56 protein-coding genes and 3 riboswitches are annotated in these 57,671 nt (G+C 29.1%); of the genes, 47 read left to right on the top strand and 9 right to left on the bottom strand.

Translation table 11 applies throughout. The features are described 5' to 3' along the window. Positions 1-34: 34 nt before the first annotated feature. The 6 genes from Tmeso_RS11465 to Tmeso_RS11440 all read right to left on the bottom strand — a co-directional run bounded on the left by Tmeso_RS11465 (position 35) and on the right by Tmeso_RS11440 (position 3,290). On the bottom strand, positions 35-244 hold the full coding sequence (locus tag Tmeso_RS11465; RefSeq protein ID WP_099191309.1) for a DUF1657 domain-containing protein: 210 nt from the start codon (positions 242-244) through the stop codon (positions 35-37). 99 nt (positions 245-343) lie between these two features. Continuing rightward, positions 344-697 (bottom strand): stage V sporulation protein AE, encoded by a 354-nt coding sequence (spoVAE, locus tag Tmeso_RS11460; RefSeq protein WP_099191307.1) that lies wholly within the window; start codon positions 695-697, stop codon positions 344-346. Between the two features lie 15 nt (positions 698-712). Further along, positions 713-1,717: a stage V sporulation protein AD gene (gene spoVAD / locus Tmeso_RS11455; protein WP_099191305.1), complete on the bottom strand. Its 1,005-nt coding sequence runs from the start codon at positions 1,715-1,717 to the stop codon at positions 713-715. After that, positions 1,718-2,197, bottom strand: coding sequence for a stage V sporulation protein AC (spoVAC, locus tag Tmeso_RS11450; RefSeq protein WP_099191303.1), 480 nt, complete (start codon positions 2,195-2,197; stop codon positions 1,718-1,720). It lies immediately after the preceding gene. A 14-nt stretch (positions 2,198-2,211) separates the two neighbouring features. After that, on the bottom strand, positions 2,212-3,000 hold the full coding sequence (locus Tmeso_RS11445; protein ID WP_330400348.1) for a DUF421 domain-containing protein: 789 nt from the start codon (positions 2,998-3,000) through the stop codon (positions 2,212-2,214). An 83-nt stretch (positions 3,001-3,083) separates the two neighbouring features. Beyond that, positions 3,084-3,290, bottom strand: coding sequence for a DUF1657 domain-containing protein (locus Tmeso_RS11440; RefSeq protein WP_099191299.1), 207 nt, complete (start codon positions 3,288-3,290; stop codon positions 3,084-3,086). A gap of 182 nt (positions 3,291-3,472) precedes the next feature. Here Tmeso_RS11440 and Tmeso_RS11435 point away from each other — a divergent pair, with 182 nt between their 5' ends. The 14 genes from Tmeso_RS11435 (at position 3,473) to Tmeso_RS11375 (ending at position 21,266) form a co-directional block, all read left to right on the top strand. Further along, a complete protein-coding gene (locus Tmeso_RS11435) occupies positions 3,473-4,165 on the top strand; it encodes a DUF421 domain-containing protein (RefSeq protein ID WP_207653854.1) in 693 nt (230 codons plus the stop codon). 98 nt (positions 4,166-4,263) lie between these two features. After that, on the top strand, positions 4,264-4,692 hold the full coding sequence (locus Tmeso_RS11430) for a CBS domain-containing protein (RefSeq protein ID WP_099191297.1): 429 nt from the start codon (positions 4,264-4,266) through the stop codon (positions 4,690-4,692). A gap of 130 nt (positions 4,693-4,822) precedes the next feature. Continuing rightward, the gene (locus Tmeso_RS11425) at positions 4,823-6,577 is read left to right on the top strand and encodes a flavin monoamine oxidase family protein (RefSeq protein WP_187296330.1); all 1,755 of its coding nucleotides are present in this window, start codon (positions 4,823-4,825) and stop codon (positions 6,575-6,577) included. Positions 6,578-6,936: 359 nt separating this feature from the next. After that, complete coding sequence (locus Tmeso_RS11420) at positions 6,937-9,123, top strand: leucine-rich repeat domain-containing protein (protein WP_099191293.1); 2,187 nt, start codon at positions 6,937-6,939, stop codon at positions 9,121-9,123. Positions 9,124-9,260: 137 nt separating this feature from the next. After that, positions 9,261-9,725 (top strand): hypothetical protein, encoded by a 465-nt coding sequence (locus tag Tmeso_RS11415; RefSeq protein ID WP_099191291.1) that lies wholly within the window; start codon positions 9,261-9,263, stop codon positions 9,723-9,725. Positions 9,726-9,822: 97 nt separating this feature from the next. Continuing rightward, positions 9,823-11,541, top strand: a complete 1,719-nt coding sequence (locus tag Tmeso_RS11410; RefSeq protein ID WP_099191289.1) for a flavocytochrome c — start codon at positions 9,823-9,825, stop codon at positions 11,539-11,541. A 445-nt stretch (positions 11,542-11,986) separates the two neighbouring features. Beyond that, positions 11,987-12,121 (top strand): hypothetical protein, encoded by a 135-nt coding sequence (locus Tmeso_RS16975; RefSeq protein ID WP_278281455.1) that lies wholly within the window; start codon positions 11,987-11,989, stop codon positions 12,119-12,121. Between the two features lie 154 nt (positions 12,122-12,275). Beyond that, positions 12,276-12,830 (top strand): CD3073 family putative ECF transporter S component, encoded by a 555-nt coding sequence (locus Tmeso_RS11405; protein ID WP_099191287.1) that lies wholly within the window; start codon positions 12,276-12,278, stop codon positions 12,828-12,830. A 12-nt stretch (positions 12,831-12,842) separates the two neighbouring features. Next, entirely contained in the window at positions 12,843-13,361 is a 519-nt protein-coding gene (locus Tmeso_RS11400; protein ID WP_099191285.1) for a CD3072 family TudS-related putative desulfidase, read from the top strand. A gap of 108 nt (positions 13,362-13,469) precedes the next feature. After that, positions 13,470-14,681, top strand: a complete 1,212-nt coding sequence (locus tag Tmeso_RS11395; RefSeq protein WP_099191282.1) for an NAD(P)/FAD-dependent oxidoreductase — start codon at positions 13,470-13,472, stop codon at positions 14,679-14,681. A gap of 391 nt (positions 14,682-15,072) precedes the next feature. Beyond that, a riboswitch (glycine riboswitch) is annotated at positions 15,073-15,140 on the top strand. Between the two features lie 2 nt (positions 15,141-15,142). After that, positions 15,143-15,225: riboswitch (glycine riboswitch) on the top strand. A gap of 56 nt (positions 15,226-15,281) precedes the next feature. Continuing rightward, positions 15,282-16,661: an alanine/glycine:cation symporter family protein gene (locus Tmeso_RS11390; protein WP_099191280.1), complete on the top strand. Its 1,380-nt coding sequence runs from the start codon at positions 15,282-15,284 to the stop codon at positions 16,659-16,661. 203 nt (positions 16,662-16,864) lie between these two features. After that, on the top strand, positions 16,865-17,512 hold the full coding sequence (locus Tmeso_RS11385; protein ID WP_099191278.1) for a response regulator transcription factor: 648 nt from the start codon (positions 16,865-16,867) through the stop codon (positions 17,510-17,512). Further along, positions 17,505-18,887: a sensor histidine kinase gene (locus Tmeso_RS11380; RefSeq protein WP_099191276.1), complete on the top strand. Its 1,383-nt coding sequence runs from the start codon at positions 17,505-17,507 to the stop codon at positions 18,885-18,887. The genes Tmeso_RS11385 and Tmeso_RS11380 overlap by 8 nt, the downstream gene beginning before the upstream one ends. 69 nt (positions 18,888-18,956) lie before the next feature. Beyond that, on the top strand, positions 18,957-21,266 hold the full coding sequence (locus Tmeso_RS11375; protein WP_099191274.1) for a glycoside hydrolase: 2,310 nt from the start codon (positions 18,957-18,959) through the stop codon (positions 21,264-21,266). A 274-nt stretch (positions 21,267-21,540) separates the two neighbouring features. Here Tmeso_RS11375 and thrB read toward each other — a convergent pair whose 3' ends face one another. Next, positions 21,541-22,419, bottom strand: coding sequence for a homoserine kinase (thrB, locus tag Tmeso_RS11370; protein ID WP_099191272.1), 879 nt, complete (start codon positions 22,417-22,419; stop codon positions 21,541-21,543). Between the two features lie 9 nt (positions 22,420-22,428). Further along, positions 22,429-23,916, bottom strand: coding sequence for a threonine synthase (gene thrC, locus Tmeso_RS11365; protein WP_099191270.1), 1,488 nt, complete (start codon positions 23,914-23,916; stop codon positions 22,429-22,431). A 272-nt stretch (positions 23,917-24,188) separates the two neighbouring features. On the opposite strand from thrC, the gene Tmeso_RS11360 reads away from it, so the two are divergent. The 33 genes from Tmeso_RS11360 (at position 24,189) to Tmeso_RS11205 (ending at position 56,062) form a co-directional block, all read left to right on the top strand. After that, a complete protein-coding gene (locus Tmeso_RS11360) occupies positions 24,189-25,322 on the top strand; it encodes an aldo/keto reductase (RefSeq protein ID WP_099191268.1) in 1,134 nt (377 codons plus the stop codon). A gap of 250 nt (positions 25,323-25,572) precedes the next feature. Next, the gene (gene treP / locus Tmeso_RS11355; RefSeq protein WP_099191266.1) at positions 25,573-27,003 is read left to right on the top strand and encodes a PTS system trehalose-specific EIIBC component; all 1,431 of its coding nucleotides are present in this window, start codon (positions 25,573-25,575) and stop codon (positions 27,001-27,003) included. Positions 27,004-27,068: 65 nt separating this feature from the next. Beyond that, positions 27,069-28,733 (top strand): alpha,alpha-phosphotrehalase, encoded by a 1,665-nt coding sequence (treC, locus tag Tmeso_RS11350; RefSeq protein ID WP_099191264.1) that lies wholly within the window; start codon positions 27,069-27,071, stop codon positions 28,731-28,733. Between the two features lie 36 nt (positions 28,734-28,769). Then, entirely contained in the window at positions 28,770-29,480 is a 711-nt protein-coding gene (gene treR, locus Tmeso_RS11345) for a trehalose operon repressor (protein WP_099191262.1), read from the top strand. Between the two features lie 359 nt (positions 29,481-29,839). After that, positions 29,840-31,102, top strand: a complete 1,263-nt coding sequence (locus Tmeso_RS11340; protein ID WP_099191260.1) for a bifunctional lysylphosphatidylglycerol flippase/synthetase MprF — start codon at positions 29,840-29,842, stop codon at positions 31,100-31,102. Positions 31,103-31,292: 190 nt separating this feature from the next. Then, positions 31,293-31,922: an NAD(P)H-dependent oxidoreductase gene (locus tag Tmeso_RS11335; protein ID WP_099191258.1), complete on the top strand. Its 630-nt coding sequence runs from the start codon at positions 31,293-31,295 to the stop codon at positions 31,920-31,922. 281 nt (positions 31,923-32,203) lie between these two features. Continuing rightward, positions 32,204-32,497: a SunI/YnzG family protein gene (locus Tmeso_RS11330; protein WP_099191256.1), complete on the top strand. Its 294-nt coding sequence runs from the start codon at positions 32,204-32,206 to the stop codon at positions 32,495-32,497. A 299-nt stretch (positions 32,498-32,796) separates the two neighbouring features. Next, positions 32,797-33,570: a selenium cofactor biosynthesis protein YqeC gene (yqeC, locus tag Tmeso_RS11325; RefSeq protein WP_099191254.1), complete on the top strand. Its 774-nt coding sequence runs from the start codon at positions 32,797-32,799 to the stop codon at positions 33,568-33,570. Between the two features lie 249 nt (positions 33,571-33,819). Beyond that, positions 33,820-33,921: riboswitch (purine riboswitch) on the top strand. A 146-nt stretch (positions 33,922-34,067) separates the two neighbouring features. Further along, positions 34,068-34,640, top strand: a complete 573-nt coding sequence (locus Tmeso_RS11320; protein ID WP_099191252.1) for a xanthine phosphoribosyltransferase — start codon at positions 34,068-34,070, stop codon at positions 34,638-34,640. A 233-nt stretch (positions 34,641-34,873) separates the two neighbouring features. Beyond that, positions 34,874-36,214: a uracil-xanthine permease family protein gene (locus Tmeso_RS11315; protein ID WP_099191250.1), complete on the top strand. Its 1,341-nt coding sequence runs from the start codon at positions 34,874-34,876 to the stop codon at positions 36,212-36,214. Positions 36,215-36,358: 144 nt separating this feature from the next. Then, positions 36,359-37,147, top strand: a complete 789-nt coding sequence (locus Tmeso_RS11310) for an FAD binding domain-containing protein (RefSeq protein WP_099191248.1) — start codon at positions 36,359-36,361, stop codon at positions 37,145-37,147. Further along, the gene (locus Tmeso_RS11305) at positions 37,148-37,597 is read left to right on the top strand and encodes a (2Fe-2S)-binding protein (RefSeq protein WP_099191246.1); all 450 of its coding nucleotides are present in this window, start codon (positions 37,148-37,150) and stop codon (positions 37,595-37,597) included. Between the two features lie 2 nt (positions 37,598-37,599). Next, entirely contained in the window at positions 37,600-39,900 is a 2,301-nt protein-coding gene (locus tag Tmeso_RS11300; protein ID WP_099191244.1) for a xanthine dehydrogenase family protein molybdopterin-binding subunit, read from the top strand. A gap of 71 nt (positions 39,901-39,971) precedes the next feature. Beyond that, the gene (locus Tmeso_RS11295) at positions 39,972-40,673 is read left to right on the top strand and encodes a hypothetical protein (protein WP_099191242.1); all 702 of its coding nucleotides are present in this window, start codon (positions 39,972-39,974) and stop codon (positions 40,671-40,673) included. Positions 40,674-41,006: 333 nt separating this feature from the next. Continuing rightward, positions 41,007-41,681 (top strand): Crp/Fnr family transcriptional regulator, encoded by a 675-nt coding sequence (locus Tmeso_RS11290; protein WP_099191240.1) that lies wholly within the window; start codon positions 41,007-41,009, stop codon positions 41,679-41,681. Between the two features lie 33 nt (positions 41,682-41,714). Continuing rightward, positions 41,715-42,719 carry a BMP family lipoprotein gene (locus Tmeso_RS11285; protein ID WP_099191238.1) on the top strand — a complete coding sequence of 335 codons (1,005 nt, stop codon included), beginning with the start codon at positions 41,715-41,717 and terminating at the stop codon, positions 42,717-42,719. Between the two features lie 217 nt (positions 42,720-42,936). Next, positions 42,937-44,457 carry an ABC transporter ATP-binding protein gene (locus tag Tmeso_RS11280; protein ID WP_099191236.1) on the top strand — a complete coding sequence of 507 codons (1,521 nt, stop codon included), beginning with the start codon at positions 42,937-42,939 and terminating at the stop codon, positions 44,455-44,457. A gap of 13 nt (positions 44,458-44,470) precedes the next feature. After that, positions 44,471-45,532, top strand: a complete 1,062-nt coding sequence (locus Tmeso_RS11275) for an ABC transporter permease (RefSeq protein ID WP_099191234.1) — start codon at positions 44,471-44,473, stop codon at positions 45,530-45,532. Continuing rightward, complete coding sequence (locus Tmeso_RS11270; protein ID WP_099191232.1) at positions 45,532-46,437, top strand: ABC transporter permease; 906 nt, start codon at positions 45,532-45,534, stop codon at positions 46,435-46,437. Before Tmeso_RS11275 ends, Tmeso_RS11270 begins: the two co-directional genes overlap by 1 nt. A gap of 2 nt (positions 46,438-46,439) precedes the next feature. After that, positions 46,440-47,765: a dihydrolipoyl dehydrogenase family protein gene (locus Tmeso_RS11265; RefSeq protein WP_099191230.1), complete on the top strand. Its 1,326-nt coding sequence runs from the start codon at positions 46,440-46,442 to the stop codon at positions 47,763-47,765. Beyond that, on the top strand, positions 47,762-48,499 hold the full coding sequence (locus Tmeso_RS11260; protein WP_099191228.1) for a nucleoside phosphorylase: 738 nt from the start codon (positions 47,762-47,764) through the stop codon (positions 48,497-48,499). Before Tmeso_RS11265 ends, Tmeso_RS11260 begins: the two co-directional genes overlap by 4 nt. Positions 48,500-48,608: 109 nt before the next feature. After that, the gene (locus Tmeso_RS11255; RefSeq protein ID WP_099191226.1) at positions 48,609-48,920 is read left to right on the top strand and encodes an ArsR/SmtB family transcription factor; all 312 of its coding nucleotides are present in this window, start codon (positions 48,609-48,611) and stop codon (positions 48,918-48,920) included. A gap of 1 nt (position 48,921) precedes the next feature. Beyond that, entirely contained in the window at positions 48,922-49,914 is a 993-nt protein-coding gene (locus Tmeso_RS11250; RefSeq protein ID WP_207653853.1) for a permease, read from the top strand. Between the two features lie 32 nt (positions 49,915-49,946). Beyond that, the gene (locus tag Tmeso_RS11245) at positions 49,947-50,177 is read left to right on the top strand and encodes a thioredoxin family protein (protein ID WP_099191224.1); all 231 of its coding nucleotides are present in this window, start codon (positions 49,947-49,949) and stop codon (positions 50,175-50,177) included. 164 nt (positions 50,178-50,341) lie between these two features. Then, on the top strand, positions 50,342-51,040 hold the full coding sequence (locus Tmeso_RS11240; RefSeq protein ID WP_330400347.1) for a TVP38/TMEM64 family protein: 699 nt from the start codon (positions 50,342-50,344) through the stop codon (positions 51,038-51,040). Further along, complete coding sequence (locus tag Tmeso_RS11235; protein WP_099191222.1) at positions 51,041-51,856, top strand: sulfurtransferase; 816 nt, start codon at positions 51,041-51,043, stop codon at positions 51,854-51,856. 3 nt (positions 51,857-51,859) lie between these two features. Beyond that, the gene (locus Tmeso_RS16970; protein ID WP_278281454.1) at positions 51,860-51,982 is read left to right on the top strand and encodes a hypothetical protein; all 123 of its coding nucleotides are present in this window, start codon (positions 51,860-51,862) and stop codon (positions 51,980-51,982) included. 88 nt (positions 51,983-52,070) lie between these two features. Continuing rightward, a complete protein-coding gene (locus Tmeso_RS11230; protein ID WP_242967916.1) occupies positions 52,071-52,742 on the top strand; it encodes a TVP38/TMEM64 family protein in 672 nt (223 codons plus the stop codon). A gap of 72 nt (positions 52,743-52,814) precedes the next feature. Continuing rightward, on the top strand, positions 52,815-53,057 hold the full coding sequence (locus tag Tmeso_RS11225) for a DUF1292 domain-containing protein (RefSeq protein WP_187296329.1): 243 nt from the start codon (positions 52,815-52,817) through the stop codon (positions 53,055-53,057). A 15-nt stretch (positions 53,058-53,072) separates the two neighbouring features. Beyond that, positions 53,073-53,483 carry a DUF6762 family protein gene (locus tag Tmeso_RS11220; RefSeq protein WP_099191216.1) on the top strand — a complete coding sequence of 137 codons (411 nt, stop codon included), beginning with the start codon at positions 53,073-53,075 and terminating at the stop codon, positions 53,481-53,483. 101 nt (positions 53,484-53,584) lie between these two features. Beyond that, on the top strand, positions 53,585-54,955 hold the full coding sequence (locus tag Tmeso_RS11215) for a hypothetical protein (protein ID WP_099191214.1): 1,371 nt from the start codon (positions 53,585-53,587) through the stop codon (positions 54,953-54,955). Positions 54,956-55,073: 118 nt separating this feature from the next. Continuing rightward, positions 55,074-55,397: a YbjQ family protein gene (locus Tmeso_RS11210; protein WP_456300381.1), complete on the top strand. Its 324-nt coding sequence runs from the start codon at positions 55,074-55,076 to the stop codon at positions 55,395-55,397. A gap of 71 nt (positions 55,398-55,468) precedes the next feature. Continuing rightward, positions 55,469-56,062 carry a GNAT family N-acetyltransferase gene (locus Tmeso_RS11205; protein ID WP_099191212.1) on the top strand — a complete coding sequence of 198 codons (594 nt, stop codon included), beginning with the start codon at positions 55,469-55,471 and terminating at the stop codon, positions 56,060-56,062. On the opposite strand, the gene Tmeso_RS11200 is transcribed toward Tmeso_RS11205, so the two are convergent. Continuing rightward, positions 56,037-57,437 (bottom strand): glycosyl hydrolase family 18 protein, encoded by a 1,401-nt coding sequence (locus Tmeso_RS11200; protein ID WP_099191210.1) that lies wholly within the window; start codon positions 57,435-57,437, stop codon positions 56,037-56,039. The two genes, Tmeso_RS11205 and Tmeso_RS11200, sit on opposite strands and share 26 nt — an antisense overlap. Positions 57,438-57,671: the final 234 nt, after the last annotated feature.

Genomic DNA, 57,671 nt, shown 5'->3' with positions numbered 1-57,671 from the left:
CACATTTCTTAAATTAGAAATGTGACTTTTTGTTTTATTGTTGTTGTCTGTATTGAGGTTCTTCATTTTTTACATATTCAACTCTACCTTGAAGCTGTTGTGCCATATCTTCAGCATTTTGTGATAGTTGATTAAACATTTGTTTTGCATTTTGATCATCCGTATCTAATGAAAAAGTCTTGAATTGGGATGCTAAACCTTTAGCACCTGCTAATGCTTGCTCTAATTTATTTATTGTACTCATTAAAAAACCCTCCTTTGTTATTAACTCATTAAAAATAGTATTAACTTTTAAAACAAATATATATCATTAATAAAAAGTTAATTATAGAATGTTTATCCATTAACCTTTAGGCTTAAATACTAACGATGCCATAAATCCAAAAATTATGGCACAGGAAATCCCTGCACTGGTAACTTCAAAAATTCCTGTGAGAACACCAATTATACCAGTTCTTTTTGCTTCTGCTAAAGCTCCTTTAACTAAGGCATTTCCAAAACTAGTTATTGGAACAGAAGCTCCTGCGCCTGCAAATTTTATTAGAGGCTCATACCATCCAAAGCCTCCAAGAATTGCTCCTATTACAACTAATGTACTTGTTGTATGAGCAGGAGTAAGTTTAAATACATCAATCATAATTTGTCCAATAACACATATTGCCCCACCTATTAAAAATGCCCAAATAAATTTTTCCAATATTTAGACCTCCTTTTAAGCCATTTCTATCGATACTGCATGAGCTATACAGGGTATACTTTCCTTTTGCTGATATGAAATAGGAGATAATAAAGCTCCAGTTGCTATGATTAATATTCTTTTTAATTCTCCCTTTTTCATACGGTTAAGGAAATGTCCATAAGTTACAGTAGCAGAACACCCACATCCACTACCTCCTGCCATAACGGGTTGATCTTTTTTATATATCATTATTCCACAATCTGTAAATATATTAGACGGGATTTTTAATCCATGTTTAATCAATAAATCTCCTGCAATTGTATGCCCTATTTTTCCAAGATCTCCAGTAGCAATAATATCATAATATGATGGGTCAATATTTAAATCCCTGAAATGAGCCTGAATTGTATCAACTGCTGCAGGAGCCATGGCAGCCCCCATATTAAATGGATCAGAAAGACCCATATCTATTACTTTCCCAATCGTAGCTGATGTAACACGTGGTCCTTCACCTTTATTTGATAACAAACCTGTTCCAGCACCAGTTACAGTCCATTGAGCAGTTGGAGGTTTTTGAGAACCATACTCTGTTGGGTATCTAAATTGTTTTTCAGCTGATGCATTGTGACTAGATGCACCCGCTAAAACATAGTTTGCAGCCTTACTATCAATCAGCAAGCTACCCAAAGCTAATCCTTGCATAGCACTAGAACAAGCTCCGAATATACCTAAAAAGGGTGCTCCAAGAGTACGTGCAGCGAAAGAACTTGAAATAATCTGATTCATCAAATCTCCACTTAGGAAAAATTGAATATCTTCTTTCTTAAGTCCAGCTTTTTGAATTGTTTTTTCACAAGATTGTTCTAATAGTTTTTTTTCTGCTTTTTCATAGCTATCTTGTCCTAGCCATATATTATCATGGAGAATATCAAAATCATCAGCTAAATTCCCCTGTGCTTCAAAAGGACCTCCAACAGCAGAAGAAGAAATTATAACAGGTTTTGAATCAAATACCCACGATTGATGTCCTTTTAACATTTACATCCCACCTAACCATTGAATTGTAATTTTAATAAGAGCAACCACAAATGCTGAAAAAACACCATAAACAATTACTGAACCTGATATTTTAAACATATTTCCGCCTACTCCAAGAACATATCCTTCACTACGATGCTCAATAGCAGCTGAAGCCATAGTATTAGCAAACCCTGTAATAGGAATTATAGTGCCACCTCCAGCCCATTGAGCAATATGATCATACACACCGAATCCAGTAAGCAAAATTGCAATAATAATTAAAACTGCTGTGGCTGGATCTCCTGCTGTTTTTTCTGTGAAATTGAAGTGGTTAATAAACACCCATTGAAGCCCTTGCCCTATAGTACAAATAAATCCACCAGAAATAAATGCTCTAAAACAATTGCGAAGAACTTTTCTCTTTGGCTCCCTAGACTTTGCAAAATCTTGATATTCTTGTTGAATAGGAGTTAGTTTTTTCTTTTTTTTATTAGACATTTAATCATCACCTTCTAATGTAATAAATAAGGTTCTAGTTTTTTTACAATATTTTGAAGTTTTTGTGCATCATTTGAATACATATCTTTTGCTTTTTGATTTTCTGTTTCTAATGCAAAACTAAGAAGATCAGCTTGAGCTTTTTCAAGATTAGCATAAATTAGCTCTTTAACTTGAGGTTTAGGAATCTGTATAGAATCTTCAAAAAGATCTACATATAAATCTCCAGAAGAATCTACCTGACCAATAAAAATATTATCTAAAGATACGCCTAGACTTTCTAGCTGTGTATTTAACCATCCTCGATTCAATTCTCTATTAGTTAGAGCCTCATCAATTATGTTTCCATCTAATATTACTGTTTGAGATTCGGATTGTGGTGATACTTGCTTTCCTAAGTCATGTGATGTAATAGGTGTTTTGTCCGATTTTAATAGAAGATTAATTTCACCTGTTGATTCCATTAGAGCAAATTCAACGTCCATCAAATTAAACACATTTTTAGATCGTAATTCTCTTAATAATTCCTCTCCTGTAAATCTTACTTGACTTAAGTTTTCTTCCATAACTTTCCCATTTTTTATTAAAATAGTTTCTTTTCCGTATACCCAATCATGAATTAATTTACTTGCTAAACATAAATAGTCTAGACCTATAGTAAATAAAATCCAGACTCCTAAAGAAATAAACCCAAATGCTAAATTTTTAATTATATTTGTTGAAATTAAAGCAACTAAAATCGAAATGATAGTATAACTAATAAAATTAAACGGTGTCATTTTAGCTAATTGTCTTTTTCCCATGATTCGAATAAATAGTAGAGTTAACAAAAATAAACCTATTGATCTTACTAATATTTCAATCCACGTTTTCATATCTACCTCACTTAATAACCTTTATATTGTGGTTCTTCAAATTCTAAAATTTTTATCCTCTCTTCTAAATCATTAATTATATCATTAGTTATATTTAAAGCTTCTTTATATGTTTCTTTTATTTCTTTATCTTGAGATTGTATTGAATATAGCCTTAAAGTACTTTGAGTACCTTTTAAACTAGCTAAAGTTTGCTTTACTTTAGCACCAACAGACATTATTATCATCCTTTCTAGTGTATAATTTACTTTATATCTATTTTTTGCAATTATTAATTATTCATTCACAATACAAGTTTTTAATATTTTGAAATGATTTCCATATAACATAACACTTTCGAAAAAATGCATACATTAATTTTTATAAGTATATAATACAAAATAGAATTGAGGTGAAATGATTGAATATATCAAATATATCAAATTTAACTATTGAATTAATTATTGGTTTTTTTGTATTGCTTATGATTACTAAAGTTTTAGGAAAAACTCAAATAAGTCAAATTACTCCTTTTGAATTCATATCTGCATTAGTATTAGGAGAACTAGTAGGTAACGCTATTTATGATGAAGATATTAATATATTCTACATTTTATATGCAGTTTTCTTATGGGCTTTATTATTATATATAATTGAATTAATAACACAAAAATTTAAAGGGTCAAGAGAATTTTTTGAAGGTAAACCTTCTATTATAATTAGAAATGGACAAATTGATTTTAAAGAATTAAAAAAGGAAAAACTAGATATAAATGAATTACAAAGTTTATTAAGAGCGAAGGATATATTTTCTATTCGTGAAATTCAATACGCTATATTAGAAACTAATGGTGCTATTAGTGTTTTAAAAAAATCAAAATATAATAATCCTACAAATGAAGATTTAAATTTATCAGAAAAACCTGCATATTTACCAGTTACGCTTATATTAGATGGAGAAATTTTATGGGATAACGTTAAAACTTGTGGATTTGATGAAAAATGGCTTAATAAACAGCTTCATACGAGCAGAGTAAGTAAAATAAAAGAAATTCTTTATGCTGAATGGAAGCAAGATGAAGGACTTCATATAGTAAAAAAGAAAGAAAAGTAAAAAATCTCTGGTAAAAAAATTATTTTTTAAAATTTATAAATAAAACTTCTTAAAAAAAGGAAAACTAATAATGATCAAAAAAAGAGGAGGTTTTAATTTTGAAAGTAAGAGATATAATGACAAAAGACGTATCATATGTAAGATTAAATTCCAATATATCAGAAGCAGCAAATATTATGAAATCTCTAAATGTTGGTATAGTTCCTGTTTGCGATGAAAGTCAGAGTCCTGTTGGAGTGATAACAGACAGAGATATAGTTTTAAGAAGTGTTTCTGAAAATAATGGGGCTAATCAAAATGTAGGAAATATAATGAGTCAAAATATTATAAGTGCAACTCCTGATACAGATGCTCATGAAGCAGCTTCATTGATGGCTCAAAATCAGATAAGAAGATTACCAATAGTTGAAAATAATAAGATTGTTGGAATTCTTTCATTAGGAGATTTAGCAAATGTAAATATACATGTCAATGAAGCTGGTGATGCTTTAAGTTCGATTTCAAAACCAGATCATGGAATGAAATAAAAAACTGTAGAAACCAAAGAGAGAGCATTTGCTCTCTCTTTTACAATGTATAATAATTTTACTCATTTTATTAGAATTAGATTAATATACTTAATTATATTAATGTAGTTTTTAAGGAGTTGAAATTATTATGAAAATAAATTCTATACCTACACAGCCTGATAATCCTACAAATGTACAAAGATATGAATTGACTAAATATGGATTGAAAAATGTTAATCGTTTAGAGGATTTTAATAATGTTGTAAAATTGTTAAGTCCACCATCTGATATTACGAGTATAGCATCACCAGGAAGCTTTAAAGGAGTTAAAGTAGGTATAATAGGTGGAGGGTTAGCTGGTTTATCATCAGCATTTGAACTTAGAAAGCTTGGATTTGATACTACTATATTTGAAGCTTCAGAAGATCGTGTAGGAGGAAGAGTTTATACTTATTATTTTGATAAAGACAAAAAACTTTATGGAGAACTTGGAGCTATGCGTATTCCAGTAAGCCATGAAACTACATGGCATTACATAAATCTTTTCAACTTAAATACCAGACCATTTGTTCAAACTAATAAAAATGCTTTTTTATATGTAAGAGATATAAGAGTTAGAAATGATCCTGGTGGAAAAAATGCAATGGAAAAAATTTATCCTCAATTTAAGTTAAACCCATGGGAAAGGAGAACTCCGTGGCAAGAACTTATACAATATGGAGTAGGTACTCCTTTAGCTAGCATTAATCCAAGTTTAAGGAAAGAAATTTTAGAAGTTAAGATGAAATATAGTCCGCCCATTAATTACTGGACATATTACAATACTCGCCAAGTTCTTGAATTAATGAAATTAAGCCAGGGGGCTTTAAATCTTATAGGGAGTATTTCTCCTTTTATAGGTTCTTTTTATTACAACAGTTACTCTGAAATATTACAAGAAGAATATCCGGTAAATTTTTCATTTTTATATGAAATTAAAGGTGGCATGGTAAATCTGCCTCTTGCTTTTTATAAATCTTTAATATCTAAAAAACCGAATGAATATGAAAAAATTTCAAATAATGATTTGGGCAAGGTTACGTGGAAAGCTGGAAATTTAGTTACAACAATTAGTAGATTGGAAACTGGAAATAAAGTTGTATTAAACTATAAAAATAAGAATTCAAAAGAATATTTACAAGAAACATTTGATTATGTTATCTGTACTATACCATTTTCAAGTCTTAGAAATGTTAATATTAATCCGTTGTTCAGTCCTATGAAGATGCAATCTATAAAAGAAGTTAACTATACAAATTCTCAAAAAACATTTTTTCTTTGTAATAAGCGTTTTTGGGAAGAACAAGGAATTATAGGAGGAGGTTCATATACTGATTTGCCTATTACTAGTATTTGGTATCCTTCTGATCATGCAAAGTGTATCCCAGATGATAATAGAAAATCTTGTTTTGGTGAATCTACTTTTGATAATTGGAGCATTAGAAGAAATTGCTCACCTGATGATCCGGGAGTTCTTTTAGCGTCATATAATTTTTCTCAGGATGCAGTAAGGTTAGGAAATTTAAGTGAAAGACTGCACTTTAAAGAAGTAAAAGAACAAGTAGAAGCTGTTCATGGACTTGAAAAATGTTATCTTGATTCAGTAGTAAAAGATTATAAAACTATACAATGGTATGAAGAAGAAAATTTTTATGGTGCTTTTGCTTACTTTTTTCCAGAACAGAAAAGAATTTTTTCATATGCTATGGTAAAACCTGAATATAATAATAGAGTATTTTTTGCGGGTGAACATACATCTGCTACACATGCATGGCAACAAGGAGCTTTAAATAGTGGAATGAAGGCGGCGAACTCTTTAGTGGAATATTGTAAAATTCATAAATCTCCAAAAGGTAGCGCCTAGGGACAGGTGCTATTTTTTTGGAAAAAGTTATAAAATTTCAAATCTTAGGATAACATTGTTAAAAATATTATATGATTAACTATTTTGAGTAATTAGAATATTTAACTAAAGATAAAGTTAGAAAAATTGCTATTGAAGCTAATCTTATAACTGCTAAAAAGTGTTTAGGTGGAGGAATAATAGACACGGATATTAGATAAAACAATAAATATTCGTAGGAAGGGTATAAATACTTTTTTGAAATTTGGTAATTAAAGGAATATAAACTAAAATGACGAATTATATAATGTTGGAGAAAATATTTAGTTCATCTAAAATAGTTATCAAAATTTTTATTGAGCAGGGGGAAATATAATAATATGTTTAAAAAAGTGATTTATATATCATTTATTATACTAGCTTTATCATTTAATTTAAGTTTTTCACAAGAAAAAATAGGACAGGTTGTTGGAAAATATGAAAAAACAAATGAAAAAGTAAGTTTAAATGGAGTATTTGTAGACTTATACAAATTAAATGGTAAAGATGCAGTACTAATAGAAGAATTAATTTACTGTGGTTATGATATGAATTGGGATCCTAAAAGTAGAACTACTACTTTTAAAGATAATAACAAACAAATTAATAAGAATATGAATAGTAGTATGAATAAAAATATGAAAGGTAATATATATTCAAGTGATGTAAAAGTGTATATGCAAGATAATAGTAAAGGTTCAGATAAAATACAAATAAATGCTTACAATATAGGCGGTTATTCTTTAGTTTATTTAGAAGATTTAAAAAATGTGTCTGGATACACAGGCTATATAAATAGTATAAAATTAAAAGATATTAGTGGGAATATATGTCTTCCTAATAAAGAAAAAGCACCAAAAGGAGGTATAGACGTAAATATTCAAACTTATCACTGCTTTACACCATATGTAGGAGTTGTTGATGAGGTTAAAGTTCATTTGAAAGAAGGAGAAAACAGTGCTAAATATAATTTGAAAGGAAATAAAGATGGTGAAAATATAATTTATTTTTTTGTAATGGATACAGATAAATATTATAATTCTAGCGACGAACAGCTACATCATAATAGAACATATGAAATAGCACAAGATTTTAATGCTATATCAATAGGAGATAAAGTAAAACAAGATGTTTTAATATCAAGAAATTCTAAAATTAAAGGAGTTATTAATTTTCCAGAAAATGTAGATAATAAAAGTCTTATTACTACTATAGATACTAGAGAAATTAAGGTTAGAGCTTTTTATGAAAATAAGTCAAATGATATGACATTAAAAAAATCATTAGATGATAAAAATATTTCTTTTGAATTAAATGTTCCTAAAGATTTTAATAATGGAAAGTTTAGCTTAGGAGTACAAGCTACTATGTATGAGGGATTTAGCCGAAGACATTATATGGGAGGGCCTATAATGCTTGGTGCATATTATAAAGATGGAAAATTAATAAATGATATAGAAAAAGCACAGGTATTAAGTGCTAAATTAGATAATATAAACCTAAATATAGATATAGATAAATCTATAGGAAAAGATATAGGAAAGGTATATATTTTAAAAGGAAAATTTAAAGATAAACAGATAGATGTATTTAATATAGACGGACATCTTGGAGTTAAAGCGTCACATTTAAATGATTTGGGCTATGAAATTAATTTTGATAATATGAACAAAAGATTAGATATAAAAAGCAATAAGTCAAATAACACTTTAAATGAAATGTTAAAAATAAAAGATTCAGAGCTGACTATGACTTGGGCTAAATATACTGATATTAATACTTACTTAGATAATAAGAAAATAACTGGATTTAATGTAGATTCAAGTATGGTGGTTTTCTTAGATAACTTGAAAATTAAAGTAGATTTAAATGAACATATAGTAAGTTTTGATGATATTAATTTAGAAAAAGCAATAAGAGAAGTAATAGATAAACCTAGTGGGGATATATATTTATCTGATTTAAATAGAGATTATTTAAGATATTTAAATCTTTCGTCTAAAGATATAACAAGTTTAAATGGAATAGAGAAAATATCTAGTATTAGAACTTTAAAATTAAATGATAACAATATACAGGATATATCTTGCTTATCAAAATTGAAAGAATTATATTCAATAGATTTAAATAATAATAAAATAGAAAATATAGATTCATTACAAAAACTAAGCGATTTAAGTAATGTTAAGTTAAGCGGGAACAATATAAGTGATATATCAGCATTACAAAGCTTGAGTGAATTAAGTAGTGTAGATTTAAGTAATAACAATATAGAAGATATATCACCACTAAAAAATCTTAAAAGTCTTAATAGGTTAGACTTGGCATGTAATAATATAAATGATATATCGGATATTAAGAACTTGACAAATTTATATGAACTAACTCTTAATAAAAATAAAATAAATAATATAGATTCTTTATCTAATATACAATATCTATATAAGTTATATTTAAGTGAAAATAACATTAAAGATTACAGCCCTATTAATAGTTATTATAATAAATTAAAGGAAAAAGACTTTTAAATAGAAAAGAAAAATTTCAAGGAGAGTAGAGATACTCTTCTTTTTTAGATTGATTAAAAAGGGATAAAAAGGAAAATGTTGAATTGTATAATGTTGAGATAGTAAAAATCATTTTACAAGAAAGGAAGACAAAAAAAGTGGATAACATGTGTAATAGAAAAATTATTATTTTTATAATTGTATTGATTTCCTTAATAAAGAAAATAAAAGATATACAAGGTAGAAATGTATTACTTAGACTGAAGGACAAATCTATATCAACTATATTTTTTACATTTATCAGTTGTATAGTGTTAATAATTTCAATAGTAGAACTTGTCTGTGGTGAATTTAATGAAGGTGTTAGTAGTTTGAGTACCGCTATTATAGTAATGACTGGTGCATTAGGAGGTAATAGTAGATATTGTATATCTGAAAAGGGGGTAATACTAGATCATAAATTATACAGGTGGAATGCTATTAAGTCATGGAGATTTGAAGATAGCTTGATGAATGAAGTTGTACTTGAACTTGATGATAGCGAAATTAAGTTTGTTGCTCATCAAGAGTATAGAGAATACAATGAATACTTAGAGTCTTTATTAAATAAATATATAGCTTAATTAAATTTAAATATATTGACCAAATTTTTATATGAATGTATAATCAAATATATCGAAAATAGTTGGATATAAAACTAATTACATCTAGGAGGATTATATGAGATATAATGACGGAAAATACATAGGCATAGGAAATGGATACGGAGGTAACATAGAGATTGAAGTTGAAATACTTGAAAATAAAATAAATAATATAAAAGTAATAAATCATAATGAAACAAAAATTATATCAGATTCAGCATTTGAATATGTTATCAAAAACATAATAGAAAAAAATTCTATTTTAGTTCCTAATGTATCAGGCTGCTCTATGAGTTCTAGAGGAATAAGAGAAGCAGTAAAAAATGCTTTAATAGAATCTGGTGGAAATAGAGAGGAATTAGAAAATCTAATATTAGAAGCGGAAAATCTTGAAAAAACTAATACAAAGAAAAGAACTTTAAACTCCATAGAAAAGTTTGATGTAGTAGTTGTGGGAGGTGGAGGAGCAGGTCTTTCAGCGGCAATTGCAGCAGCAGATAAAGGAGCAAAAGTAGTATTATTAGAAAAAATGAACAATCTAGGTGGAAATACACTGGTATCTATGGGCGGAGTCAATATTCCTGAAAATGACGAACAAAAGGAAAATAAAATAGTAGATAGTGAAGAATGTTTTTATAATGATATACTTCAAGGTGGAGATGGAGAAAGTGACTTAAATCAAGTAGATATCCTTGTAAAAAATGCTTTAGATACATATAAATGGCTAAAGAATTTTATAGGGGTAGAGTTTAAGCCAAAGAAACTTATTCATTTTGGAGGACACAAGGTCCCAAGAGCCTCTGTTTTCAAAGGAAAATATGCAATAGAGCTTATATCTAAATTAAAAAATAAAGCTTTGTCTCTTAAAGTGGAAATTATTACTGGAGCAGACTGTAATAATTTAATTTGTGATGATAAAGGAAGAGTAGTTGGGGTTAATGCTGTAACTGATGGAAAAGAGATTACTTTTAGTGCTGAGTACGGAGTTATACTTGCAACTGGAGGATTCAGTGGAAATATTGAAATGAGAAAAAAATATAATTCTAAGCTTGATGATAGATATAAGACTACTAATGTGAGTGGGGTAACAGGCCATGGGCACATAATGAGTCAAGAAGTTGGGGCAAAATTTGTTCATATGAATTATATTCAAACTTTCCCTATTTGTAATCCCAAAACAGGAGAACTTTCTCATGTTGGAGGCTCTAGATTTGATGGAGCTATATTAGTAAATAAATCTGGAAAAAGATTTGTAGAAGAGCTAGAGAGAAGAGATGTTGTTTCTGAAAATATATTAGCACAAGATGGACAAGTTGCTTATTTGGTTTGGGGAAAAGAAATTGAGACAATAGGTAATGGAACAATAAATCATGATGCAGAAGTAGGAAGACTTATGAAAGATAATTTATTTGGAGAGTTTAAAACTATAGAAGATGGATCAGAGTTCTTTAAAATAGATAAGGGTGCTTTAAGAAAAACTCTAAAAGGTTATAATGATTATGTGAAAAATGGCAAAGATGAAGAGTTTAATAGAAGAGGAAATTTAGTATCAATAAATGAAGGTCCATATTATATCCAAGTAGTAGCTCCTGCTGTTCATCATACAATGGGTGGGGTAAAAATAAACAATAAAAATCAAGTAGAAAAAAAAGATACTATTATAATTAAGGGACTATATGCTGCGGGAGAAATAGTAGGAGGAACCCATGGTACTAATAGGCTTGGAGGAAATGCTATAACAGAAGTTTTAGTATTTGGAAAAAGAGCTGGAGAAAGTATTGTAGTTAACAAATAAATATACTTGCAGTCATATTTTACTTAATATGGCTGTTTTTTTATGAGTAGGAAAGTATACATGCTTACAAAAAAATCTCTATTAATAGGAATCTTTTGATTTCTTGGGAAATAGAAATCTTTAGAATAAAAGTATTTATAATATAATACAACTTAATATATGGTGAAATCTACATAATTAAAATTAAGAATATAGTTGGATATTTCGTAAATTGATATTAAGAACATTAAAGACTAAAGATATAGAATATGTAATGGAATTTTTGGAAAATCAAGAAGTTACGACATACTGTGGTAAGTCAAGCAATAGAAAATGATTAAAAGATCAATATTTTGAGTTAACTGAATTATAATTTATTAAGTAAAAAATAAGGGGGGATGTTTATGAAGATTGAAGCATAAGAAATAAAAAACAAAAAAGGATAGAAATTTATAAGTATTGTATTATGGGTAGTGATCCAGGTGTAAGTTTTAGGTCATCATCATACAAAGATAAAAATATTCAAATTAACGTTTTAGGAAATACTCAGTGGGGAGCTTACGCTATTACAAATAAAATAGAGGAAGAACTCAACTTGTGACAGTGTATAGAGAATTGAACGAAAAAATTTATAAAATATATAAAAACAATCTATTATTAAAACCTATAATATAAGATAATTCAATTGGACTAAACCCTTGGTAAATATTAGACTTATAAAGTATAAACATAATATTGGGGGGGGAATTCAAAAGATGAATAAAACAAGAAATTTAACCTTTGTTGCTATGGGGATAGTTATAAATATAGTGTTTGGAACAGTAGTAAGTATGATAAAAATTCCTTTATTATTTTTAGATACTATAGGGACTGTATTTATAGCAGCTATACTTGGACCTTTGTATGGGGCTCTATCTGGCGGGCTTACTAATATTATTCAAGGAATAATAAATAACCCTAAGTCTATGCCTTTTGCTTTAGTAAATATAGCTATTGGATTAATTGTAGGATATATATGTAAAAAAAGAGAATTTAACTTTCAAACTGCACTTATAACAGGAATTATATTAGCTATAATAGCTCCACTAATAGGAACTCCAATTGTAATTTATGTATTTGGAGGTATTACAGGAGATGGAAATGATGTAATATTCACATGGCTTTTAACATCTGGAAAAACTATATTTTCAGCGGCATTTATACCTAGAATAACTGGTAATATATTAGATAAGATAGCAACATGTATATTTGTAGCATTTTTATTAAAAAGATTACCAAAAGAATATAAAAGAAAACAAGGTAATATTTAAGGGGATGACATAGTGTATAGACAAGGAAAAGTAGTATTTTTATCACACTGTATATTAAATCAAAACTCAGTTGTAAAGCCTTTGGCTAGAGCAAAGGGAGGGTATAATAAGATAATTGAAGAAATAATAAAAAGAGATATAGGCATATATCAAATAATGTGCCCTGAAAATAAATATTTAGGACTTCATAGATTGCCTAAAACTAAACAAGAGTACGATAATAAAGACTATAGAAAAGTATGCAAGGATATAGCTTGTGAAGTAGTTGCCGATATTGAGAAATACACAAATAATTCAAATAAAGTATTAGGAATTATAGGTATAAGTGAAAGTCCTACTTGTAGCTATAATAAAAATAAAGGAATACTATTTGAAGAAATATTTTATTTATTAAAAGAAAAGTGTATTTCTATACCAATATTAAATGTTCCCACAGATTATTTAGAAGAAAAACAAAATGAAAAATTTATAGATAAATTAATAGATTTTTTAGATAATAAAACCACAGACATTAATATAGAAATCAAATAAATATAATCAAAAAATATCTATCCATATGGATAGATATTTTTTGATTAAAATTAATTTACAAGGTTAAACTAAGAACATATTAAAATTTAAGAATCAGAGGTGTGATTAATGCAAGGATATGTTAAAGGTAAGCCTATATTTACTAGTATAAATAATGTTGATAATCAATACCCTTATTTAACTGAAGATTTAGAAACGGATGTAGTAATTGTAGGTGGAGGAGTTACTGGAAGTATATGCTCTTATTATATGTCTAAAAATAACATAAAATCAGTATTAATTGAAAAGGGAAGGATAGCTCATGGAAGTACGAGTGTTACAACATCTCTTTTACAATATGAATTAGATGAAAATGCATCTGACCTTACAGAAAGTATAGAAAGTAAAGATATTGTAAGAGCATATGAACTTGGGATACATGCTTTGAAGGAGATAGAAAAATTCGTAGATGAGTATGGGAATAGATGTGATTACATAAAGAGAGATACCTTACTTTATACAGCTAAAAATCTTGAAAAAAATAGTATTAAAGAAGAATATGAATTTAGGAAAAAGAATGGATTTGATGTTGAATATATAGATGAATTAGATAATCCATATATGTTTGATTTAAAGGCAGGACTTTTATCAAAAAAAGGAGGAGCTGAGATAGATCCATATAAATTTACTAAACACCTTCTTGAAGTGAGTAAGAAAAAAGGTGCTCTTGTATATGAAAATACTGACGCTAAAAAAATAGAATATTTAAATGAAGGAGTAATAGTACATACGTGTTATGGATATAAGATTAAAGCAAAAAAAGTAATTGTTGCTACAGGATATAATACTAGTTTGTTCACTAATAAAAATTTTGGAACTAAGTATAGCACATTTAATATAGCTACTAAACCCGTCAAAGAAATTATAGGTTGGAAAGATAGGGTATTAATTAGAGATAATTCAGATCCGTATAACTACCTTAGAACTACAAATGACAATAGGTTAATTATAGGTGGAGAAGATATAGATTTTAAAGAAATAGAGGATGAAGATATAGCTTTAAAAAAATATTCTATATTAGAACAAAGGCTTAAATCTATGTTTAAAGATATAGATGATATAGAAGTTGAGTATAGATATTGTGGATGTTTTGAAACAACTAAAGATAACTTGGGATATATTGGATCTGACATAAAAAATGATAATCTTTGGTACTGTCTAGGATATGGAGCTAATGGAATACTATTTGCTATATTAGGAGCAATGATGTTGAGCAAATTATATTATAATGAAAAAGATGAGGATATGAGATTATTTAAAGTAAATAGATTTGATAATTAAGATATTGAGTAAAATATTATAAAAAACAGTTTTTTTAAAATAAAGAAGCTGTTTTTTTGATTAAATATACAAATCAGAAAATTGGATAATTTCAAAAGAATAATAATTTAATGTAAAATTCAATTATAAAGAACTAGTAAAAAATATAAAATTAACGAATAAAAATTACTTTGTTCTATGAACATTAACAAAAAATATACAAAAAAACATTAAAAAGACTAAAAAATGACGGAAAAATATAAAGAAAATAAAAATAAAATGAAAAATAAATAAAAAAATAAATTAATCGCGATTAAAATAATGTACGTGAAAAATACATTGTTATATTGTTGACAAAGAAAAATGGAAATAATATACTTTGACTAGAAGCATAACAAGATAAATGTTTTGGATGAAGGTAGCGGGAGAGCGTAGCACCGAAGAAGTAAAGCTTTCAGGTAAAAAGACCGCTATTGGACAAATCTCTGGAGAGACTCTATGGAGCACCGAAGGAGCAAACTGCATTTAATTATGCATGTGAAACTCTCAGGTAAAAGGACAGGGAGATTCTCCCAGCTTTTTTAAATCTATTAGAAATAATAAAAGCAGGAGGTAAATGTTATGGAACAAATTAATCAAATTGCACAAAATATCAATTCTTTCGTATGGGGACCACCACTTCTCATATTACTCGTTGGTACGGGTATCTTTTTATCATTCAAACTAGGTTTTTTACAAGTATTTAGGCTTCCATTAGCACTTAAGTATCTTTTTTCAGAAGACTGTGAGGCAAAAGATATTAAGGCAGAAGGTGATGTATCTGCGTTTGCAGCTGTGTGTACGGCATTATCAGCTACTATAGGTACAGGCAATATAGTCGGAGTTGCAACTGCAATAAGGATGGGAGGGCCTGGAGCCTTATTTTGGATGTGGGTAGCAGCGTTTTTTGGAATGGCAACAAAATATGCAGAAGCACTTTTAGCAGTTAAATACAGGGTAGTAGATGATAATGGACAAATGTCAGGAGGCCCTATGTATTATATTGAGAGAGGATTCAAAAATAAGTTTCTTGCAAAATGTTTTGCGGTATTTGGGATAGGAGTTGCTTTCTTTGGCATAGGAACATTTGCACAAGTAAACTCTATAACATCAGCTGTTAATATAGCTTTTAATATTCCTATTTTAATAACAGGGATAGTACTTACTGTATCTGTTGCTATGGTTACTCTTGGAGGAATAAAGAGTATAGCAAAAGTTTCCGAGGTTATAGTTCCTTTTATGGCGGCATCATATATAATTTGTACATTAATAATACTTTTATTAAATGCAGGTCAAATTCCTGATACAATAAGCTTTATAGTAAAAAGCGCTTTTAGTCCAACAGCTGCAGCTGGTGGATTTGCAGGATCAACAGTAGCACTTGCATTAAAGAGTGGGGTATCAAGAGGTGTATTTTCAAATGAATCAGGACTTGGTTCTGCTCCTATAGCAGCAGCTGCTGCTAAGACTAATTCTTGTGTAAGACAAGGTCTAGTTCAGATGACAGGTACATTCTTTGATACTATAATAGTATGTACAATGACAGGTTTAACTTTGGTTCTTACAGGTATGTGGAATAATCCTAATATTGAAGGTGCTGCAGCTACAACTGCTGCATTTAGAGCTGGACTTCCTTCTATGCCTATAATTGGAGAGTTAATAGTTACTATAGGACTTATATTCTTTGCTTTTACTACTATACTTGGATGGAATTATTATGGAGAGAGATGTACTGAGTATTTATTTGGAGTTAAAGGAATAAAGCCTTATAAATATATATTTATATTCCTTGTGGGTATAGGACCTTTCTTAAAGCTTAGCTTAATATGGACAGTGGCTGATATAGTTAATGGACTTATGGCTATTCCAAATCTTATTGCTATAATAGGTCTTAGTGGGGTTATATCAAAAGAGACTAAGATGTATTTTGATGAATTGAAAAAAGAAAAACAAGCATCTTAAAAATAAAGGGGTTGTCTCAAAATAGAAATTATTTTCTGTTTTGAGACAGCCCTATTTTTATAAATTAAACTATCATGTTATTATATTTAATTTTTTAAAATTGTTAATGTGTAGGAATTTTTATGAAGAAAGTTTATACTAAAATTGTAAGATGTATTAATAAATAAAAGATAGTAGTGAAAATATGAAGGTAGGAGATGTACATGAATATTTTAATAGCAGATGATGAAAAAAGTATGCTTAAGATTTTAAAAGCATATTTTGAAAAAGAAGGATTCAATATACTTTTGGCAGAAGATGGGGAGGAGGCTTTGGATTTATTTTATAATCATGAAATAGATCTTGCTATACTAGATTGGATGATGCCAAAAGTGAGTGGAATAGATCTTTGTAAGGAAATAAAAGAAAAAAGTAATATAAAGGTTTTAATGCTTACTGCTAAATGTGAAAATGATAGCGAGCTTAAGGCATTAAATTTAGGTGCAGATGAATATATTAAAAAACCTTTTGATCCAAGGATATTGATTATAAGGGCAAAAAAGCTTTTAAAAGAAGAAAAAGTTGTATACGTAAAAGAATTAAAAGTAAATTTTGAAGCGAAAAAGATATTTAAAAATGGACGAGATTTACATGTTACGAAAAAAGAATTTGATTTGATGTATTGTTTTCTAAAAAATAAAGGAATGATATTATCTAGACAAAAGCTTCTTGATCTAGTTTGGGGAATTGATTATGTAGGTGAAGATAGAACCGTGGATACTCATGTAAGAAGATTAAGAGAAAAGATAGGAGAAGATTATATTAAGACCCATAGAGGGATGGGGTATAGCTTGGAGGGAAAAAATGAATAAGCTGAGCAAAAAGCTTTCTATCAGAATATCTACTGTTATTGCAATGGTATTTTTATTTTCTTTTCTTTTGAATAATTATTTTTTATCTAGATATTATTTAAGTGAGATGAAAGGAAATCTAGATAAAATATCAAATCACATACAAGCGATGGACCTAAGCTACTTTTTAGATAATATAGACGAACTAGAAGAAAAATATAATGTTACCATTGTTTATCATAGTGTAGAAGATACAACAGAAGGTTTTAATGAAAGTATGAAAGCACAATTTGGTAGAAAGAATATTAAACTAAATAAATTTTGGGTACATGAGGTTGCTTTAGATAAAATAAAAGAAGAGAAAATTGTAAAAAAAATTTATAATCAAGGAAAGATAAAATCAAGCTTTTTGGTAGCTTATATAAAAAAAGAAAATATAGCTATTGCTATAGGAGTTTCTATTGTTCATGATAGGGATACGATAAAGATTATAAATCAATTTAATTTATATCTTATGAGCATGTGTTTAATTTTGACCATTACTGTAGTATGGGTGTTTTCAAGAAAAATCATCCAGCCTTTAGAAAAGCTTGAAAATGTATCAAAAGATATAGCAAATTTGAAATTTAAAAAAGTAAATATTAAAACAGGGGATGAAATAGAAGAACTTGCAGAAAGTATTAACAGGATGAGTGAAAAGCTTGAAAAATCTCATGCTGATTTGGAAGAAAAAAATGAGAACTTAAAACATTTTATATCTAATATAACTCATGAAATAAAAACTCCTTTAGCTTTAATCAAGGCATATGCCATGGGGATAAAGGATGATTTGGATGATGGGACTTATATTGATACAATAAATGATCAAACAGAAGCAATTTCTGATTTAATAGATAATCTCCTTCAACTATCAAAGCTAGAAAAAGATGTTTTAAATAAAACCTCTTTTGATTTAGAAAGTTTATTTTTTACCATTCTTGAAAAATATAAGATTGATATTGAAAATAAAAAAATTCTTGTTTCAATAAATAAAGAGAATTTAAGAGAGCCTTTTATATATGCGGATATGCAAAAAATAAAAATGGTTTTTAATAATTTAATAAGTAATGCAATAAAATATACGAGCAATGGAGAAATAAATATAAAATTAGAAAATAGCAAAGATCAAGTCTTCTTTTCTGTAAAAAATGGAATAAATGGTTATGAAGAAAAAGAGATAAATAAAATATGGGAGCCTTTTTATGTAATGGAAACATCTAGATCCAAACAATTATCAGGCACAGGGTTAGGGCTCTCTATTGTAAAAGGAATACTTAATAAGCATGATTTTGAGTATGGAGTAAAAATATATAAAAAGGAAATTGAATTTTATATATTTTTAAAAAAAGAATTCTAAAGACAGAATTCTTTTTCTTGTCATATTGGTGTAACAAAATAAAGATATATTTGATTTGGAGGTGGACACATGAAAAAAAATATATCTTTATTAATGTGTTTTATTTTAATTATGAGTATACTTGGTGGATGCAGTGATGAAGCTATAAATGCTGTTAATACACAAACACAAGTAAAAGCAATGGATTTTAATTTTGATGTGAATCCAGAAACTTTTGAGGTAACTATCGAATCAGATGGAGTAAAGGAAAAAGCTTCAGAGGGATTACAAAAGAGAGAAGTATCAAATTTAAAGAAATCAAAAGACAAGATTTCATGGAAATATCCTAATGAAAATATTGATATTGAATTAAAAAAAGAAAAAGAGTATCTGAGTGTAAAAATAAAGTCAAATGAAGTGGAAAATTCACAGTTTCAATGGCCTACTGTTCATGCTAAAAGCTATACAATTCCAATACATGAAGGTAAGTATATACCAAGCAATAATAAATATTGGAAGGAGTTTTTAAATAATGAAAGCTATACAGTAGCAGAATCTTTTTCCATGCAGTTTTTTGCTTTAAACAAGAAAAGATACTCTATTGTTTATGTAATTGAAAATATGTTTAACAATGAAATTACTTTTGATTCAAAAGAAGACATTAAATTTACATTTAAACATGAATTTCCTACTATAAACAAAAATAAAGAATATGGATTCAAAATATATGTTACGAATAAAAATACTATAGATATCGCAAAAACATATAAAAATTATGTTGTTGAAAAAGGAAAATTTAAAACATTAGAAGAAAAAGCAAAAATGAATAAAAATATAGAAAAGCTTTATGGTGCAATTCATATGTATTTTTGGGATAAATCTGTTGTTTCACAGGAAAATATAAAATGGAATGAATTTAGAAAAAATACATCAGTAGAAACGATGAACTGGATAAAAAAATTAATGAAAGAAAATATAGAAAATGGCAATGAAGTAATAAAGGTTTTTGATGATATAAAAAATCAAGATTATGTGGATGAATATCAAAAGAAAGTAATAATTAGAGCTTTAAATGAAGTACTTTTATTAAAAGAATTTTATAATATTAAAGTATTTACTAATATAGATGAAAAAACGAAAAAATTACTAAACAAAGGTTTAGATAATTTGAATCCATTGGAAATTATAAATTTGAACAAAAGAGTATTACAATATAATATGAAAAATATTTTTGAACCAGTAGAAAATTGGGCAAACACTAGGAATATTGATTTACTAGAAGATATAAATAAATCAGGAATAAAAAATGCATGGATAGGATTTGAGGATTGGAGACAAGGTTATATAAAGCCTGAATTAGTAGAAAAAGCAAATGAAATGGAATATTTAATAGGGACCTATGACTCGTATCATTCCATTCATAAACCAGGAAAAGAAGAATGGATTACGGCTTCATTTAAAGATACATCTTTATTTGAAAATGCTACTATTACAGGAAGAAGTGGAGAAAAGAAAGAGGGCTTTAAGGGTGTAGGAAGAAAGCTGAATCCTACTTTATCAATGACAGCTGTAAGAGAAAGAGTGCAAAATATATTAAATACTGGTGTAAATTTCAATTCTTGGTTTGTTGATTGTGATGCTGCAGGAGAAATCTTTGATGATTATTCACCAAATCATATAACAACACAAGAAGAGGATGTGAAAGCGAGACTAAAGAGAATGGAATACATAGCAAACGATAAAAATATGGTTGTAGGATCTGAAGGGGGAAATGATTATGCAAGCCAAGCAATTGCTTTTGCTCACGGTATCGAACTACCAACTTTTTCTTGGATGGATAAGGATATGAGCAAAAATAAAAATAGTGAATATTATCTTGGACGATATTATTCTATAGATGGAGGTGTGCCTGAAAAGTATTCAAAACAAGTTCCTATAAAAGAACTATATAAACAGGTATTCCTTAATCCCGTATATTCACTTCCTCTTTACAAGCTTGTTTATAATGACTGTGTAATAACGAGTTATCATTGGGATTGGTCAAGCCTTAAGATAAAAGATGAAGTAGAAAATAGGATGATGAATGAGATTTTATATAATGTTTCGCCGTTATATCATATAGATAAAAAAGAGTGGAATAAAAATAAGGATTTAATTCTTTCACATTATAAAGTTTGGGCACCTTTTCATAAAAAAGCTGTAAAGAAAGAAATGACAGACTTTAAGGTTCTTTCGAAAGACAGAATGGTTCAAATGAGTGAGTTTGGATACGATCTAAAGGTAGTTGCAAATTTTTCAAACAAAGATTTTAAATATGAGAATGACGTTATAAAAGGAAAATCGCTGATTATATATAGTGGGGATAAAAAAATAAAATATAAACCGTGCATCTTACAATAACAAAAGAAGTTACTTCAATTATCAAAAACCTTATACTGCATTATTAAAAAATAGGGGATACCTTTTATCTCTAAATTAAATAAAAACATTAAAATTTCATTATTATTCGCAATGAAATTTTAATGTTTTTCAATTTTTCTAGTTTAATAAATGTTGTTCATATTTGTAAGAAAAAAGAGCTATTTCATTTTAAAAATTACTTTCTATTTTTGAGCAACGAAGCCATAAAGGGTTATTGGCGACATGAGTAAGTACGTAGCAACTAGACGAATTCTTATATCTCTATTCCTTTATTTTCTATATTTAGTTTTTTTACACTCCATGTATTATTTAAAGTAGAAGTATACTCTTCAATTTTATTATAAAAACTTATATCATCTTCTTTAATCATAGCCATTATAGTTGGACCAGCACCGCTTAAAAATACTCCTACACTGTCTAAATCCTTACACTTTTTTATTATATTATCATAGTCTTTAATTAAACTTCCTCTATACTTTTGATGAAGGTTATCTTTACATGCAAGTTTAATCAAATCAAATTGACCGTTAATTAAAGCAGATACCATAAGAGAAACTCTTCCTACATTAAAAACTCCATCTTTATAAGGTATTTCACTTGGCAAAACTGATCTTGATTTTTCTGTAGATAACTGAAAGTCTGGTATTAGTGCACAAAACTTCAACCCTCTTGGGATGTTTATCTTACTATAATATATATCAGTTCCTTCCTTAATAGAAGTAACCATTCCTCCAAGTAATGCAGGTGCTACGTTGTCTGGATGACCTTCAATTTCTGATGAAATTTTTAATATATCATCTTTATTTAATTTGTTGCCAGCTATTTTGTTAGCTGCAATTACTCCTCCTAGTACACAAGATGCACTACTTCCAAGTCCTCGAGATATAGGAATGTCATTTTCTATTTTAATTTTTATACCTTTATGTTTGTATCCTATTTTTTCAAAGCATTTTTTCATAGCTTTGTATATTAAATTATCTTCATTACAGTATTCATCGTCACATCCTTCTATTATAAGACCATCTTCTATTTCTTCAACAAAAAAGTTATTATATATATCAAGGGCTATTCCTAGACAATCAAATCCAGGACCTATATTAGCAGTTGTTGCTGGTATTTTTACATTTATCATATTAATCACCTACACATTCAATATATTATTAATAATAGATTTCATTTTATCTTTTTTACAAATACTACAGTGAACTACTCTTTTGCTTTTTAGTTCTTGGACAGCTTTAGGAACTTTTATATTGGAAATATTAGATAATTTATCTATTAATCCAAAATCAGATAATACATCGTAGTTGTTATCTATTGATTTTACAACACTTTCTGGAAATTTAAATGGGCTAGCCGTTGATGCAATTATAGTTTTTGTAGAATCATTAGTTTTTTGTCTGTATTTTTGATAGACACAGTAAGCTACGCTTGTATGTGTGTCTATTACATAGTTAAAATCGTTGTAAACTTCTTTTATAGTTGATAGAGTCTCTTCTTGGGTTGCAAAGTCAGCATAAAAGTGATCTAGCTTATTTTTCATATTTTCATTTATTGCGTATATTCCATTAGTTTTTAATTCTTCCATGAGATTTCTTACTAAGTATGGGTTATCACTGCTTATTTCATATAACAACCTTTCTAGATTGCTGGATATTAGAATATCCATAGAAGGAGATGAAGTAAGCTTGAATTCTCGTCTTATATCATAAACTCCTGTATTTATAAAGTCGCATAAAACATTGTTTTCATTCGAAGCACATATTAGTTTGTTTATAGGAAGCCCCATATTTTTAGCATAAAAAGCAGCTAGTATATTTCCGAAGTTTCCGGTTGGAACCACTACGTTTATTTTTTCGTTTTCTTGTATATCTCCGATTTTCAATAGTTGAACATATGAACTCACATAATATACTATTTGAGGAACTAATCTTCCTATATTTATAGAGTTAGCTGATGAAAGTATATAGTTTTTATTAGATAACAAATTATTAAATTTTTTGTCTGAAAAAATTTCTTTAACACCCCTTTGAGCATCATCAAAGTTGCCATTTATACCTATTACATGAGTATTTTTGCCATCTTGAGTAATCATCTGTTTTTCTTGGATTGTGCTTACTCCTTTTTTAGGATAAAAAACTATTATTTGAGTTTTATCTACGTTATTAAATCCCTCTAGTGCAGCTTTTCCTGTGTCTCCTGAGGTAGCTGTTAATATAACTATTTCTTTTTGTATATTTAAATTTTTGCAAGAAGCTTTTAAAAGATGGGGAAGTATAGATAGAGCCATATCTTTAAAAGCGAGAGTAGGTCCGTGATAAAGTTCTAAAAAGTAATTGTTGTCTATTTTTTTTAATGGTGCTACTAAATTAGAGCTAAATTTATCGTCATAAGCATTATCTATGCAGTTTTTTAAAGTCAACTCATCAAAGTCTGTAAAAAATTTATTTATTATATAAAAAGCAATTTCTTTATAATTCATAGACATCATGTCTTTAAAAGTTATATCTATATAAGGAAATTCTGTAGGTACGTATAACCCACCATCATTTGCTAAGCCCTTTAATATAGCATCTGAAGAGGTGACCCTATTACTATCTCCTCTTGTGCTTTTGTATAAAATATCCATATAATATCACCTCTTAAACAAGTTTTAAATTATTAATATAATACAATGTATACGTATAAAATACAAGTGTTTTTTATTAGTAAACAAAAAAAGACTCACTTAATCTTCGATTTGGATTTTTAGTTACATATTGATAGCTTTAAAATACAGATTATCATGTTATAATTTAATTACCAGAAAGTTCATATATATAAAAGGAAAATCAAAAGATATATTGTATTATGTAAGTAGGTAAGTTGAATATACTATTACAGTGGAAAGGACGTGATAATATGTTATATAGAAAATTTGGAAAAACTAATGAAAAGGTATCTACACTAGGATTTGGGTGTATGAGATTCCAAGTTATAGATGGGAAAAACGATCAGATAAATGAAGAGGAAGCAATTAAACAAATAAGATATGCTATAGATAATGGTGTTAACTATATTGATACAGCATATCCGTATCATGAAGGTATGAGTGAAATTGTTACAGGTAAGGCACTTAAGGATGGTTATAGAGATAAGGTATTTTTGGCTACTAAGCTTCCGTCATGGCTTATAAAGAGTAGAGAGGATATGGATAAGTATTTAAATGAACAGCTTGAAAAATTAGAAACTGATTATATAGACTTTTATTTAGTACATACTTTGACTAAAAATTTATGGAGTAATTTAAAGGAACACGATATATTTGATTTTTTAGATACTATAGTTAAGGATGGAAGGGTTAAGCATGTTGGATTTTCTTTTCATGATGAACTTCCTCTTTTTAAAGAAATAGTAGATGCTTACGATTGGGAATTTTGTCAGATACAATATAATTTTATGGATGAGAATTATCAAGCTGGAAAAGAAGGACTTAAGTACGCAAGTGATAAGGGGTTAGGTGTTGTCATAATGGAGCCTTTAAGAGGTGGGAGCCTTGGAAGAAATGTTCCAGATGATATTCAAGATGTATGGGATAAAGCTGATGTTAAGAGAAGTCCTGCTGAGTGGGCATTAAGATTTTTATGGGATCAACCTGAGGTAAGTGTAGTGCTTAGTGGTATGAATGATATGAATCATATAGATGAGAATATAAAGACTGCAAGTGATACTTATGAAAATTCGCTTACTGAAAAAGAGAGAAGATTAATAGATGAAGTTAAAGATATATATTTAAATAGAATGGTAGTAAACTGTACGGATTGCAAGTATTGTATGCCATGTCCAGCAGGAGTTAATATACCTAGAAACTTTGAAATTTTAAATGGTGCTTCTATGTACAATGATGTTGAACATTTTAAATGGATGTACAGTAATTTTGTTGGTTATAAGGAAAAAGCTTTGCATTGTGTAGAGTGTGGTAAGTGTGAAGAGGCATGCCCTCAGCATATAAATATAATTGATAGTCTTAAAAGTGTTACAAAATTATTTGAGTAAAAACTATATATATTTATATTTTATAAATAACCTGCCAAAAGGCAGGTTATTTTGTTATTAAAATAAATTATATTTCATTTAATGGGGAATTTATTTTTAAGGAATTTTTAGACAAATTAAAAAATATGTTGACGAAACATGTACGTACAAGATATAATCAACTCATAACAACTTGTACGTACATGAAAAAGAAGAAAACGTTATCTGAGATTGGGAAAAGTTTATATAAAATATAAGGGAGGTTATATATATGTCTAAATTTTCAAATGATGTATCGCAATTATTAGAGTATATTGGCGGAAAAGAAAATATAGCAGCGGTTTCTCATTGTATGACTCGTATGAGATTCGTACTTAATGATCCTAAAAAAGCTGATGTTAAGAAGATAGAGAGTATAAAAGCTGTAAAGGGAAGTTTTACTCAAGCAGGACAATTCCAAGTTATAGTCGGAAATGAAGTAGCAACTTTTTATAATGAATTTACAGCAAAAGCTGGGGTTGAAGCCGTAAGTAAAGATGATGCTAAAAAAGCAGGAAGACAAAATCTAACCTTACTTCAAAGGTTAATATCCCATTTAGGGGAAATTTTCTCTCCGCTTATTCCAGCAATAGTTGTTGGAGGCTTGATATTAGGATTTAGAAATGTTATAGGGGATATTAAACTTCTTGAGTCAGGAACTAAGTCGTTAATAGAAGTATCGCAGTTTTGGTCAGGTGCACATCACTTCTTATGGTTAATAGGCGAAGCTATATTCTTCTATTTACCGGTTGGGATTACATGGTCTATATCTAAAAAAATGGGGGCAACTCAAATTCTAGGTATTGTACTTGGAATTACATTAGTTTCTCCTCAATTATTAAATGCTTATGCAGTAGCTGGTGGTGCCCAGGCTCCAGTTTGGGATTTTGGATTTGCTCAGATTAAGATGATTGGCTATCAGGCACAGGTTATACCTGCAATATTAGCTGGATTTGTTTTAGCAAAATTAGAACTTATGTTAAGAGATAGAGTCCCAGGATATATTTCTATGATAGTAGTGCCGTTTCTAGCATTAATACCTACTGTATTATTAGCTCATACTGTTTTAGGGCCTTTAGGATGGAAGATAGGTTCTATGATTTCAGGTCTAGTATATTCAGGACTGACTTCAACGTTTGGATGGTTATTTGCAGCAATATTTGGATTTAGTTATGCGCCACTTGTTATTACAGGACTGCATCATATGACAAATGCTATAGATTTACAATTGATGAGTGAGATGGGTGGAACTAACTTATGGCCTATGATAGCTTTATCTAATATAGCCCAAGGTTCTGCTGTTTTAGCAATGATTTACTTAAATAAAGATGATGAAGAAGAAAAACAAGTATCTATACCAGCGGCGATATCATGTTATCTTGGAGTAACTGAACCTGCTATGTTCGGTATTAATTTAAAGTATGTATACCCATTCTTAGCAGCTATGATAGGCTCGGGGATAGCAGGAATTATATCTGTAGGGTCGGGAGTTATGGCTAACTCAATAGGAGTTGGAGGAATTCCTGGAATATTATCTATACAACCAAAGTATATAGGAATATTTGCAATAGCTATGATAGTAGCTATAATAGTACCATTTACATTAACAGTTATATTTGCAAAGAAGAAAATGACATTTAAAAAATCAGAAAAGAGTATTTGATAAAAAAGGAGGGAGTTAATCTTCTTCCTTTTATTTTATATAGCTAGCAAAAGGAGATAATTATGATGAAGAATTTTAGAAATAGTGTAGTATATCAAATATATCCAAAGTCATTTAATGACTCAAATAATGATGGATTTGGAGATATAAATGGAGTAACTGAAAAGTTAGATTATTTAAAACTGCTAGGAGTAGACTATATATGGTTGACTCCATTTTATGTTTCACCTCAAAAGGATAATGGATACGATGTTGCAGATTATTGTAAGATAGATTCTCGATTTGGAACTATTGAGGATTTTGAAAATATGGTTAAAGAGGCTAAAAAAAGAGGAATAGAAGTAATGCTTGATATGGTTTTTAATCATACATCTACAGATCATGAGTGGTTTAAGAAAGCTATTAATGGAGATGAAAAGTATAAAAACTATTATATTTTTAAAAAATCCAAGAATGAAAAAGAACCAACTAACTGGCAGTCAAAGTTTGGAGGTTGTGCTTGGGAGTATGTCAAGGAATTTGATGAATATTATCTACATTTATTTGATGTAACACAAGCTGATCTTAACTGGGAAAACAGCGGAGTGAAAAAAGAAATATTTGATATAGTTAATTTTTGGATAGATAAAGGAGTTAAAGGATTTAGGCTAGATGTTATAAACCTAATTTCGAAGCCTGATGTATATGAAGACGATCATATTGGGGATGGAAGAAGGTTCTATACTGATGGAATTAGAGTACATGAATATTTGAAAGAGTTAAACAAAGAGACCTTTGGAAAACATGAAGATATTATAACTGTTGGGGAAATGTCATCTACTACTATGGATAATTGTATAAAGTATTCAAATCCTGATGAGAAAGAGTTATCTATGGTATTCAATTTTCACCATCTTAAAGTAGACTATGAAAATGGGGATAAATGGACTTTGGTGGACTTTGACTTTATAAAGTTAAAAGAGATATTAAATTCTTGGCAAATAGGTATGGAAAAAGGGAATGGGTGGAATGCTCTATTTTGGAGCAATCATGACCAACCTCGTATAGTTTCTCGTTTTGGAGATGATAAAAAATATCATAAAGAGTCTGCAAAAATGCTTGCAACTGCTATTCATATGTTAAGAGGAACTCCTTATATATATCAAGGCGAAGAGCTTGGAATGACTAATCAGTATATTGATAGTATAGATAAATATAAGGATATTGAGTCTATTAATTACTATAATATACTAAAAAGTGAAGGCAAGGATGAAAAGGAAATTATAAAGATATTACAAGCTAAGTCTCGTGATAATGCTCGTACACCTATGCAGTGGGATGAAAGTGAAAATGGTGGATTTACAATGGGAAAGCCATGGATTAATCCAGGACAAACTCACAAACACATAAATGCAAAATCTTCACTTGACGACAAAAACTCAATATTTTATCACTATCAAAAGCTTATTAAATTGAGAAAAGAGTATGATGTTATATCTAATGGAACATATAAACCAATACTTGAAAATGATAAATCAATATTTGCATATATTAGGGAATATGGAGGTAACAAATTATTAGTTATAAACAACTTCTATTCTGAAGAAGCGGTATTTGAACTTCCTCAAGATGTACAAATAGATAGATTTAAAACTAAAATATTGATTTCAAATTACAGTGATTCTTCAAATGAAATAAAAAAAGTTAATTTAAGACCTTATGAATCTATAGTTTATTATATTGAAAAATAACCATTAAAAAGTTACAATATATTAAGGTGATAATATATGGTAAGTAAATATCTAATTATTTATAATGAAATAAAGGAAAAAGTAGAAAATGGTGATATTAAGCCAAGTACGAAGCTTGCATCTGAAAATGAGTTGATGAAAGAATATAATGTGTCAAGAGATACTATAAGAAAGGCTTTGAACCTTTTGGAACAAAATGGATATATTCAAAAAATAAAGGGTAAGGGATCGTTTGTACTAAATATTAATAAGTTTGATTTTCCTATATCAGGACTTACGAGTTTTAAAGAATTGGCAAATAAAATGGGTGTTAAGTCAAACACTATATTAGAGGAGTTTGAACTTATTAAACCAGATGATTTTTTAATGAATCAATTAAATATATCTAAAAATAGTGATGTATGGAAGGTTATAAGGGTTAGAGAGATAAAGGATCAAAGAATTATACTCGATAAGGATTTCTTCAATAAAAAATATATATCACAACTTACAGAAGAAGTATGTAAGGATTCAGTATACGAATATATAGAGGGAGAACTTGGACTTAAAATAGGATTTGCTAAAAAAGAAATAACTATGCAAAAGGCTACTAAAGAAGATAGAAAATATTTAGATTTAGAAGAATATGATATGATAGTTGTAGTAAAAAACTATACATATCTAGACGATATGAGCTTGTTCCAATATACAGAATCAAGACATAGACCTGATAAGTTTAGATTCGTGGATTTTGCAAGAAGAAATTAAAAATAACCTCGGGAACTTTCAAGAGGTTATTTTTTCATGTAAGTAAACTATAATACTTTTAGATTATGGATAATATTGATGATTAACAAAAATATTTGTATTAAATTCTAAAATGTGGTATGGTGAAGAGTACAAAAGATTATACATATGATTGATTTAAGGAGACGGTTCAGGAAATTTATCAAATAAATTTATGAATCGTCTCTTACTTGCGTATTGAATCAAAAATAGAAAATTTAAGAAAATTTTAAGATTTAATTAAGCATAAATCAAGAGTCATCGATTATATTTAAAATGTAACTAGGAATATTATAGTTCCTAGTAATCGGATAATTAAATTTAGAATGGAGATACATTATATGAACAGTTATAATTTAACCAGTAAATTCAAAAAAATATTTATTAAAAATCCTATTTTCTTCATATTATTATTGGGAATATCTAATATTATATTAGTATTACCTCAAAACATTAAAATTTTACACTTTAAATCAATTTTAATTCATAAGAACTTATATATTTTAAATGGATTTCTATTAATTTTCCTATTTCATAAAAACTATAAAAAAAAGCCTTGTATAGACGAAATTGTATTAAGTAAAGATAGAACTAGAGTTAGGGGATATCTACAAAAATATGGATATAATTCAATATCATATTTGGCTTTAGAAAAAGATAAAAGATACTTTTTTTCTGAAAATATAGAAGGTGCAATCGCTTATGTTATAAGCTCGGGAGTTGCAGTTTGTGCAGGAGATCCAATATGTTATGAAGATGATGCTGAGGACTTTATATCAGAATTTATTTCTTATTGTAAAGAAAAACAATTACGTATTTGTTTTTGTCAAGTAAGTGAAAAGTTTACAAATGAATTCAATGAGTTGGGGTTTGGATTTATTAAATATGGAGAAGAAGCTATATTTGATTTACAAACATACACTACATCTGGGAAAAAGGCTTCAAAAATAAGGCAGGCCATTAATAATGCTAACAGATTAGGGGTTGAAGTATTTGAGTATAAACCTTTAGAAAACAAAGATGTTATCATAGAAAAGGAAATACTAGAAGTTTCAAATGAATGGCTTTCTTTTAAGAAAAGCGGAGAGTTATCTTTTATGTTAGGAAGTATTAGTCTAGACAAACCTATGGATAGAAGATATTTCATAGCAGTTGATTCACATAAAAAAATATTAGGATTTGTTGTTTTTGTGCCATTTTTAGGTGGGGAAGGATACTATGCAGATGTTACTAGAAGAAAAAAAGATGCACCAATAGGAGTTATGGAAAAGATTATGATTAATGCTTTTAATGAAATGAAAACAGAAGGAGTTAAGTGGGGAAGTTTAGGAGTCGCTCCTCTTGCTAATATAAGAGAAGATAAACAAAAAATACGAATAAGTTTATTGGCATTTGAATTTATTTACAAAAATGTTAATAATTTTTATGGATTTAAGAGCCTTCATCAATATAAAAAGAAATATGGACCAACAATGTGGGAACCTAGGTTTCTAGCATATTATCCTAGAACATTTACTCCTAAAATGGCGTACTCTATGATAAAAGTAAAAAATCCTGGTGGAGTTAAGGATTTTTTAATAAATCAAATAAAGAGAAAGGCGTAGTAAAATAGGCTAATAGAAGGTAAAACTCTAACACAGAAATTCTATTTTACAGATTTTTTAGTTTTTAAAATTAATATTATTTTTAAGTTATCTATAGGTGATTTTTCCATACATTACAAAAAATAAATATAATTAAAGTTCACTTTATTGGGTAAAACATATATATCGCCAAGTGAAAGGAATGATTTAAATGAGCAAAGTTTTATATATTACTGCTAACCCGAAATCTGAAGAGGATTCATTTAGTTTATCTGCTGGAAGAGATTTTATAAATTTATATAAAAATCAAAATTCTAATGACGAGATAGTAGAAATAGATGTATATAATACATATATTCCATTTATAGATAAAGATGTTTTAAGTGGATGGAATAAGCTTCAAGGGGGAAGTGAATTTACAAGTCTAAAGGAAGAAGAACAAAGAAAAATCTCTAGAATAAATGAACTTACAGATGAGTTTATAAATGCTGATAAGTATATATTTGTAACCCCTCTATGGAACTTTACATTACCACCTATGATGAAGGCTTATATAGATACTATATGTATAGCTGGAAAGACTTTTAAATACACTGAAAATGGTCCCGTTGGTCTACTAAAGAATAAAAAGGCTTTACATATAGAAGCTATGGGTAGTATGTATGAACAAGCAGTTGCTAATAATATTGAATTTGGAAACACGTATATGAAAGCTATAATGCCATTTATAGGTGTAGAAGATATATCTTCTATAGTAATTGATGGCACTAGTGTACTTTCTAAAGAACAGGTGAAATCTAAGATAAGTGAAGAAATTGAAACAATATGCAAATTTTTCTAATACATTAAAAAATAAGAGATATATCTTTTATAAAAGATATATCTCTTATTTTCGCTTTTAATAAATTATAGAGGAAATTATTGATAAATGGATTTTTAAGTAATGAAATGAACTTATTATATTTATATACAAAATAGAATATAATATATGGAAAAAAAATCTTAAAAAGTGTATAATGAAAGTGTGTTAAAAAAATAACTACAAAGTAAGAAAAGAGGTGTTTTATTATTTATACCATCATAACTATTTTGATTCTATGTATTGTTATAGGATACTTTATGGTGTTTTTGAACACAAAATACGAAATAGTAAATGATAAACTAGTGATAAAATATGCATTCTCAAAATTAATAATAGCAATAGAAGATATAAAAGAAATTGAAGAATCTACTTATTATACATCTCAAGATAATAACCAATATAGTATAGGAATGCAAAATGGTCAACCCGACAGAATAATAATAAAAACAAAAGACAATAAATCATATTTCATAAGTCTTAATGGTTCTCATATCTTAGTAAATAAAATAAGAAGGATAAAACCGAATATAAATATAAAGGGAATGTTTATATAAAAATAATATTTGGATTGTGTATGGTATGTAAGTAATTAATAAAAAGGAACTGTCTAATAATGATTTAGAATAATCATTTGAAAGATAGTTCTTTTCTCTTTATATTTATATATATTTTAAAAAAGCACTCGGAAAAATCATGGTATAATAGAATTAGTAGATGATGAAATAAAGGAGTGTTATAATTATACGTTGGATAGTGGAACTAACATAATTCGTATAATACGAATTATTTTCATGGAAATATTTAGTCGGGAAAATGAATATTAAATGAAAATCTAGCAGAAAGCAGGAAAACTATGAAAATTTATAAATGGTTTGATATAGATTTTACAGGAACAGAAATGATATCATTTGTAGGTGGGGGAGGAAAAACTACTAGTATATTTAAATTAGCAAAAGAATTAAAAAATATGAATAAAAAAGTATTAATTGCGACTTCAACAGCAATATACTACCCCGATGAAGGTGAGTATGATGAATTAATTATAAATGATTCAATTGACATATGTAATATGAATAAAATCAAAAAAGGAAGCATTACTGTTATAGGAAGAAAAATTTCAAAAGAAAATAAACTTTTAGGGCTCTCTAAGGAAGTGATAGATGAAATCTATAATCTTAGAATATTTGATTATGTTTTAGTTGAAGCGGATGGATCTAAAAGAAAATCTATCAAATCACCCGCTGAACATGAACCAGTTATACCTATTAATACGGATAAAGTAGTGGGAGTTATCGGGTTAGACTGTATCGGAAAAAAAATAAATGAGAAAAATGTTCATAGACCAGAGTTGTTCTGTAATATAACAAATAGTAAAATCGAAGAAATAATAGATGAAGAAAAGGTATTTCGATTAATTATACATGATAAAGGGTTGTTTAAAAATACTCCTGAAGAATGCAAAAAATACATTGTATTAAATAAGATAGAGTGTGAAGAAATACAAAAAGTATCTTCAGGAATTATAGAATTACTAATTAAAAGTGAGTTTAATGTAAGGGGTATTATTACATCTAGTATTATTAGAGAAAGGTATGATGAAGTTAAAATCAAAAAGGTCGTAAAATAGTCGATGTGGATCATAGAGGAATAAAAAAATAAAGGAAGCACTAACCATTTGGAATATATTAAAAAATAGTATTGATTTTTACTTTAAATTAAGTTAGAATTAACTTTATCCGAAAGCTAAAAGTTCTAGATTACATCCTCTTAAGGCTGAAGATAAGAACTTAACAGCTTCTGGATTAGCTTAACTAAAAATTCAGTTGCAGTAAAAACTCCATCTGAATTAAGTTTCGCTTTATAAAATTTAGTAGGATAAAAATAGAATAGTATCACTCATATAATTAGGGAAATATGGTCTCTAAGTCTCTACCGAATAACCGTAAATTATTCAACTATGGGTGTTTAGGCATGTGTTAATAGCATACGATTAAAGTATAATTATATGTGTTTTTGTAATACAAATAATATATTTTTGATTTTATGCTAACCATAGACATGAAGTAATATACTAAACCCCCATTTTTTAAAATGGGGGTTTTTATCATTTAAAGGAGGATAAGGATGAAATTATTAAAAGAAGTTATATTAGAAAAAGGTAAAGTTAGAGGGGACGATGTTTTAAAAGTTGACAGTTTTTTAAATCATCAATTAGACATAAATTTATTAAATGAAATAGGAAAAGAATTTAAAAATCGTTTTAAAGATGATAATATAACGAAGATTTTAACTATAGAAGCTTCTGGGATTGCCATAGCCGTAATAGCAGCTCAATATTTTAATGTTCCAGTAGTATTTGCTAAAAAAGTAGAAAGTAAAAATGTAGATAATGATAATGCATATGAGAGTAAAATTTATTCATTTACTAAAGGTAAAACTTATTCAACCAAAGTTTGCAAAGACTATCTAAATGATACAGATAATATATTAGTAGTTGATGATTTTTTAGCTAATGCACAGGCAGCACTAGGGTTAAAAGACTTAGTTAATCAATCAGGAGCTAATTTAGCTGGTATTGGAATTGTTATTGAAAAAGGATTTCAAGGTGGAGGAAAGCTACTAAGAGATAATGGTATAAGGGTAGAATCTTTAGCAATTATTAATTCTATGAGTAAGGATGGGATTGATTTTGCTTAATGGGAGTTAATATATAAGTAAAATGAACGAACTTAAAATACTAAACTCTACAATTAAAGTTCGCTAAATAAGAAACAAAAAATAAAAAAAACAAAAAAAGGTTCGTAAAAATTGATTTTTATGTTATAATGATTTCAGAAAAAGGATATTCAAATGGGAGGACTCATTGGCGATATGGGCTATGCGTGAGCATAAAGCGAATTTCTTATAATAAAGCATTAGGAGGAAAAAATATGAAAAATGATAAGGAAATATATGATTTAGATGGGGTTCCCCCACTACATAGAGCAATTCCGTTAGGATTACAACACATACTTTCAATGTTTGCAGGAAATGTAGCTCCTTTAATTATCATTGCAAATGCTATGAATTTACCTGTTGATGAAAAAACATTCTTAATCCAATGTGCTATGTTTATAGCTGGGGTAACTACTTTAATTCAACTTTATCCTATTGGACCAATAGGAGCAAAACTTCCTATTGTTATGGGTACAAGTTTTGGATTCTTGCCTGTAGGTATAAGTATATCTGCAAAATATGGACTTGCTGGTGTGCTGGGTGCATCTTTAATTGGTGGATTTTTTGAAATGATATTGGGTGCTTTTTTGAAACCACTTAGAAAATATTTTCCACCTGTAGTAACAGGAACAGTAGTATTATCTATAGGATTATCTCTTTTACCGGTAGGAATAAAATACTTCGCAGGGGGAGTTGGTTCAAAGGATTTTGGGTCACCATCAAATCTTATTTTAGGAACAATTGTTTTATTAACGGTATTATTCTTTAATCAATATACAAAAGGAATTACTAGTATGGCGTCGATATTAATCGGTATTATAGTTGGATATATTGTAGCTATTCCAATGGGAAAAATTGATTTTTCTGTTTTATCACAAGCTAAATGGGTATCTTTTCCTGTACCTTTTAAATATGGAATGACATTCCATATAGACGCAATTGTTGGGATGCTTTTAATGTATATTTTAACAACAGTAGAAACTGTTGGAGATATTTCAGGAATTACAATGGGTGGGGCTAATCGTGAGGCTACGGATAAAGAACTTTCAGGAGGAATTATGGCAGATGGATTAGGAAGCTGTTTAGCTGCTATTTTTAATGTTTTACCAAATACATCTTTTAGCCAAAATGTTGGATTAGTTGCATTGACTGGTATTATGAGTAGATTTGTAGTTGCTGTAGGGGCAGTGTTCTTAATTTTAACTGGATTATTTCCTAAAGTTGGAACTATCGTTGCTTTGATGCCACAAAGTGTATTAGGTGGAGCTACTATTGTTATGTTCTCTATGATAGCTATTAGTGGAATTAATCTTATAACAAAAGAGCCTCTTACTGGTAAAAATAGCATGATTGTTGCAGTTGCAATGGGCTTAGGCTTTGGTCTTGGTTCTGTACCGGAAGCTATTGCATGTTTTCCAGAATCAGTGAAAATGATCTTTGGAGGATCAGGAATGGTTGTTACAGGAACTATTGCAATTATATTAAATATTGTTTTACCAGAAAATCAGGAGAAAAAAGTAGAACACAATACTAATAAATCTCTTTCTGGAGCATAGAAAAAATTAGTTTAAATAAAAGGCATATATTGAAACCCAATATCATGCCTTTATTTAATTATAAGTAAATTATAGAACTTTGAATTTATGAACAGCATAAAGTGAATTTTATTTAATAAATATTAATTTGAGGGAGGAATGCAATTGATTTCTATACAAAATTATGTATTTCCTGAAACATTGGAAGAAGCGTATGATATTTTAAAATCTAAAAGAAATAATACGGTATTAGGAGGCTGTGCTTTTTTAAGAATGGGATCAAAAAACATTGGAACAGCGATTGATTTATCTAAAATCAACTTAAACTATATAAAAGAATGTGATGAAACAATTGATATTGGAGCCATGGCTACTTTTCGTGAAATAGAAACAAGCCCTATTTTAACAAAATATTTTAATGGGGTTTTATCTGAATCTGTAAAAAACATAGTAGGCGTTCAGCTTAGAAATAGTGTAACAATAGGAGGAACTGTTTATTCAAAATATGGATTCTCTGATTTAATTACAGCTCTACTTTCGTTAGATGCAGATGTAGTACTTTATAAACAAGGAAGAATATCTTTAGAGGAATTTTTACAAAAAGACTTTGAAAAAGATATTTTAACGAAAATTATTATTCCAAAAACAAATAAAAAAGCAGTATTTAAATCAATTAGAAACTCAAATAGTGATTATGCGATACTAAACGTAGCTATTTCAAAAGAAAATACAGACTTTAAGATAGTAGTTGGAGCAAGACCTCAAAGGGCAAAGATTGCAAAAGAAGCTTCTATATACTTAGGAAAAAGTAAATTAACTAGTGAAGACATTGAACAAACTTCAAGTATAGCTGCAAAAGAATTAAATTTTGGGAGTAATATGCGAGGTAGTAAAGAATATAGAGAGGTAATTTGTAAAGTCCTTGTAAAAAGAGCTTTAATGGAGGTTTTATAAATGAAGATAGAATTTATAATTAATAATAAAAAAATGACAGTAGAAATAGAATGTGATGAATTTTTAGCAGATACACTCAGAAAATATGGGTTTTTAAGTGTAAAAAAAGGTTGTGACACAGGATCTTGTGGATTATGTACAGTATGGTTAGGTGATAAGCCTGTTCTTTCATGCTCCATTCTTTCAGCAAGTATTAATAAAAAACGAATTACAACTATTGAAGGTGTTCAAGAAGAGGCAAGAGAGTTCGCTGAGTTCTTAGTAAATGAAGGAGCGGAACAATGTGGATTTTGTAGTCCTGGATTTATCATGACTGTACTTGCAATGAAAAGAGAACTTAAAAATCCTACAGAAGAAGATATTGTTCACTATTTAACAGGAAATCTTTGTAGATGTACAGGCTATGTTGGACAGTTAAGAGCAATAAAAAAATATATGGGGGTAGTATAAGTATGAATGTTGTAAATAGTGCAATTTCAAAAATTGATGGAATGGATATTGCAACGGGGAAACCTGTTTACACAGATGACTTAGATAATAATTCATTGGTTGTAAAAATTCTTAGAAGCCCTTATGCTTTTGCAAAGATTAAAAATATTGATACACAAAAATCAGAAAAATTAAACGGAGTTGAATGTATACTCACACATAAAGATGTTCCAAATGTAAGGTTTACAATGGCTGGTCAATCTTATCCTGAGCCATCTCCTTATGATAGATTGATTTTAGATGAATATGTTCGTTATATAGGAGATGAAGTTGCAATTATAGCTGCAGTAGACGAAAAAACTGCACTAAAAGCTATGAAATTAATTAAGGTTGATTATGAAGTATATAAACCTGTTTTGGACTTTGAAAAAGCACAAGAACATACATCTACTGTTCACCCAGAAGATGATTTACATGTTAATTTTGATATTGGTATGAATAAAGAAAAAAATATAGCCGCTTCTTATAAAACAGAAGTTGGAGATGTAGAAGCTGAACTTGAAAATAGTGAGGTTGTGGTAGAAGAAACCTATTATACTCAAGCTCAAGCTCACGGAATGATGGAAACATATCGTGCATTTAGTTATATAGATCATAATGGAAGACTTACGATTGTGAGTGCTACACAGATTCCTTTCCATGTTAGAAGAATTGTTGCAAGAGCTTTACAAATTCCAAAGAGCAAAATTCGTGTAATAAAGCCCAGAATTGGTGGTGGATTTGGAGGAAAGCAAACAGCATCTGTAGAAGTCTTTCCAGCAATTGTTACACTTAAAACAGGAAAGCCAGCAAAAATTGTTTATGATAGAAAAGAAACATTTAGCTGTACAACTAGTCGCCATGCCATGAAAATTAAAGTAAAGATAGGATCAGATAAAGAGGGAAATATTAAGGCTATAGATATGCAGGCTTTATCTGACACAGGAGCATATGGGGAACATGCATGGACTGTATTTAGTGTTGCAGGACATAAAACACTTCCACTATATAACCAAGCAAAAGCAGTAAGATATATGGGTAATGTAGTGTACACAAATAAAATGACAGCAGGAGCATTAAGAGGATATGGTGTTACTCAAGGAATATTTGCATTAGAATCAGCAATTAATGAATTAGCAGCTAAGTTAAATATAGATCCTGCCAAACTTCGAGAAAAGAATATTATAAAAGAAGGGGATAATAATCCTATTTTAGGAGGTTCTAAAGACGGACATCCTGTTGTTTTAGCAAGTTGTACTCTTGATAGATGTATTGAAAAAGGAAAGAAATTTGTTGGATGGGATGAAAAGTACCGTGGAAAAGATATGGGTAATGGAAAGGTTAGGGCTGTTGGTATGGCAATAACAATGCAAGGGTCTGGTATACCTGGGATAGATACAGCTTCAGCAGTAATTAAATTGAATGATGATGGATTCTATACTCTTTTATTAGGTGCTACAGATATGGGACAAGGATCAGATACTATTCTTGCACAAATGGCAGCAGATATTCTAGAAACTACAATGGATAAGATAATTGTACACACTGCTGATACGGATATTTCTCCATATGATACAGGTTCATATGCTTCTAGTACAACGTATGTCACTGGTAATGCTGTTATAAAAGCTAGTGAAGATATGAAAAATAAAATATTAGAAAATGCAGCAAATCTTCTAGATATATCAAAAGAAGATTTAATGTTTGATGGATTATCTGTAAGAACAATAAATGGAGATAATGTATTATCTATTGATGAAATAGCACAACGTCTATCAATTGGAGAAGGAAAAAATCAACTGATAGGAGTAGGTTCTTTTGGTGGAGAAACAAGCCCTCCTCCGTTTATTGCAGGATTTGCTGAGGTAGAAGTTGATAAAGAAAGTGGTAAAATTGATTTAATTGATTATGTTGCAGTTGTTGACTGTGGAACGGTTATAAATCCAAAACTTGCACGAATTCAAGTAGAAGGAGGGCTTGTTCAGGGAATAGGAATGGCAATGTATGAGGATGTCAAACATAGTGATGCAGGGAAAATGCAGACAAATACATTTATGCAGTATAAAATTCCATGTAGAAAAGATATAGGAAAGTTAACTGTAGATTTTGAATCAAGTTATGAACCAACAGGTCCATTTGGAGCAAAATCTATTGGTGAAGTTGTAATAAATACTCCATCACCAGCAATTGCACATGCTGTTTATAATGCAGTTGGTGTTAATATTAGAAGCCTACCTATTACACCTGAAAAGGTTCTAATGGGGATATTAGAAAATAAAATATAGGAATTTAATGTGAATCACCTTCTAAAATTTTTTACGTATTATATAAGAGATAAATTTTTGGAGGTGGTTTTATGTTTTTTAATCCATTTATGATATTGAGAAATTATGAGAATTCATATAGACAAGATCAGAAAAATGTAGGTTATATAATTAAAGAAATAGAAAGTGGCTTTCCTAACATCTATAATCAGGGCATAAATAAAAATATTGTTATATCATTACTTAGATTTATGGTTAATTATGTGCAAGATAATTATTATAAATATAAAGGTACAAACGAAGAAATAGCAGATTATTTATTAAAGGACTTGAATAAACAACATTCATGGTTCTTTTTAATATTGAGTATGTATGGAATAGAATACAAAAGAATATATAGACTTTTAAAAAAAATAATAATATTTATTTTATTATATATTGAAAAGCCAACTCCTGTATATGATATTCAAAAGGAAGTTAGAAGAATAACCAATATAATTAGAGATACAACAAATATATTTAATAGATTACAAAAACTTGGTATACCACAAAATGAAGTTAGAAGTATAGTAAGAAGAGTAGTTGCATTTACTTTAAGAAGTATTGATATATATAATCCACCTTTAGATATACAACAAGCTTCTTTAGAGATTCTAAGAAATCTAATTAGATCTAATACAGGTGTTATTAGAGATATAAGATATTATGGAATTACAATTCCTGAAGTTAGACCGGTTTTAAGAAGAATAATAAGAATAACATTAAGAAATATTAGTTTTAAAGAGATGTCTTAAAATAATTTTAAGGCATCTTTTTTTTGCAAATTATACGATCTTGAATCTTGTGATGATATTGATTAAGAAGCTACATTTTAAGTAAGTTTACATTTAAAATTCTTAAGAGAAGAATATTTAATTCTATTTAAATGTATACAAATAAATAATATAATTAACATAGTAATAAAATTAAGGTAGAATCAAAAAAATATATAAAAATAAATAATATAACATAAAGTAATATTGTATACATCATACGGTATGATTTTTTCAAATAGTATATAATAAATGGGACATATGTCCTTCAAAAACGAAAAACGACAAATTATAATTAAGTTAGGAGGAATTTAGTTGAAAGAGATATTGAATAAGGATTATCCAATATTTAAACTTATATTAAATTCACATAAATCTACTTTAGAAAAATGGGAAGTTTTGAAATATGAGCAGGGAAGTATAATATGCAAATTCAATGATGTATATGAATATTTCTATGTAATAGTTAGTGGGAGCGTTAATGTATATCATACTTCGGAAAAAGGGAAAACGTATTCTCAATCTATATATAAAGAAGGTAGTTATTTTGGTGAATTAGAAATATTTGAAAGCTTACCGTATATATGTGAAATAAAAAGTATAACAGATGTAACACTGATTAGAATGAAAAAATATCACTTTATTGAATGGATTGAAAATGACAATGATATAACTTTATATCTTTTAAAAAGTTTATGCAAAATAAGCTATGACTTATCTAAAAAAGCGATAGAAGATACTTTGTATTCATTAAAATTTAGAATTTGCGATTATCTTATAACTGCTTATGAGAAAAGAGAAAAGAAAAATTTAAACAATTTTTATATAAGTAAGAATCAGTTAAGCGAGCAGTTTGTGGTTACAACGAGGAGTATAAATAGAATACTCAAAGAATTAAGTGACAAGGGTTATATAAATGTAGATAGATACAAGATACAGATAATAAATATAGACTCGCTTATAGATGAAAGAGAAGAAGAAAGATTTTAAGCCTAAGGGCTAAGATAAAAGGAGGAGAATAAATTGAAAAAGAAATTATTAGGAATTTTAAGTATGACTTTAGTATTAGTAATGTTCTTAGTTGGTTGTGGATCAACAACGCCTCAAGAGAGTAGTAATGAAGGTGGATTAAAGGTTGGGTTAGTAGTTGCAGGTGGACTTGGAGATAGATCATTCTATGATTCAAGTAATGAAGGTTTAAACATGGCAATAGAAAAATTAGGAGCAACAGGTAAGGTGCTAGAGTGTAAAAATGATGCAACATTATATACTGATCAATTAATTCAAGCTTCAAATATAAGTGATGTAGTAGTTGTTGTTGGATTTGAATTTTATGATGTAATACAAGAAGTTGCAAAAGAATTCCCAGATAAGAAATACATATATATAGACAATGTAATAGAAGGTGTAGATAATATAACTTGTATTGACTATAAAGAAAATGAAGGTTCTTTCTTAGCTGGAGCATTAGCTGCTATGAAGAGTGAGACTGGAAAGATTGGAATGGTAGGAGGTATGGATATACCTGTTGTAAGAAACTTCCAAGTAGGATATGAAGCTGGAGCTAAATATGTAAATAAGGATATTCAAGTTGAAACTATATTTGCTGGAGATTTCGAAGATCCTGCAAAAGGTAAAGAAAGTGCACTTGCTCTTTATTCTAAAGGTGTTGACATAATATTCCAAGTTGCTGGTAAGACAGGAGAAGGAGTATTTGAAGCTGCTAAGGATACTAATAAGTTTGCAATAGGTGTGGATTCAGATCAAAGATATATAAATCCAGATAACATAATAGCTAGTATGATTAAGGCTGTGGATTTATCTATATTCGAATCTTTAGAAAAAGTTCAAAACAATGAGTTTGAAGCTGGAAAGGTATACGAATATGGAGCTAAAGAAAATGGAGTATCTATGTCTTATGGATCAGATGATATGGTTAAATTAGTAGACGATGAGACTAAGGCTAAGATAGATGAGTTAAGCAAGAAGATTATATCTGGAGAAATAGAAGTACCAGAAGCTAAATAATTCAAAATCTTTAAAAATAAAAAGAAGAAGATAATCTTCTTCTTTTTTTAATAATGGGTATAAAATTATATTAATTTCAAGTTGTGAATAATATTGCTGAAAGTGCTACAACGCCGACTATTTTGAGCAACGGAGCCCGTAGGATCGTTGGCGACATGAGTCAGTGCGTAGCGACTAGACGAATTTTAGCTAATAAATAGAAAAGAGAGGCCAACGTATGAGTAATGAAATTATAAAACTTGTAGGAGTTACAAAAAGATTTCCTGGAGTTCTTGCAAATGATAATATATCTCTTGATGTTAAAAAGGGAGAGATATACGCACTTGTAGGTGAAAATGGAGCTGGTAAATCTACTCTTATGAAAACTATGTATGGTCTTCACAGACCAACTGAAGGACAGGTTTTTATAAAAGGAGAGCAGATAAAGGAATTTAGTCCATCAACAGCTATACAAAAAGGTATAGGTATGGTTCATCAGCACTTTATGTTAATTCCATCATTCACTATAGCGGAAAATATTGTTTTAGGTAATGAGATGAAGAAGAATAGTGTTTTTTTAGATAAAGAAAAGGCTAATCAAGCTATAAGAGATTTATCAAAGGAATACGGTCTTGAGGTAGACCCTAATATAAAAGTTGAAGATGCATCGGTTGGAGTTCAGCAAAGAGTAGAGATATTAAAAACCTTATATAAGGGAGCGGATATTTTAATATTAGATGAACCGACTGCTGTACTTACGCCTCAAGAGACTAAAGAATTGTTTGTCGTGATAAAAAAGCTAGTTAAAGAAAAGGATATGACAGTTATAATAATAACTCATAAATTAAATGAGGTTATAGAAATATCCGATAGAGTAGGAGTTATGAGAGCAGGAAAGTTAATAGGAGTAGAAGCGACTAAGAATATAACTGAGAAAAAGCTTGCCGAGATGATGGTTGGAAGGGAAGTATTATTTGAAAATATAGAGAAAAAACAATACGTTGGAGATACATTAATAAATGTAGAAAATTTATGGGTTAAGGATAATAGAGGATTCGATGCCTTAAAAGGAGTTAACCTTTCTATAAAAGCTGGAGAAATACTAGGAGTTGCTGGTATTGAAGGAAACGGACAAAGTGAACTTATAGAAGCTCTAGCTGGTATGAGAAAAGTAGAAAAAGGGTGTATAACTATAAATAGTGTTGATGCTTCTAATTTATCTCCTAGAAAAATAAGAGATTTAGGGGTTGCGCATATTCCAGAGGATAGACTTACTACTGGGATGAGCAAAGAGTCTTCTATAGAGGATAATATTCTAATGGGAAAGCAACACGATGAAGAGTTTGCAGCTAAAGGTATACACTTAAAAAGAGACAGCATAAAAAAATATGCCAAAAAACTAATAGAAAAATTTGATGTAAGAACTGCTTCTGAAGAAGTAAAGATAGGATCTTTATCTGGTGGTAATATGCAAAAGGTTATAATTGCAAGAGAGTTTTCATTTGATACTCCTATACTTTTAATATCTCAGCCTACTAGAGGTGTAGATATAGGAGCTATAGAGTTTATACATGAACAAATTATAAAAAAGAGAAATGAAGGGTGTGCAATTATATTAGTATCTGCTGAATTAGATGAGATATTTAGATTATCAGATAGAATAATAAGTATTTACGATGGAGAAATAACTGGAGAATTTAAGAGCACAGAAATAACTAAGCAGGATATAGGATACTATATGACAGGAAATAGAAATTAGGAAGGTGTTAACTATGAAAGGGAGAAAGAAGTTTGATTTTGAATATATAGGTTCTCTTTTACTTGCAATAACTTTGGCTTTATTGCTTGGGGCATTCATAATGCTTTTAAATGGGAAAAATCCAGCGATGGGATATTTTGCTTTACTACAAGGGGCTTTAGGATCAAAGTATGCCATGGCCAGCACAATTGCAAAGACTGTTCCATTAATACTTACAGGACTAGCTACTGCAATATCGTTTAGAAGTGGAATATTCAATATAGGTGGAGAAGGACAGCTATACCTGGGGGCATTTGCAGCAGCTTATGTAGGTTTTACATTTACTAATCTACCAGTTATCGTTGCTGTAATTGCAGCTATTATAGCGTCGGCACTAGCTGGAGGATTTTATGCTTATGTACCTGCACTTCTTAAGGTTAAATATAAGATAGACGAAGTTATAACTACGATAATGTTTAACAGTATAGCTATGCTTTTTACTAATTATTTAGTTAACTATCCATTCCAAGCTCAACAAGGAAAAATGGGTGGAACAGATATGATAGCCCAGTCTTATAAATTTCCAAAGCTTGTAGCTATGAGTAAGCTTAACACAAGTATATTTTATACTATGATAATAGCAATTTTGGTTTACTACATGGTAAAAAAGACTTCATACGGATATAACTTTAAAATAGTTGGAGAAAACAGTGTGTTCTCTAAATATTCTGGGCTTAACAATAAAAAATACATGATTTTGGCTATGGTTTTATCAGGAGCTTTATGCGGTATTGCAGGAGCTTTTGAGGTATATGGAACTCATTATAGATTCTTACAGAATATATCAAAGGGATTAGCATTTGATGGGATGCTTGTATCTTTAATAGTTAAGAACAATCCAGTGGGTATAGTTATAATGTCAATATTCTTTGCTGTATTAAAGACAGGATCTAATGCTATGGAGCTTACAACAGGAGTACCATCGGAGCTTATACTGGTTATTCAGTCTGTTATCATACTGTTTATAGCAGGAGAAAATGGATTTAAACAAATTATAAAAAGAAGAAGTATGAATAATGGAAAGTTGGTGAAATAATGAAGGACATATTTGACTTAGCACTTTTTCAAAATACTATAAGAACAGCCACACCTCTTATATTAGCAGCACTTGGAGGTCTTCTTACAATGCATGCTGGAATACTGAATATAGGAATGGAAGGTATGATTTTATTAGGTGCTTTCTTTGGAGTTCTAGGAAGTTACTTCTTTTCATCATCGTTAATGGGAGTAGTACTTGCTGTAATATCTGGAATATTAATCGGTGCTTTATTCGGATTTTTCGTAATAGAGTTAAAGTCTGATGAGTTTATAATAGGTATTGCTATAAATATATTTGCTGGTGGTCTTACCGTATTCTTATTAAGAAGTATATTTGGAGTTAAAGGAGCCTTTTCATCACCAGATATAGTACCTCTTCCAGATGTATACATTCCTTTTTTAGATAAAATAAATTTCTTAGATAAGATATTTAATAATCACTCTATATTAGTTTACGTTAGTTGGATATTGGTTGCACTTGTATATATACTTCTTTATAAAACTCCTTATGGTTATTGGATAAGAGGGGTTGGAGAACATGAGGAAGCGTTAGAAACAGCTGGTATAAATCCTAAAAAAGTAAAGTATGTATCTTCTATACTTTGTGGAATGTTCTGTGGATTAGCAGGAGCTCATTTATCACTTGGATACTTAACTTTATTTACTGAGAATATGAGTGCGGGTAAAGGTTTTATAGCCCTTGCCGCTATAATATTTGGAAATTCAAATCCTATAAATGTATATGGAGCATCTTTATTATTCGGATTCTTTGATGCTTTAGGTATAAGAGTTCAATCTCTTGGAATACCATCTCAATTTACACAGATGATACCGTATTTAGCTACTGTAATAGTATTATTTGGAGTTGCACAAAAGAAATTAGTTAAGGGAAAGGCTGATTAAATATGAGATATGATGCAGTTGTTATAGGTTCGGGAGCTGCTGGAATATACTTTTCATTAAGTTGTGCAAGTAAAGGAAAGAGAGTAGCTATAATAGAAAAGGATGAATTAGGAGGAACTGCTTTTGCAACAGGATGCCTTCCTGTTAAAAGATTCATGGATAAGATAAAGGATATGAAAAAGGTTGAAATATTACAAAAGCAGGGACTTATAAATATTAATAGTGATAAAGAGTTATTATATAAGGCTTGTAAAAGCTCTATGGATAATATAGAAGGTTTTATACTTGATAAATTGGATAGTGAATATATAGATATTTATAGAGGATATGCAATTGTAGAAAGTAAGAATACAGTTAAGGTAAATGAATATATACTAAATACTGATAATATAATAATAGCTTCTGGAACTAGCGCTTGCAGTCTTAAAGGATCATGTGAAATAGATGAAGATATAATCATGAGTCACAAAGGAATACTTAATATGAAAGACCTTTGTGATGAGGTCGCTATAATAGGTGGAAATGTAGAAGGTATAGAATTTGCATCTTTATTTAGCGAACTTGGTATTAAGGTAACTGTTATAGAAAGAGAATCTGAAATATTGAGTGGAAATGATTTTGATTTAATAAATAATATAAAAGAAAGACTTGTATCTAATAATGTAAACTTCATGTTAGATGAAGAAGTAGTAAGTATAGAAAAAGACGAAAAAATGGCATATATAAATCTTAAAAGTGGAAAAAAACTAGAAACTTCTAAAGTACTTGTAACAGGATTAAGAAAACCTAATACACCAGATGGAACTTGTGAAGTAGGAGTTATTACTGAAGGTGGATACATTAAAGTAGATAACAATCTAAGAACTAGTGTAGATAATATATATGCAATAGGAGATATAAATGGACTTCATGGAATGGCTCATATAGCTATACAACAAGGAATATTATTAGCTGACTATATATACGATGGTAAGAATATAAGTTTTGATTATGAATCATTACCTAGATGTATATTTACCATAAATGAACTAGCTGGAGCTGGAGTCCAAGAAAATCAATTAAGTGATTGTAATGTAGATAAGGTATATTTTAATGAAACTTTTAGAGGATTTGATAGTAATAATGATGGATTTATAAAAATCATAACAAAGGATAATAAAATCAAAGGTGTTTGGATAAACAGTATTGATGCAAGTTCTTTGATTGGAAATGTAGGAATTTGGATTGATAAAAATATAAGTATAGACGATATAAAAAGAAGTTTATTCATAAATCCTACACTTTCAGAAAGTTTTATAGAGTTAGCAGTAAGAGGGGTGAAAAAATGATTCAACCGCATATACAGTGTGAAAAGGTAAGTAAAATGGTACTATTACCTGGAGATCCAAAAAGAGTGGATAAGGTTATGACTTTTTTAGATGATGCAAAGGTTATAGCGAATAATAGAGAATTTAAAAGTGCAATTGGTAAATATAAAGGAATGGATATAACTGTAACTTCAACTGGTATAGGTGGAGCATCAGCGTGTATTGCTATGGAAGAACTTATAAGCTGTGGAGCTGAGTACTTTGTTAGAATAGGAAGTGCAGGGGCTACTCAAGAAAATATAAAAATAGGTGATCTTATAATATCAATGGCATCTGTTAGAGAAGATGGAGCATCTAGTATGTATATAGATAAAAGCTATCCCGCGGTAGCAAACTATGAAATATTAGAGGCTTTAAAGAAAAAAGCAGAAGAGCTTAAATACAATCATCATGTAGGAATAACTAGAAGTCACGATTCTTTTTATATAGACAATGAAATGAAACTTATGCAGTATTGGAATAAGAAGAATGTATTAGGATCTGATATGGAAACAGCAACACTTTATGCAATAGGATCTTTAAGAGGTGTTAAAGTTGGTTCTATACTTAATAATGTTGTTCTTTACAATAATGATGTTAAGGATGGAGTTAATGAATATGTAAACGAACAGGATTTGGCTCAAAGAGGCGAGGAGAGAGAGATTATATTGGCTCTTGAGGCTTTATATGAAATACATAAAAAAGATTTAGCTTAATCAAGCTAAATCTTTTTTTGATTAAATATTGACAAAATATATATAATTGCATAGTATATAAGTATATTAGAAAATGCTTATATACTTAATTTGGATAAGAGGTGATTTTATGGATTTAGAGAGTATGCAAGTTAGGATATTAAAAGCCATGGCTCATCCTATAAGACTTAAGATAATAAAGAAATTAGGGAATCAAAAACTTTGCGTATGCGAACTTAATAAAGATGTAGAATTTACTCAATCTAACTTATCTCAGCATCTTAAAATATTAAAGGATGCAGGAATTTTAGAGAGTGAAAAGAAAGGGCTTTGGATGCATTATAGGGTTAGAAATAAAGAAATACTTGATGTAATAGGCATTGTAGAAAAGATTATAAGTAATAATGTAAAAGATCTAAATCAAGAGTTAGGGGGAAAATAATATGAATTTCATCAATAACATGCTTCAATTTACTTGGCTTAATAACTTAGTAAGACTTCTAGTTGAGAATGTATTTGGTATTTCTATGGAAACTAGGTTAGGAGGCAGTGTTCATTTCTTTATATATGATACTATAAAGATAGTAATACTTCTTGGAATTATGATATTTATAATATCTTATATAAGAAGTTATTTTTCGCCTGAAAAGACAAAGAAGATATTAGAGAGGTTCGGAGGTATATCGGGTAATATAATGGCTTCACTTTTAGGTATTGTAACTCCATTTTGTTCTTGTTCATCAGTTCCTTTATTTATAGGATTTGTTGAAGCTGGAATACCTATAGGTGTTACATTTTCATTTTTAATAACATCTCCAATAGTTAATGAGGCAGCTTTTGCGATACTTTTAGCTTCATTTGGATGGAAAATAGCGGTTGTATACGTTATAACGGGAGTTGTAGTTGGAGTAGTTGGAGGTATATTAATAGGAAGCCTTCATTTAGAAGATCAAGTAGAAGAATACGTGTATCAAATAAAAATGGGAGACTCTGAGATAGAAGAATTAGATAAAAAGCAAAGAATAGATTTTGCTATTCAAAATGTTAAAGATATAATAAAAAGAGTATGGATATACTTAATCATAGGAATAGGTATAGGAGCTTTAATACATGGATGGGCACCTGAAACTATACTTAGTAAGTATGCAGGACCGAACAATCCGTTAGCTGTAATTGTAGCAGTTATTGTTGCAATCCCTCTTTATTCTAACGCACTAGGCACTATACCTATAGCTGAGGCATTAATAATGAAAGGTGTAGGCATTGGTACTGCACTAGCGTTTATGATGGCTACAACTGCTTTATCACTTCCTGAGATGATACTTCTTAGAAAGGTTATAAAGCCTAAGCTTATAGCGGTATTTGTAGTTATAACAGGGGTTAGTATAATATTGGTAGGATATATGTTTAATGCTATAGCGCATTTACTTATATAATTAATTGAAACAATTATAAAGGAGGAGTTAATATGCATATTAAGATATTAGGTGGAGGATGTAAAAACTGTGATGTATTATATGAAAATACTAAGCAGGCTCTTGAAGAGTTAGGAATTGAGGCAAGCATTGAGAAGGTAACAGACTTTGTTGAAATAGCTAAGTATGGAGTTATGAAGACACCAGCTCTTGTTGTAGATGAGAAAGTTAAGATATCAGGAAGAGTTGTTAAGGCTGATGAAATAAAGAAAGTGCTTGTATAGATTTTATTAAATAACCTAGATTTCGTACAAATGAAATTTAGGTTATTTTTCTGCATAGAAATAATCTATAATAGGTACTTGAAATATAAAATTTATCAATTAGACAAAAATGGACATATAATGATATATTTTTAATATAAAATTATTTTATAGGAGGATCAAGTGTGATAGAATTTATAAAAAATAATAAAATTAAAATATCAGTTGTATTGGCCATTATATGCATTTATTTGTTCATACCTTCAGTTAAAATAAATATAAATCAGGCGGTATTTATTTTAAGTAATGTAAATGTCGATATGGCTAGAGAATATATCTTGTCATTTGGAATATGGGCACCTATTGTATCTTTTTTACTTATGATTTTGCAATCGATTGCAGCTCCGCTTCCTGCATTTATTATTACATTTGCTAATGCTGGTTTGTTTGGATGGGTTAAAGGTGCTATTCTTTCTTGGTCTAGTGCCATGGCAGGAGCAGCACTATGCTTTTATATAGCTAGATTTTTAGGAAGAAACGTAGTAGAAAAACTTACATCTAAAACTGCATTAAAAAGTGTGGATGAATTTTTTGAAAAGTATGGTAAATATGCGATTCTGATTGCAAGATTACTTCCTTTTATATCATTTGATATTGTAAGTTATGCAGCAGGGCTTACATCTATGAGTTTCTGGTCTTTCTTTATAGCTACAGGGCTTGGACAACTTCCTGCTACAATTATTTACTCATATATTGGTGGTATGCTTACGGGGACTGCAAAGACTTTTGTATTTGGATTATTATGCTTATTTTCACTAAGTATATTAGTTGCACTTATTAAGAAAGTTTGGGATGACAAAAAAAGACAAGGAGGGAAATTATAATTGAAATCGAAAAGAATAACTCTTTTATTAATGAGCATTCTACTAATAGTTATTTTAGCTGGATGTTCTAAAGGTAATTCAACAGTAAAAAAAGAAGAATTTGATTCTTCAGTTTATGAAAATAATGATTACTTAATTACAGCAAATGAATTAAAAAATTTATTAGGCAGTGAAGAATTAGTACTTCTTGATTGTAATAAGCCTGATATTTATCAAAAACAGCATATTCCTGGAGCTATAAGCATAGGACTTCATGCATTTTCAGATAAAACAGGAAAACCAGGTGATGAAGGTTGGGGAACTCTTATAAAAAAAGAAGATCTAAAATCAAGACTTGAATCATTAGGAATAGATAATAATAAAACAGTAGTATTTTACTCTGATGTATTTAAAGGACCGGGAGCTGATGGAAGAGCTGTTTGGCAATTGAAACAAGCTGGTCTTGATAATGTAAAACTGCTAGTTGGAGGACTTTCTTATTGGAAGGAAGTAGGTTATGATACAACTAATGAAGTGTCAAATCCAATTCCAAACTCAGATGTAGTACTTAAAGATTACGATGAAAGTTACGGCGCAACAAAGGAATATATATATGAAAATTTAGGAAAACAAGTAGTAATAGATGTTAGAACAGAAGCAGAATATAAAGGATCTCAAAAAGTAGGAGAACCAAGAGGAGGCCATATAAAAGGAGCCAAGCATATGCTATGGACAGATATCTTAAATGAAGATGGAACGCCTAAATCTCCAGATGAAATTAAGACTATCATGGCAGATATGGGAGTAACTCCTGAAGATGACTTCTCAGTATACTGAACTATGGGTATAAGATCTGGATATACATCTATGATCCTCAGAGCCGTTGGCTTTGATAAAGTTAGAAATTACGAAGCTTCAATATATGAGTGGGGCGGAGATTTAGATATGCCTATGGAAAAATAGTATAATTTATTTACAGATAAAAAGGGTTGTTCTGATTATAGAGCAATCCTTTAATGTTGTTATAGGGGGATGATTTGATTTGAATAAAGTGAGCATAGGTTCAAAAAAAAGAATAATAATAGGAATTGTAATACTGACTATAATTATTAGTATGAAAATTTTAGGTGTATTTGAATATGTAAGCATAGAAAACGCACATAAAATAAAAAATTACATACATAAATTAGGGGTGTTAGGACCAATAATATATATTATATTCTTTGTTATAGGATGTGTGGCTTTCATACCAGCACCACCAATGGCTATAATTGCTGGTATGGCATTTGGACCTATTAATGGGTCTGTATATACCTGTATAGCTGCTCTTATAAGTGATGCATCTGCTTTTTTAATAGCTAGATACATTGCCAAGGATATCGTTCAAAATAAAGTTAAAACTAACAAATCACTTAGTAAAATAGATAATCTAGTAAAAAATCATGGATGGAGAATATTGATTATAACGAGATTAGTTCCTGGATTTCCATATATGCTACAAAGCTATGCTTACGGAATAACAAATATTAAATTTAAATCATACATTTTAGCTTCTTGGATATTAACTATACCTGGAATAATAGCATTTACATTAGTAGGAGGATCTATCAATTCTTATAAAAATATGGATAAAATTTTTGTTTGCCTTGGAATATGTGCTATACTAATTACTATTTTATCTTTGATTCCTAAATTATTAAAGAAAAAATATGATTTGATATAATGTGAAATATATTTACAATTTTAATTCTTAAAGATATAATCAAAATATTGATATATGAGAGGAGATTATAAAATGTCAAAAGAAATAGTAGCATTTTCAGATGAAGATGGAAATAAGGTAGAGTTTGAAATCGTTGAGAAGATAAATATAGAAGAAGAAAAATATGTGCTTCTTGCTAGAGAAGAAGAAGATGGAGACGCGTATGTCTACAAAATAGTTGAAGAAGATGGAGTAGAACAATACGTTGCAGTAAATGATGATGATGAGTTTGAAAGAGTTTTAGAAGAATACAATTCTTACTTTGATGAAGAATAATAAAGAGGTGAGAAAATGGAATCTTTTGCTTTAATACTTATGCAAAAAAATAAAGAAACACTAGAAATAGAAAAAGAAATAGGAAGCTATACTATAAGTGATAATTTAGATTTAATAGATGGCATTTATATGACATCTGAAGATGAAAAAAATATAGTTCATCTTAAATTAACTACTGAAAAAGACGTTGAAAATTGGGAATTTTCTGCAATACTAGATTACTACGATGATGAAGTTTTAAATCAGCTAGTGTTATCTGTAAAAGAAATAGAAGATGCATATAATCCAACTTGGGAAGTAACTTTTGAATTTGTAGATTCTCAAGATGGAATGCAATCTAAAATAGAAGCGATACTTGATAAGCATAAAAAAGAATTAGATGATGTGTATGCTGAAATAAAAGATAAAGAAGAAGAGTATAAATAAAAACTGTCCACTTGGACAGTTTTTTTTGTCTGTATATTAAATAAACACAGAACTAATTATATATGCATATTATATAAATTAAAGGAAAGGAGGTCTTAAAAATGTTAACAGGTGTTCATTATATTTATATGCTGTTTATATTAATTGTATTACTCACAATGTCATTAAAAAGAGATACACTTATACCATGTATATTAGGGGTATTTTGTATAGCTGTATACTCTAGTAATGATATTGTATTTTCTGTAGGAACTATATTTAAATCATTCGTAGTAGCTACAAAAGAGCTGTTAGGGATAATACTTATAATATCCATAATAGTATCGCTTTCTAAGGTGTTAGAAGAAATAAAGGCAACCCATCTTATGATAAATCCATTTATTAAAGTAATAAAAAATAGAACTAGTGCGTTTTTTTCAACGGGAATTGTTATGTTGATTTTATCATGGTTCTTTTGGCCTTCTCCAGCTACGGCTTTAGTTGGAGCAATATTTTTACCGATTGCATTAGAAGCTGGTCTTCCTGCAATAGGTGTTGCCATGGCGATAAATTTATTTGGTCATGGATTTGCGCTATCAACCGATTTTGTAATACAGGGTGCTCCTACTATAACAGCATCAGCAGCAGGGGTCGGAGTTTCTGACATTATAAAAGATGGGATGATCTTGTATTGGACTATGGCTATAGTTTCAATTTCAATAGCATATTTTATGCTAAATAGAGATATTAAGAAAGGAAAAATAGAGATTCAAAAAAATATACAGATATACGAAGGAGAAGTTTATAAAAAAGAAACTAAAATATCCGCAGTTGTAGTTGCTATAGGATTTATATTAGATGTTATATGTATGTTTTTATTTGATTTAAAGGGAGGAGAGGCTACTGCATTAGTTGGAGGAACGGCTGTATTATTACTTATAATTGTTACAGTTATAAATTACAAAGACAAAGCATTAGAAAAAATAACAGAATATATTCAAGGTGGATTTGGGTTTGGAATAGATATATTTGCACCAATTATCCCAATAGCAGCTTTTTTTTATTTGGGTCAAATGGATGCATTTACAGATGCAATAGGTTCAAACTTTTTACCCGTTTCATCTCAAGGAATATTATCTGATATAGGTATTGCTTTATCTAATTCTGTACCTATGAATAAGGTTATTGTATGTTCTATAGAAAGTAGTGTTGGAGCTATAACGGGACTTGATGGATCGGGATTTTCCGGAATATCTTTAGCGGGCTCTTTAGCCAAGGTATTTTCACAGGCTGCAGGTGTTAAAGCATCTTCTTTAGCAGCACTAGGACAAATTACTGCTATTTGGGTAGGCGGAGGAACTGTGGTTCCGTGGGGATTAATACCAGCTGCCGCTATATGTGGAGTTTCACCTGTTGAACTTGCCAGAAGAAATTTTATGCCTGTAATTATCGGTATACTTGTAACTACAATTGTAGCTATAGTTATAGTTTGAAATAATTTAATATAACTTTAAGGTTATTTTAAGAATTTTAAGGTATTATATAATTAAACAATAACGTAAAAAATATAATAGTATAGAAGTTTAAATATAATATCGAGGAGAGGATTTTATGATAATAGTAAGTACAACTAATACAGTAGAGGGAAAAAAAATCAAAGAATATAAAGGAATTGTATTTGGAGAGGTAATAACAGGCGTTAATATAGTCAAAGATTTTATGGCTGGAGTTAGAGATATATTTGGAGGAAGATCTCAATCTTATGAAAATGAGCTTGTGAAGGCTAGAGAAGGTGCATTGGCTGAAATGAAAAATAGAGCAAGCCAAATGGGAGCAGATGCTATAGTTGGGGTAGATGTAGACTATGAAGTATTAGGTCAAGCAGGAAGCATGATGATGGTTACTGTATCTGGAACAGCAGTTACATTTGAGTAAAAATTAAATTTTAATCCCCTTACATAGAGTTGGCATTAAGTGGTACAATAACTATGTAAGGGGGTTTTTTTATGGGAAAATTAAATTTAGAAGAAAATTATTTAAACAAAGATTTAAAGTATGTATACAATGATTTATACTCTCAGTTTGAAAAAAGTGAACTAAAGGATAAAGAACAGTTTGATATCTTGTTTAAAAATGAAAATTACAAGCTGTTACTATGTTATGATGAGAATAATTTAATCGGTTATATTATAGTTTATATAGATATTGAAACTAATTTAATGTGGCTTGATTACTTGGCTGTATTAGAGGAATATCATTCAAAGGGATATGGCACGAAGATGATTGAGATATTAAAAGAAAAGTACAAAAATTTAGATGGTTGTATGATAGAAGTTGAAAAGGAAAATGATAAAGATATAAATACCTATAGAAGAATAAAATTTTATGAAAATTTAGGGTGTACAAAGCTCAATATTAACTATATACTTCCTACAAAAGAGTCAGGCCTTAATATGCATTTATACTATCTGCCTTTTGGAAAACAGATAATACAAATAACTAAGGCCTTAAGTGTTATTAAATCAGCACATAATACTATCCATTCAGATATAACTCATGTAGCTGAAATATTTACTAAGATTGAGGAGTCACTATTATAGTTTTACTAGATTCGTGCCAAGTAATTTTATAATTAAAACTTTCAAATACATATCTTAAAGGTATATAAGTTCTACCGTCCTTTATTGTAGCTTTTGTATCCATTTGAACTTTTTGTCCATTTAAGTAGATGTAGTCTTTATCTATTGGAATTTTCAAATCGTGATTACCTTTAGTTGCATGTACTATGCGATCTGAACTGTTGTAGGATACATCGACATTTATTGTTTCTAGTGCTTTTCTTACAGGGACTAGAGTTCTATTATTTTCATCTATAAATGGAATACCTAGATTGTCAGATTCATCAAATATCAATTCGTGATTATCAATTACAAAGTATATTTTGCTGTTTCTTTCATCAGTATTAAGATTTGATGTTTCATTTATAACATTATCAATATTTTTTACGAGACTTAGTTCATCTAAGGTATCTTCGTTTACATCAAACAACATAACCCCAGATGCTTTATTAAGGGCTAGTCTTGTTTTCTCTTTAACTGTGTTTATTCCATTATAATAATAATTTATACCATCTATTACAGCTGTATCTCTATATGCATTTTCTTGATCTTCCTTTACTAAATCTCTATAGACTTTCCATGTGGAATCAGTAGGATGTGCATAAAAAGGAATACCTATTACTATTTTTCTTTGAGGAACACCTCTGTTTAACCAGTATTCTATCGATGTGTCTGCAAACCAAAATGGACTATGCTGTTCGTTATTCATATCATAAGCCATTATACTTATCCAATCAAAGCTTTCTAAACATTTTGAAGTTACTGCTTTAGATACTTCAGGTCCTTCTTCTTTAGACCATGCTCCATTAAGCGCTGCTGTTAGGTATTTGTTTTTTCCTTTTAATTTAGAACTAAGTTCTAAAACTAATTTTTCATAGTTTAAAGAAGATTGCCCAAGATCAGGGTATTCCCAATCTATTTCAACACCATCTAAGTTATATTCTTCTACAAACTTATCTAGATTATCTATGAAATTTGATCTTAATTCATCTGATGAAGCTATTTTTTCAAATCTATTATCTAATGGACCGTAAGCTTCATCAAACCATCCACCAACAGCTATCAATACTTTCACATTGTTCTCGTGACCTTTTTTTACTAGTTTTTTAAGTTCATCAGGTTTTTTTACTGGAACAAAAGAACCATCTTCTTTTGGAATTAAAAAAGCGTATATTATGTGAGTTACTTTATCGTATTGTATATTTGTTTCAACTGGATCTTTGAATAAATCTGAACAGTATGCAACTACCTTAAAATCATCTTTTTCTTGAGCAAATATGTAATTTGGGTGAAGAGATAAGTTTAATATACAGATTAAAGATATTATTGTGCAAGAAAATTTTTTGAAAATATTCATATTATGTTCACCTCCGAATTTAGTTTAAATACAATAAAAATTATATCATATACAGTAAAAGTAAATATTACAATAAAATTACAAAATATTATATTGAAAGCTAAGTACTATAATAGTGCAAAAATACTTCAATAAATTTCCATTTGAATAAAATAAAAAAACATTTATACAAAACCTTGTTATAATTAAGTTCCTACACAAAAAAATACAAGGAGGTATGTATAAATGTTTCAG

It is taken from the genome of Tepidibacter mesophilus, from assembly GCF_002724055.1.
In the GTDB taxonomy this organism is placed as follows: domain Bacteria; phylum Bacillota; class Clostridia; order Peptostreptococcales; family Peptostreptococcaceae; genus Tepidibacter_A; species Tepidibacter_A mesophilus.
This window is presented reverse-complemented; position numbering and strand designations above follow the sequence as displayed.

Coding starts and splice junctions, on each gene's coding strand:
- Tmeso_RS11465 (WP_099191309.1), bottom strand. CDS start 244: ATGAGTACAATAAATAAATTAGAGCAAGCATTAGCAGGTGCTAAAGGT.
- spoVAD (WP_099191305.1), bottom strand. CDS start 1,717: ATGTTAAAAGGACATCAATCGTGGGTATTTGATTCAAAACCTGTTATA.
- spoVAC (WP_099191303.1), bottom strand. CDS start 2,197: ATGTCTAATAAAAAAAAGAAAAAACTAACTCCTATTCAACAAGAATAT.
- Tmeso_RS11445 (WP_330400348.1), bottom strand. CDS start 3,000: ATGGGAAAAAGACAATTAGCTAAAATGACACCGTTTAATTTTATTAGT.
- Tmeso_RS11440 (WP_099191299.1), bottom strand. CDS start 3,290: ATGTCTGTTGGTGCTAAAGTAAAGCAAACTTTAGCTAGTTTAAAAGGT.
- Tmeso_RS11425 (WP_187296330.1), top strand. CDS start 4,823: ATGAAAATAAATTCTATACCTACACAGCCTGATAATCCTACAAATGTA.
- Tmeso_RS11420 (WP_099191293.1), top strand. CDS start 6,937: ATGTTTAAAAAAGTGATTTATATATCATTTATTATACTAGCTTTATCA.
- Tmeso_RS11410 (WP_099191289.1), top strand. CDS start 9,823: ATGAGATATAATGACGGAAAATACATAGGCATAGGAAATGGATACGGA.
- Tmeso_RS16975 (WP_278281455.1), top strand. CDS start 11,987: ATGGGTAGTGATCCAGGTGTAAGTTTTAGGTCATCATCATACAAAGAT.
- Tmeso_RS11405 (WP_099191287.1), top strand. CDS start 12,276: ATGAATAAAACAAGAAATTTAACCTTTGTTGCTATGGGGATAGTTATA.
- Tmeso_RS11395 (WP_099191282.1), top strand. CDS start 13,470: ATGCAAGGATATGTTAAAGGTAAGCCTATATTTACTAGTATAAATAAT.
- Tmeso_RS11390 (WP_099191280.1), top strand. CDS start 15,282: ATGGAACAAATTAATCAAATTGCACAAAATATCAATTCTTTCGTATGG.
- Tmeso_RS11385 (WP_099191278.1), top strand. CDS start 16,865: ATGAATATTTTAATAGCAGATGATGAAAAAAGTATGCTTAAGATTTTA.
- Tmeso_RS11380 (WP_099191276.1), top strand. CDS start 17,505: ATGAATAAGCTGAGCAAAAAGCTTTCTATCAGAATATCTACTGTTATT.
- Tmeso_RS11375 (WP_099191274.1), top strand. CDS start 18,957: ATGAAAAAAAATATATCTTTATTAATGTGTTTTATTTTAATTATGAGT.
- thrB (WP_099191272.1), bottom strand. CDS start 22,419: ATGATAAATGTAAAAATACCAGCAACAACTGCTAATATAGGTCCTGGA.
- thrC (WP_099191270.1), bottom strand. CDS start 23,916: ATGGATATTTTATACAAAAGCACAAGAGGAGATAGTAATAGGGTCACC.
- Tmeso_RS11360 (WP_099191268.1), top strand. CDS start 24,189: ATGTTATATAGAAAATTTGGAAAAACTAATGAAAAGGTATCTACACTA.
- treP (WP_099191266.1), top strand. CDS start 25,573: ATGTCTAAATTTTCAAATGATGTATCGCAATTATTAGAGTATATTGGC.
- treC (WP_099191264.1), top strand. CDS start 27,069: ATGAAGAATTTTAGAAATAGTGTAGTATATCAAATATATCCAAAGTCA.
- treR (WP_099191262.1), top strand. CDS start 28,770: ATGGTAAGTAAATATCTAATTATTTATAATGAAATAAAGGAAAAAGTA.
- Tmeso_RS11340 (WP_099191260.1), top strand. CDS start 29,840: ATGAACAGTTATAATTTAACCAGTAAATTCAAAAAAATATTTATTAAA.
- Tmeso_RS11335 (WP_099191258.1), top strand. CDS start 31,293: ATGAGCAAAGTTTTATATATTACTGCTAACCCGAAATCTGAAGAGGAT.
- yqeC (WP_099191254.1), top strand. CDS start 32,797: ATGAAAATTTATAAATGGTTTGATATAGATTTTACAGGAACAGAAATG.
- Tmeso_RS11320 (WP_099191252.1), top strand. CDS start 34,068: ATGAAATTATTAAAAGAAGTTATATTAGAAAAAGGTAAAGTTAGAGGG.
- Tmeso_RS11315 (WP_099191250.1), top strand. CDS start 34,874: ATGAAAAATGATAAGGAAATATATGATTTAGATGGGGTTCCCCCACTA.
- Tmeso_RS11305 (WP_099191246.1), top strand. CDS start 37,148: ATGAAGATAGAATTTATAATTAATAATAAAAAAATGACAGTAGAAATA.
- Tmeso_RS11300 (WP_099191244.1), top strand. CDS start 37,600: ATGAATGTTGTAAATAGTGCAATTTCAAAAATTGATGGAATGGATATT.
- Tmeso_RS11295 (WP_099191242.1), top strand. CDS start 39,972: ATGTTTTTTAATCCATTTATGATATTGAGAAATTATGAGAATTCATAT.
- Tmeso_RS11280 (WP_099191236.1), top strand. CDS start 42,937: ATGAGTAATGAAATTATAAAACTTGTAGGAGTTACAAAAAGATTTCCT.
- Tmeso_RS11275 (WP_099191234.1), top strand. CDS start 44,471: ATGAAAGGGAGAAAGAAGTTTGATTTTGAATATATAGGTTCTCTTTTA.
- Tmeso_RS11270 (WP_099191232.1), top strand. CDS start 45,532: ATGAAGGACATATTTGACTTAGCACTTTTTCAAAATACTATAAGAACA.
- Tmeso_RS11265 (WP_099191230.1), top strand. CDS start 46,440: ATGAGATATGATGCAGTTGTTATAGGTTCGGGAGCTGCTGGAATATAC.
- Tmeso_RS11260 (WP_099191228.1), top strand. CDS start 47,762: ATGATTCAACCGCATATACAGTGTGAAAAGGTAAGTAAAATGGTACTA.
- Tmeso_RS11255 (WP_099191226.1), top strand. CDS start 48,609: ATGGATTTAGAGAGTATGCAAGTTAGGATATTAAAAGCCATGGCTCAT.
- Tmeso_RS11250 (WP_207653853.1), top strand. CDS start 48,922: ATGAATTTCATCAATAACATGCTTCAATTTACTTGGCTTAATAACTTA.
- Tmeso_RS11245 (WP_099191224.1), top strand. CDS start 49,947: ATGCATATTAAGATATTAGGTGGAGGATGTAAAAACTGTGATGTATTA.
- Tmeso_RS16970 (WP_278281454.1), top strand. CDS start 51,860: ATGGGTATAAGATCTGGATATACATCTATGATCCTCAGAGCCGTTGGC.
- Tmeso_RS11225 (WP_187296329.1), top strand. CDS start 52,815: ATGTCAAAAGAAATAGTAGCATTTTCAGATGAAGATGGAAATAAGGTA.
- Tmeso_RS11220 (WP_099191216.1), top strand. CDS start 53,073: ATGGAATCTTTTGCTTTAATACTTATGCAAAAAAATAAAGAAACACTA.
- Tmeso_RS11215 (WP_099191214.1), top strand. CDS start 53,585: ATGTTAACAGGTGTTCATTATATTTATATGCTGTTTATATTAATTGTA.
- Tmeso_RS11210 (WP_456300381.1), top strand. CDS start 55,074: ATGATAATAGTAAGTACAACTAATACAGTAGAGGGAAAAAAAATCAAA.
- Tmeso_RS11205 (WP_099191212.1), top strand. CDS start 55,469: ATGGGAAAATTAAATTTAGAAGAAAATTATTTAAACAAAGATTTAAAG.
- Tmeso_RS11200 (WP_099191210.1), bottom strand. CDS start 57,437: ATGAATATTTTCAAAAAATTTTCTTGCACAATAATATCTTTAATCTGT.